This is a genomic window from Pseudodesulfovibrio pelocollis (assembly GCF_030282845.1).
In the GTDB taxonomy this organism is placed as follows: Bacteria; Desulfobacterota; Desulfovibrionia; order Desulfovibrionales; family Desulfovibrionaceae; genus Pseudodesulfovibrio; species Pseudodesulfovibrio pelocollis.
In genome coordinates this window covers 1-57,671 of the sequence record NZ_JASTWE010000021.1, presented here as the reverse complement: position 1 = coordinate 57,671, position 57,671 = coordinate 1, and the positions used below count along the sequence as shown (strand labels likewise).

Below are 57,671 nucleotides of genomic sequence, written 5' to 3'. Positions count from 1 at the left end.
CGCATCCTCGTCCCGATCCTGCTCCTGGCCGTGTCCGTCATGCCGGTCGCAGCCCAGGTGGAGGTTCTCGACACCGAGGCCCCGGCTGTCATCAGCCTCGTGGTCTCCAAGTCCACCATCCTGAGCACGGCCGCGCCCGTGAGCCGCGTTTCGCTGGCCCAGCCCGAGACCGCCTCGGTGGTGGTCCTCTCGCCCACCCAGATATACATCACCGGCAAGCAGTTGGGCACCACCACCCTGACTCTGTGGTCCGGCGGCCGGGTCAGCGGCGTGTACGACCTGGTCATCACCCCGGACATAACCCGGCTCAAGAGGATGATCCACGAGATCCTGCCGCGCGAGCGCTCGGTGCGCGTGCTCTCCTCCGGCGAGTCCATTACCCTGTCCGGCTCGGTCTCCAACACCGGCGACCTGACCTCGGTCCTCTCCCTGGCCGAGGCCGAGGCCCCGGGCAAGGTGGTCAACCTCCTGCGCGTGGACGGCGTGCAGCAGGTCATGCTCGAAGTGCGCGTGGCCGAGATGAGCCGCACCGCGCTCAAGCGCATGGGCGTCAACCTGGCCGCCACCTTCAGCAATTTCACGGTCTATTCCTTCCTCAACAGCCTGACCAGCCTGGGCAATACCGGGTCCAGCGTCATCGAGCTGACCGACAAGATCAACAGCGTGGTCCAGTACAACAGCGGCTCCACCAGCGTGGTGGGCATGCTCGACGCCCTCAAGGCCCACGGCCTGGCTCGGCTGCTGGCCGAGCCGAACCTGACCTGTGTGTCCGGCGAGTCCGCGGCCTTCCTGGTGGGCGGCGAGGTGCCCATTCCCAAGCCCGGGGCGCTGGGCACGGTCAGCATCGAGTTCAAGCCCTTTGGCGTGGGCCTTGAGTTCACGCCCACGGTCCTCAGCTCCGGGTCCATCAACCTGCACGTCAGCCCCGAGGTCTCGGAACTCGACTACACCAACGCCCTGCGCTACCAGGGCTACGAGATCCCGGCCATCGCCACGCGCAAGGCGTCCACCGTGGTCGATCTGGCCGATGGACAGAGCTTCGCCATCGCCGGGCTCATCAGCGAGTCCCTCAAGGAAAACAACCACCGCTTTCCGGTACTGGGCGACATCCCGGTGCTGGGCACGCTCTTTCGCAGCTCGGACTACCAGAAGAACAAGACCGAGCTGGTGATCATCGTCACCGCCCATCTGGTCAAGCCCCTGGACATGGCCCGCCAGACACTGCCCGGCGACGGCTTCAAGGAACCCTCGGACTACGAATTCTACATGCTCGGCCTGCTCGAAGGGCAGGGAACCGGCGCGGCCGCCGTGGCCGGGGCGCAGAGGCGCACCAACTCGGACACAGTGGTCCGGCCCACCTCGGGCTTTGACGGCGACTTCGGCCACGCCTGGCCGCGATAGGAGGCATCATGCGCAATATCCCAGTCTATTTGGCCATCATCGGCATCATGCTCCAGATGGGGTGCGGGGCCCTGGTCCGGCACGAGGAGTCCACCGCGCCCTTTGGCAGCTCGGTGCATCAGGCCGTGGCCCAGCAGATACTCAACCCCGGCGCCGGGACAGACGCGCCCGTGACGGGCCTTGACGGCCGCTACGCCGCCGAGGTGGGGGCCACCTATCAGCAAGGGCCGCGCACCGAACCGAACAGCGGGCAGAGCGTGTCGGAAATCATCATCCAGGGCCGATGACGGTCCGGGGGGAGCCATGAGCAACAGGATCATGCCCGTCACGCTGGCCGTGACAGACCGCGAGGAGCGCAGGCGCATCGAGCGCATGGTGGCCGCCAGCTATCTGGTGCGGCTGGCCGACCCGGAAGCGGACGAGGCCGGCGTGCTCGTGTACGAGCCGGGCGAGGGCGTGGACGAGGACCTGCCCCAGATCATCCAGGCCCTGGAATCGGGCCGGGTGGAGGATGTGTATCTGACCGGCCGGGCCGCTGACTCTGATCTGCTCATCCGGGCCATGCGCAGCGGCATCCGCGAGTTTCTGTCCTTTCCGGTGGACGAGGAAGAGTTCCGGGCCGCGGTCATGCGCACGGTCATGCGGAGGGACGCGGGCGGCGAAACGGGCGAGGGCGGCCGCATCGTCACCGTGGCCGGGTGCAAGCCCGGGCTCGGCGGGTCCACCCTGGCCACCAGCCTGGCCTGGTGCCTCAACCGCCGCGCCCCGGGCCGGACCCTGCTCCTGGACCTGCGCCGCCCGGTGGGCGAAATCCCGTTCTTTCTGGACCTGAAGCACGAGTATACATGGGGCCACCTGATGGAGGACATCTCCCGGCTGGACGCCACCTACCTGCGCACCGTGGTGGCCGAACACGGCTCCGGGCTGGCCGTGCTGCCCGGGCCGGATCACGGCGAGCGGCCCGACGAGGCGTCCCTGGGCATGATCCTGGAGCAGGCGCGGCATGACTATGATTTCGTGGTCGTGGACTCGGCCTGGCCCGATGCCGCCCATCTGGCGGGCGCGATGCCCGTCGAACTGGAGCGGGCCGACGACTTGTGCGTGCCCCTGCACCTGACCCTGCCCTGCCTGGCCAGTGCGGCCCGGGTGCTGGAGGGCGTCCGGCAGCACGGCTTGGACGACCGGCTGCGGCTGGCGGCCCTGCGCGTGCCCCGCGACGCGACCATCGGGGTCATTGAGGCGGCCGAGGCCCTGGGCCGCGACATCGCCTGGGTGGTGCCCGACGATTTCGCCTCGGCCCTGTCCGCCCTGAACCAGGGCACGCCCCTGGTGGCTGCCTTCCCCCGCTCGCCCGCCTCGCGGGCCATCGAAGGCCTGGCGGCCGAACTGGATCATCGCCCGGCCGCCGAGCCGCAGCGCGCCTCGTTCCTGGGCTCGCTCTTCGGCAGGCGGCGCACCCCGGCTCCGTCAGGGCTGGCGAACCGTTCGGGCGGGACAAGGCGCACTGACGTGGCCGAGGTGGCGTCATGAGCCTGGCAGCCCTGCTGGGCGGCAAGTCCGCCAGAGCCGCTGGCCCCACGGCGACCAAGGGCTCGGCCCACGGCGCGCCCCGGCCCGCCCGCGTGGACATGGCCGACCATTACTTCGAGATCAAGACGCGCATCCACGACCGGCTCATCGACATGATAGACCTCTCGCTCCTGGACACCCTGAGCGAGGTCGACATGCGCGCCGAGGTGGCCCGGGTGGCCGAGGGACTGCTCTGGGAGGAGTTCCAGAACGCGCCCCTCAACCTGGCCGAGCGCAAGCGGATGCTGGCCGAGGTCCAGGACGAGGTCATCGGCCTGGGGCCGCTGGAACCCTACATCAAGGACCCCACGGTCAACGACATCCTGGTCAACGGCTACCGCCGGATCTATGTGGAACGCTCGGGCAAGCTGGAGCTGACCCCGGCCAGGTTCAAGGACGACGACCACCTGCGCAAGATCATCGACCGCATCGTCTCCCTGGTGGGGCGGCGCATCGACGAGTCGCAGCCCCTGGTGGACGCGCGCCTGCTCGACGGCTCGCGGGTCAACGCCATCATCCCGCCCCTGGCCATCGACGGCCCGTCCCTGTCCATCCGCAAGTTTTCCAAGGACCCGCTGGAGACGTCGGACCTCATCGCCTTTGACTCCCTGACCGAGGCCATGGCCCAGGTCATGGACGGCATCGTCAGGGCGCGGCTCAACGTGGTCATCTCCGGCGGCACCGGCTCGGGCAAGACCACGCTGCTCAACTGCCTGTCTCGCAGCATCCCCGAGGACGAGCGCATCGTCACCATCGAGGACGCGGCCGAACTCCAGCTCAAGCAGGACCATGTGGTCCGGCTGGAGACCCGCCCGGCCAACATCGAGGGGCGCGGCGAGATCACCCAGCGTGAACTGGTCAAGAACTGCCTGCGCATGCGGCCCGACCGCATCATCGTGGGCGAGGTGCGCGCCTCAGAGGCCCTGGACATGCTCCAGGCCATGAACACCGGTCACGACGGCTCCCTGACCACGGTCCACGCCAACACCCCGCGCGACGCCCTCATGCGCCTTGAGACCATGGTCTCCATGGCCGGGCTCAACCTCGGGCCCCTGTCCATGAAGCGTTATATCTCCTCGGCCATCGACGTGATCATCCAGGCCACCCGGCTGGTGGACGGCAGCAGGAAGGTGGTCTCCATCCAGGAGGTCACGGGCATGGAGGGCGAGATGATCACCATGCAGGAGATATTCGCCTACGAGCAGACCGGAGTCACCGCCGAGGGCAGGGTGGAGGGCCACTTCACCGCCCGGGGCATCCGCCCCAGGTTCGCAACCAAGCTGGAGCGCATGGGCCGCCCGCTGCCCCGGGATATGTTTGACGTCTCGCCTCTGGACAAGACCGGGGCCGGGAGGCGGTCATGACCGTGTCGCTGCTGGTGGCCCTTGGCGGCGGATTCATCGTCTTTCTGCTGGTCACGGGCGTGGTCTCGCTGCTGCGCTCGGGCCGGGACGCCGCCCGCGAGCGGGCCCAGCGTCGCCTGCACCGCTTTGCCATGACCGGCAGCGAGGCCGCGAGCCTCGATCTGCTGCGCAGGCGCGCCGACATGAGCGCCATGCCCTGGCTCAACCGGATGCTCGCCAACGTCCGGCTTGCCGCCAACCTCAGGCGGACCATCGCCCAGGCCGATGCCCGGGGCACGGCGGGCGTGTACCTGCTCGCCTGCGGCCTGCTCGGCCTCATGGGGGCCTACGCGGGCCTCGCTCTGGGCGACCGGCTGTGGGTGGGCATGGTCCTGGCCTGGCTGCTCGGCTCCCTACCGCTCTGGTATCTGCGCCGACGCAAGGCCCGGCGCATGGGCCGCTTCCAGACGCAGCTGCCCGAGGCGCTGGACCTCATGAGCCGCGCCCTCAAGTCCGGCCACACCTTTGGCGGGGCCATGCGCATGGTCTCGGGCGAGTTCGCGGACCCCATCGGCAGCGAGTTCGGCAAGACCATCGACGAGATCAACTACGGCCTGGACGTGGACCGCGCCCTGGCCAACCTCCAGGCCCGGGTGGACGTGGAAGACCTCAAGTTCTTCGTGGTCTCGGTCAACATCCAGCGCGAAACCGGCGGCAACCTGGCCGAGATCGTGGGCAACATCGCCCGGCTGGTGCGCGAGCGCTTCGTCCTCTTCGGCAAGGTCCGGGTGCTCTCGGCCGAGGGACGCATCTCGGCCCTGCTCCTCTCGGCCCTGCCCTTCTTCATCGCGGGCGTGCTCTATTTCATCAACCCGGGCTACATCAGCCTGCTGTGGACCAACGAGCTTGGGCGCTCCATGGCCTGGGGCGCGGTGGCCTCAATGATCATCGGCATCGTCATCATGCGCCGCATGGTCAACATCAAGGTATAGAGGACGGAGACCATGGACAGCGCGCTCATCCCCCTCATCGCCGCTGGGCTCGCCTTTGCCACCGTGCTGGTGGCCGGGCTGGGCGTGGTCGCCTACCTGGGCGGCGCGGGCCAGGCGGCGCGGCTGCGCGAGCAGATGGCCCCGGACAGGTCGGCCCCGGACGGGTCGGTCTCGGCGGGCAGGGGGCGATCCCTGTCCGGCGATCTGCGCCGGGCTGTGCGGGGATTCTTCGAGGGGCTGGGCTCCAGAGTGGCACCCCGGGACGCGGACGAGGCCAACCGGGTGCGCCGGGCCCTCGTCCAGGCCGGGCTGCGCTCCTCCGGCGCAGTGACAATATTTCAGGGGACCAAGGCGGTTCTGGCCCTCGGTCTGCCCGCCCTGTTCCTGGGGGCGCGCCTCCTCGGGCTGGTGGAGATGTCCGTGGCCCTGACCTGTTTCGTGGCCGTGGGCTTGGCCGCCCTGGGTGTCTACGGCCCCGAGCTGTGGATCAGGCGGCGCATCCGCAAGCGGCAACTGGCCGTGGCCAACGAGCTGCCGGACGCCCTGGACCTGCTGGTGGTCTGCGTGGAGTCCGGCATGGGGCTTGACCAGGCCCTGGACCGGGTCTGCCTTGAAACGCGCACCTCCGGCCCGGTCATCAGCGCGGAACTCAAGCTGCTGACCCTGGAGCTGCGGGCGGGCAAGGGGCGCGGCGACGCGCTCCGGGCGCTGGCCGACCGGGTGGGGCTCGACGACCTGAACAGCCTGACCTCGCTGCTGGTCCAGGCGGATATTTTCGGCATCAGCGTCGGGCGCACCCTGCGGGTGTACTCGGACGCCATGCGCACCAAGCGGTCGCAGCGGGCCGAGGAGCGGGCTGCAAAGCTGCCCGTGCTGCTCCTGCTGCCGCTGGTGGGATTCATACTGCCCGCCCTGTTCGTGGCCATCATGGGCCCGGCCGTCATCCTGTTCATCGACGTGTTCGCACGGATCGAGATGTGACGGACCAGGGCCGAAGATGGTCAACAGGCGGGCAAAAAGGAGACACGGCATGAAGAGTCACATCGTCATCATGACGCTGCTGCTGGCCGGGCTGATCCTCGGCGGATGCGCGGCGTCCAAGCGCGACCAGTCGTTCAAGGAGTTCGCCTACGGCGAGGAGGGGCCCATCACCCTGACCCCGGCCCAGCACGAGCAGGTGGGCGATGGCTATCTGCGCCGCGACAAGCCCGAGATGGCCTTCATGCACTACAACAAGGCCATCGCCCTTGACCCGGACGCCCTGGCCGCACGGGTCAAGAAGGCCGACCTGCTGGTGGCCAAGGGGCTCGATGAGCAGGCCCTGGCCGAATACCTCGAAGTGCTCTCGCGCGACCCGGATCACGCCGGGGCCAACGGCGCTGCCGGGGCGGTCTATTTCAGGGCCGGGCTGTATGACGAGGCGCGCACGCACCTGGAAAAGGCCGTGCGCCTCGATCCCCTGCTGTGGAAGGCCAACAGCTATCTTGGCATCCTCAACGACCGGGCCGGGGACCATGACCGGGCCGCAGCCCACTACACGGCCGCCCTGGACCTGCACCAGGGCGAGGGCGCGGCCGAGATATACAACAACCTCGGCGTGGTCCACATCGCGCGCGGGGAATACGGCCTGGCCGTGGACGCGCTGCGCCGCGCCCTCAAGGCCGGGTCCGTCTCGGCCCGCACCTACAACAACCTGGGCCTGGCCCTGGTCCGGCTCGACAGGCTGGACGAGGCCCTGGAGTCCTTCAAGTATGCGGGCGGCGACGCCCGGGCCAACAACAACCTGGGCTATGTGCTGCTGACCGACGATCAGCCGGAAAAGGCCGTGCCCTATTTCGAGCGGGCCGTGGAGCTGGCCCCCAGCTACTACGTCATGGCCGCCGAAAATCTCAACCGCGCCAGGCTTGCCGCCCGTTTCCGCAAGTCGGCCGCCGCGCGTTCCATGGATGGTTCCACCCCGAACCCGCTGCCCAAGGCGTCTTTCCCCGACGCCGGGCAGCCCCCCCACGGGCCTGCGGCAACACCCGCCGCCGCAGGCCCGTCTCTGCGGGGGGATGTGCGCACCATCGCGCATGTCCCTGCCAGTGCCAGCGGCACGGAGCAAGGTCTCGGGGACGACATAAAGACCTACGGGCTGCACGTCAGCTCGTGGCGGGATCACGACGACGCCTTTGCCCACTGCGCCACGCTGCGCCAGAAGGGGTACGAGCCGTGGGTCAACCGGATCGATCTGGGCGACAAGGGCGTCTGGTTCCGTGTGCTGGTGGGGAGCTACGCTTCCGTGGCCGAGGCCCAGGCCGACCGGCCCGACGTGCTGGCCGCCCTCGACCTTGAGCGGGCCACGGTCTACGAGCGGGCGATTCCCTCGGCCCAAGGCGAGCGCCTGTGACCGGCCGGAAAGGGACGTGAAGCCGGGCATGATTCCCGGCGGCAATGAACGCAATGGGCGGGGCGGGCGGCGGGAGATCGTGCCCGGTCCCGCCCTTTCCTTTTCCCGGGCGTTTCAGTATGTTCTGGAAAACAGGCGTACCCGGTCCGCAGGGCCGGGCTGCGCCGGAGGGCACGCCTTGGCAGCCGAGACCGGACGCCGATACCGCGTCCTCGCCGTGGACCACGCCGAGGACATGCTCACCTTCTACCGCGACGTCCTGTGCTATGAGAGCGAGGAGCCGTCGGAGCTGGAGGCGCTCTTTGGCGACCATGTCCGGCTGCCGTCGCGCGAGGAGGTGGAGGCCGAGGCGCGCAGGCCGGTGCTGGAGGTGGTCCCGTGCCTGACGGCCGAGGCGGCCTGGAGCGAGGCCACCCGGGCCGTGGAGCAGGGGCATCCCTTTTCGGTGGCCCTGATCGAAATGCACCTGGAGCCGGTGGGCGCGGCGCAGGTGCCGCCCCTGGCCGGGCTGCTGCTGGCAGAGCGCATCCGCGCCCTGGACCCGGACATGGAGATAGTCCTCCTTTCCTCGCGGGTCGACGTGCCCCTCAAGGAGATCAACAAGCGCGTCACCCCGCCCGAAAAGCTCCTCTACATCCAGAAGCCTTTCCGCTCGCCCGAGCTCAAGCAGGTGGCCATGTCCCTGTGCGCCAAGTGGGACGCAGAGAACCGGCTGCGCGACCTCAACGAGACCCTGGCCAGCAAGGTGGAGGCGCGCACCTCGGAGCTCAACGCCGCCAACCGCAGGCTGCGCCTGGACATCTCCAAGCGCGCCGTGGTGCTGCGCCAGCTTCGGGCCAGCGAGCAGCGCTACCGGCTGCTCTTTGAAAAAGACATCACCGCCAACGTGGCCGCTGACCGCGACGGCCAGATCCTCGAATGCAACATCGCCTTTGCCGCGCTCTTCGGGTTCGGCTCGCCCGCCGAGGCCCACGGGGTGAACATCCACGACCTCTGGGAGTCCATGGGCGCGGCCGAGTCCCTGCGCGACCTGCTGGGCGATGAGGCGCGCCTGTCCAACCACGCGGTGGTGGTGCGGCACGGGGGCCTGGCCCGGCACCTGATCGTCAACCTCGACGCCGTGTGCGACGAGGAGGGCGAGACCCAGGAGCTGCGCGGTTCCATCTTCGACATCACCGAGTCCAAGCGGCTGGAAGAGCAGCTGCGCCAGTCGCAGAAGATGGAGGCGCTGGGCACCCTGGCCGGGGGCATCGCCCACGACTTCAACAACATCCTGGGCGTCATCCTTGGCTATGCGGAGATCATCGAGAGCGGGGCCGAGTCCGGCTCGGGCCTTGAGCGGCGCATCGGCGAGGTCTCCCGGGCGGGCAGACGCGCCCGCGATCTGGTCAACCAGATTCTCAATTTCTCGCGCCAGGGGCCCCAGGAGCGCCACCCCATCACCCTGGCCCCGCTGATCAAGGAGGCGCTTAAGCTGCTGCGCTCCAGCGTGCCCGCCAACGTGGAGATCATCTCGCGCATCGAGACCGACCAGGACAGCGTGCTGGCCGACCCCACCCAGATGCACCAGATCATGCTCAACCTCTGCGGCAACGCGGCCCACGCCATGCGCGAGGGCGGCGGCACCCTGACCGTGACCCTGGCCGACGGACGCGAGGCCGACCCGGTGCGGCCGCCCGCCGAGCTGGGCCGCCCGGAGCGGTTCGTGCGCCTGAGCGTGGCCGACACCGGCCCGGGCATCGACCCGGATGTGGTGGGCCGCATCTTCGACCCCTTCTTCACCACCAAGCCTCAGGGCGAGGGCACGGGCATGGGGCTGGCCATGGTCCACGGCATCGTCAGGCGGCACGACGGCCACCTGGAGCTTGAGAACGCCCCGGGCCGGGGCGCGGCCTTCCATGTCTTCCTGCCCCGCATCTCCGTGGCCGAGCGGCCCACTGCCGAGGCCACGGCCGAGCTGGTCTTCCGCGATGGCCGCATTCTCTTCGTGGACGACGAGAAGCCGCTCACGGACATCGGCCGCGAGATGCTCGAATCCTGCGGTTTCGAGGTGGTGGCGCGCACGTCGAGCATCGAGGCGCTGGAGGCCTTCCGGCACCGGGCGGCAGATTTCGACCTGGTCATCACCGACCAGACCATGCCCAACATGACCGGCATGGAGCTGGCCCGCGAGATCCTCAAGATCCGCCCGGACATGCCCATCATCCTGTGCACCGGCTTCTCGGACGCGGTCTCCTACGACCGGCTGCGCGACATCGGCATCGGCGACTTCATCATGAAGCCCATCCTCAAGCACGACCTCATCGGCAGCATCAGCCGGCTCCTCGTCAGAAAATAACGGGCCGCCCGCGTCGGCAAGGGGATCGCCCGTGCGGGCGGGCCTGTGCCTTCTGCTGCGCTGATGGGGTGGGGCGGCTTCCAAATCAAAAACAAGTTGACAATGAATTTATCCTTTCGATAAAAAATACCCAACGAGAATTTCAGAATGAAAGAAGGCAGCCCGGAGAGGACCAAGGTGAAACATCCCCTCGACCCCCATGACAGGAAGCTGGTGGCGGCCCTGACCGCTGACGGACAGCTCTCACCCGGCAAGGTGGCCGAGGAGATGGGCGTGACCGCGCCCACGGTGCGCTCGCGCCTGAAGAATCTCATGGCCGCTGGCGTGCTCCGCATCGCCGGACTCATCGACCCCATGAAGGCGCGTGGGCTGACCGTGGCCCTGGTGGGCATCTCCCTGCACAGTCACGAGCAGCTGGACGAGAAGCTGGCCCAGATCGGCTCCCTGCCGCGCGTCAACTGGTGCGCCGTGGTCACGGGCCGCTACGACATCATCGTGGAGATCGTCTGCTCCGAGGACATCGGAGACCTTTATGACTTTCTGGACCAGGACCTCTCCAAGGTGGGTGGGGTCAACTCCAGCGAGTCCTTCGTGGTCATGAAATCGCGGCGCAAGTGGCTCTTTCTGCCCGAGGCCGTGGTCAAAGAGTTCAACGCATAACCCGCCGTGTGCGGACGATTTTTTTAACACCAAGGAGCCCGTCATGATCATCGGCATTCCCAAGGAAATCAAAACACTGGAAAATCGCGTTGCCATGACGCCGGGCGCAGTGGAGACCCTGGTGCGCCAGGGGCACACCTTGCTGGTGGAGGCTGGCGCGGGCCTGGGCAGCGGCCTGAGCGACGAGGAATACGTCAGCGCCGGAGCCAAGCTGGTCGCTGCGGCCGAGGCCTGGGGCGCGCAGATGGTCATCAAGGTCAAGGAGCCGCTGGAGTCCGAGTTCGGCTACCTGCGCGACGACCTCATTCTCTTCACCTACCTGCATCTGGCCGCAGCCGAATCCCTGACCCACGCCCTGCTCAAGGCGGGCACCACGGGCATTGCCTACGAGACCGTGACCCTGCCCGACGGCTCCCTGCCGCTGCTCACCCCCATGAGCGAGGTGGCCGGACGCATGGCCACCCAGGTGGGCGCGCACTATCTTGAGAAGAACCAGGGCGGGCGCGGCATGCTGCTGGGCGGCGTGCCCGGCGTGGCTCCGGCCTCGGTGGTGGTCATCGGCGGCGGCGTGGTCGGCACCAACGCGGCCCGCATCGCCGTGGGCATGGGCGCGCAGGTGACCATCCTCGACCTTTCCCATCGCCGGTTGCAGTACCTCGACGACATCTTCCAGGGCCGCCTGACCACCATGGCCTCCACCGAGCCCAACATCCGGGCCGCAGTGCGCGGCGCGGATCTGGTCATCGGCGCGGTCCTCGTGCCCGGGGCCAAGGCCCCCAAGCTGGTCACCCGCGAGATGCTGCCCACCATGAAGGAGGGCTCGGTCATCGTGGACGTGGCCGTGGACCAGGGCGGCTGCGTGGAGACCATCAAGGCCACCACCCATGACGACCCGGTCTACACCGTGGACGGCGTGGTCCACTACGGCGTGGCCAACATGCCCGGCGCGGTGCCCCGCACCTCCACCTTTGCCCTGGTCAACCAGACCCTGCCCTATGCCATGCGCATCGCCCGCGACGGCATGGACGCCCTCAGGAAGGACCCCGGGCTGGCCCTGGGCCTGAACACCCACAAGGGCACGCTGACCTGCCCGGCCGTGGGTCAGGCTCTGGGCATCGACGCCGTGGCCCCGTCAGACGTGCTGTAGAGAGATTCCCCGGGGACGCGGCGTCCGGCCAGTCGCCGCGTCCCAAAGTGTAGAGCCCCGCGTATTCCGGTTTGCCGGAATGCGCGGGGCTTCTTTGTCGTTGGCGGGCCGGGTCAGTACATGAGGCCCGGCAGGTAGAGGATGATCTGCGGGAAGACGAAGAGCAGGGCGATGCCCACGATGATGGCCAGCATGAAGGGTACGATGCCCCGGAAGACCTGCTCCAGGGTCACGCTGGGCGCGATTTTCTGGCACATGCCGTAGACCACGTAGACGTTGATGCCCACCGGCGGGGTGATGACGCCCATCTCGGTGACCAGGACGATGATGATGCCGAACCAGATGGGGTCGTAGCCCATGCTGGTGACCACCGGGAAGAAGACCGGGATGGTCAGCATGATCAGGGCCAGGGAGTCCATGAAGCAGCCGCCGATGAAGTAGATGAGGATGATGGCCGCCATGATGGCGAAGTGGGGCATGTCAAAGGACGAGACCCAGCTGGCGATGTCAAAGGGGATGCGCGTGACGGCCAGAAACTTGCCGAAGACCACCGCGCCCGCGATGAGCACCATGACCATGCACGAGGTTCGCAGGGTCTCGTGCAGCGAGTTGACAAAGGCCCCCCAGGAGAGCTGGCGCTTGATCACGGCCAGGGCCAGGACGCCGAGCACGCCGATGGACGCGGCCTCGGTGGGCGTGAACCAGCCCCGGAACAGCCCGCCGATGACCAGGGCGAAGATGATCAGGGTGTCGATGAGTCCGGCCAGGGACTTGAGCTTGGCGGACCAGGGGAAGGACTCGCCCTTGGGGCCAAGGGCCGGGTTGATCCGGCACTGGATGGCGATGGCCCCCACGAACAGGGCCGTGAGCAGAAAGGCCGGGAAGATGCCCGAGACGAAGAGGGCACCGATGGACTGCTCGGTGAGCACGCCGTAGATGATTAGCACCACGCTGGGCGGCATGATCATACCCAGCCCGCCGCCCGAGGCCACCGAGGCCGTGGCCAGGGAGTTGGCGTAGCCGTATCGCTTCATCTCCGGGATGCCCACGGTGGACATGGTGGCCGCCGTGGCCGGGCTGGAGCCGCAGACCGCGCCAAAGGCGGTGCAGGCCGAGACCGTGGCCATGGCCAGCCCGCCCCGGGTGCTGCCCAGGAAGTGGTAGGCCGTGTTGTAGAGCCTTTTCGAGATGCCGCAGTTGAAGGCGATCTGCCCCATGAGGATGAACAGGGGAATGGTGGACAATTCGTATGAGGCAAAGGCGTCGTATATGTTGCGCGACATGAGGTTTAGTCCGCCCCGCCAGGATGTGAGCAAGGAGAAGCCCACAAAGCCGACGAGCATCATGACAAAGGCCACGGGCATGCGCGTCATGAACAGGAAGACCATTACGACGATGCCGATGATTCCGGCCATGGTCGGGTCCATGTTAGTCCTCCCTGCCCTTGAAGAAGCGGACTATGTCCCGGGCCAGGAACAGGGCGTAGACCAGGAAGCCGAAGGCGAGCACGTAGATGATCATGTACTCGGGCAGCTCCAGGTTCATGGAGACCTCGCCCGACTGGGACTGGGTGTGCGCATACAGGTACATGCGCCAGGCCACGATGGCCACCAGGGCCAGGGTGGCCGTGGTGGTGATCAACTTGACCGCGCGGCGGGTGCGGCGCGGCAGGCGGCGCACGAAGATTTCCACGCCGATGTGGCTTTTCTGCTGGTGGGCATAGGGCAGGGCGAACCCGACCACCACGATGCCCAGGATGGAGACGATCTCCTCGCAGCCGAAGATGGGCGTGTTCCAGACGCCGCGCATGAGCACGTCTGTTCCGGTGAGCAGCGCCATGGAAAAGAGGCAGACGGCGGCGATGGTACGCATGGCCCACTCCATGCGGTCGAGGGGACCTTTCTTCAATTCTTCCATGAGACGGGAATCCTCGCGTTGGCGGCCGGACGGGCAAAGCCGTCCGGCCGCAATGGTTGGCTATTGCAGGGTAGAGCGGGTGTACTCGATGATGGCCGCGCCGTCGAGTCCGCGCGCGTCGGTTTCCGTGATGTAGCCGTCGATGACCGGGCGCGACGCCTCGACCCAGCGGGCCGACTCCTCGGGGGACAGCTCGATGATGGTCCCGCCCTGGTCGATGAGGTAGCGGCGGCCCTCAATGTCCGCCTCGTCCCACGCCTTGGCGTGCTTGTCGGCCCACTCGGCGTTGATCTCGCGGATGGCGGCCTGGGACTCGGCGTCGATGGCCGCCCACTTGGCCTTGTTCATGACGATGAAGAAGACCGTGGTGTAGGCCACGTCGAAACTGTCGGTGCCGAACTTGCAGACCTCGCCAAGCTTGAAGGAGAGGTTGGACTCGATGGGGTGCATGGAGCCGTCCACCACGCCTTTTTGGAGCAGCTGGTAGTTCTCGGGCATGGGCTTGGCCACCGGGGTGCCGCCCAGGGCCTTGACCAGCTGGGCCGAGTTGCCGGTGGAGCGGATCTTCTGTCCCTTCATGTCCGCAAGGGTGGACACGGGCTTGCTGGTGGTGAAGAGCAGGCCTGGGCCGTGGCCGTTGAAGTACATCACTTCCACGTCGGCCAGCTCCTCGGGCTTGAAGTGCTCGTACACGGCGTTGGCCGTGTTGGTGGCCTGGGCCGCGGTCTTGTAGCCCAGGGGCAGGTCCACTGCGGCCATGACCGGGAACCGGCCGCGCGTGTAGGCGAGGCAGGAGAGCCCGATATCCGCGATGCCCTCGACCACGGCGTCGTAGGTCTGCTGGGCCTGGGTCAGGGTGCCGCCGGGGTAGTAGTTGATGACCACCTTGCCGCCGGTGCGCTGCTCCACCTCGCGGCACCACGCCTCGGCCAGCTGCGACTGGTGGTTGGCGGGCGGGAAGAAGTTGGAATAGGTCAGCCTGACGGCATCGGCCGAGGCCGGGCCGGGCAGGGCCGTACAGAACACGGCCAGGGCAACGAGCGACAGAAACATTTTTTTCATCGGAGTCTCCGGGGTTGCATTGATCCGGGGAGGGCCTTGGCCCTCCGTGTATGTGAACGCCGACCCGCCGCCATGGGCGTTGTCGCGCGGTGTGCTACTTCGCCTCGTCCATGGCCGCCCTGAGGAAGGCGACCACGCCCGGGCCGTCCAGGCCGCGTTCGGCAGCGGCCTTCTCGTAGGAGGCGATGACCGGCTCGGCGGCCGTGACCCAGCGCGCGGCCTCGGTCTCGTCCAGAGCCACGAAGCTGCCGCCCTTTTCGAGGAAGTAGCTCTTGCCCTCCTCGTCGGCCTCGTCCCAGGCCGCGCCGTGGCGCACGGCCCACTCGGCGTTGATCTCGCTGATGATGGCGCGGGTCTTCTCGTCCAGGCGCTGCCACTTGGTTTTGTTCATGACCACGAAGAAGGTGGTGGTGTAGGCCACGGGAAAGGTTTCGGTGCCGAATTTGACCACTTCGGCCAGCTTCCATCCCTTGTTCGATTCCAGGGGGTGCATGGAGCCGTCCACCACGCCCTTTTGCAGCGACTGGTAGCAGGTGGGCATGGACTGGGCCACCGGGGTGCCGCCCAGGGCCTCGACCAGCTGGGCCGAGTTGCCGGTGGAGCGGATCTTGAGCCCCTTGAGGTCTTCGAGGGTGGCCACCGGGCGCGGGGTGGTGAAGAGCAGGCCCGGGCCGTGGGCGTGGAAATACATGGGGGCCACGTCGGCCAGTTCGGCCGGGGTGAACCTGGCATAGACCGCGTTGGCCGCTGCCGTGGCCTGGGCCGCCGTGGTGTAGCCCATGGGCAGGTCCAGCGCGGCCATGACCGGGAACCGGCCGCGCGAGTAGGCGAGGCAGGAGAGTCCGATATCCGCGATGCCCTCGACCACGCCGTCGTAGGTCTGCTGGGCCGGGGTCAGGGTGCCTCCCGGGAAGTAGTCGATGACCACGGCGCCGCCGGTGCGCTTTTCCACCTCGCGGCACCACTCCTCGGCCAGTTGCGACTGGACGTGGGTGGGCGGGAAGAAGTTGGAGTAGGTCAGTCTGACGGGTCCGGCCAGGGCGGTGGCGGCCGTGATCAGGGTCAGGGCAAGGGTAGCGGTCAGGGTCAGGAGCGTTTTTTTCATGGCGTGTCTCGCTGGTTGATATGGTTGGTCCGGCCGGGCGCGCGCCCGCCGGTTTCAGCCTTGCCGGGTGCCGAGCCCAAGGGCCATGGCGATGGCCGAGTCGCGAACATCCTTGACGCTGAGCAGCCGGGTGCCCAGGGCGCGGTGGATGAGGAATCCCTCGAACAGGGCCGTGTTCAGCGCGCCGATCTTCTCGGGCGGGTAGTCTGTCACGATGTGGTCGCGCACCAGATCGGCGAAGATGGCGTTGGAGAGCCGGTAGCCGGACTTGTTCATGCGCTGCCTGAGTACGTCGTTGCGCGCCGAGTAGACCGTGAACTCGAGGAATATGGAGGACCAGTTCTCATCGTCGAGGATGGACTCCAGGAAATCCCAGATGATGTTCATGACCTCTTCAAGGCTCGTGGCCCGGTCCACCCGGCCGTTGCGCTCGGCCCGGTAGTGGCGGAACTTCTGCTCCACGATGAGCAGGAACAGCTCGTCCTTGCTGTTCCAGTGGCGGTAGAAGCTGCCCTTGGCATAGCCCGCGTGCTCGGTGATCTCGGCCACAGAGGTCTGGACGAATCCCTTGGACCCGAACAGGAAAAAGGCCGAGTCCATCAACTCCTGCATGGTCTGCCGGGATTTTTCCTGCTGCTTCTTGGCCATGGCGATTCCTGTCCTGCCGCGTTGTGTGACCGTTGGTCAGAAAATGACCTACGGTCATTTTTCGTCGTCACAGCTAGCACGGGGCGACGAAACTGTCAAGGAAGGGCGGGTGGTTTGGACCGGAGCGCGGCCGGATATGTCCGCCCGGGCCGGGGGCGGCCATGCCAGTCGGTCAGGTCAGGATGATGTCGTCCACAGTCAGGGTTGCGTCCGGGTCGGTCAGGGTCATTTCGGCCAGGAGGATCTCATCGCCTGCCACCGAGGTGTCCGGGTCGTAAAGGAGCCGACCCGATGACGGGTCGGTGGCCTCCCAGACAAAGGCTTCCCCGGCGGTTTTGATCAGGGGATCGCCGGCCATGCGCAGGGCATGGGCGCCGAAGGCAAAGGAGAGTTTGTCCTCGCCCGGGGTGAAGTCGGCGATGATGTCACCGCCCTCGGTGGGGGACTGGTAGTGGAAGGTGTCGCTGCCGGGCCCGCCCACCAGGATGTCCTGGCCCTCGCCGCCGTAGAGCAGGTCGTTGCCGTCGCCGCCCAGCAGGATGTCGTTGCCTGCGCCGCCCACCAGGGTGTCGTTGCCGCTGCCGCCAAAGAGGATGTCGTTGCCTTGGCCGCCAAAGAGCCGGTCGTCGCCCTGGTCGCCGAAGAGCACGTCGTCGCCGTCGCCGCCCAGGAGCAGGTCGTTGCCTGCGCCGCCGATGAGCCAGTCGTTGCCCGGCCCGCCGATGAGGGTATCGTCACCCGCGCCGCCATCGATCCAGTCGTTGCCGTGGCCGCCGAAGAGAACATTGGCCTGGTCGTCGCCAGTGATGTGGTCGCCGAAGGCCGAGCCCACGCCGTTGACGCCCCCGGTCTCGCGCAGGTCGAAGCGCACGCCAGCGAGGCTGGCCGAGGCGTCCACCGTGGGAAGCGCCGCGTCGTGAAGGGCAAGGAAGCTGTCCTCATCCGGCTCGGCCAGGGGGTCGAAGGCCGCAGAGGTTTCTTTGCCGTTGGTGTCTGCGGCGGGTTGCGATACGCCCCTGTTGCCGGAGTCTGTGGATGTGCCCTGGGTTTCGCCGCCCACGGACTGGACTGTGTTGAAGCTCGGGCCGCTCTTGTCCCCGGGGGTGAGCTCCATGGCCGGGATAACCGGCTGGGGCGAGAAATTGCCGCTGCCGTCGCTGATGAGCCAGGTCTGGCGGCCGTTGATGTCCTCGACATACACGTTGCTTCGGCCGTCGTTGTTGAAGTCCTGCACGTGCACGGTGACGGCGTGGGTTTCGTAGACCGTCCTGAACGCCTGCCAGGATGTGCCGTCGTGGGCGATGATGCCCAGCGCGCCCGTGTTGGCGTTGAGGGTCAGGATTTCCAGGGTGGGGGTGGTGATGTTGAAGCTGCCCACGGCCAGGACCGGGCTGTTGCCCAGGTTGGGCCAACTCAGGACGTGGACGCCGAAGCTGCCCATGTGCCCCTTGAGCAGCACAAGCTCTGTGCCGGTGCGCAGGACGATGTCCGCGTGGCCGTCGCCGTCCACGTCGGCCACGGCAATGGCCTGGGGGGCGTCCAGGCGCAGACGCACGCTCTCGGCCGACCAGCCGCCGTCGTGGCGCAGGATGGTCAGGCCGGAACTGTGGCCGACCACCAGTTCCGCCCGCCCATCGCCGGTCAGGTCGCCTGCGGCCATGGCCGTGGGGGTGAGGTGCGCAGGCAGGGTGATGTCGGCCATGGTGCCGGGGCCTGCCGGCTCCACCCAGAAGTCTGGTCCGTTCGAGCGGGAAAAGTAGTCCGACCCGCCAGGGTCGGGCAGGCCGGGGGACGTGCCTGCGGGCGCGCGCTCCCCTTCGGCCGGGTCGGCGCCAGGATGCTGGTTGCCGTCTGTCAAAACATCCCCCTTGATGAATCGACTGGTGGTCTGTTGAACCCGCTCTCTTTATCAGCAAGTTGGCGCAAAAGTCAAAGGAAGTGGCCGGGGTGTCCCGGGGCATGGCCCCTGTGTGGCGGTCACTTCTCCCAATGGGGGTGGCTGATGTCCTCAAAGGCGCTCATGGCTGCCACCGAGCCTTCGCCGATGGCGGTGACGATCTGCTGGAGCCCGCCCACCAGATCGCCCGCCGCGTAGACACGCGGCACGCTGGTGCGCATGGCCCGGTCCACGCGCACGAACCCGCCCTCGTCCAGGTCCGCGCCCAAGCTCCGGGCCAGGTCGGCCACCGCGCTCTGGCCCACGGCCACGAAGACCGCGTCCACGGGCAGGTCGCGGGTCGAGCCGTCCTTGGCGGTGCGCAGGCGCAGCCCGCTGACCCGCCGCTCGTCGCCCAGGATCTCCTCGACCTCGGTGTTCCAGAGCACGGGGATGCCCGCGCGCTTCACGGACTCGACCAGGGGTACCTGAGCGTTGAAGGTGTCGCGGCGGTGGATGATGGTCACCTCCACGCCCAGGCTGGCAAGGTGCAGGGCGTCGGTCAGGGCCGTGTTGCCGCCGCCCACCACGGCGGCCTTTTTCCCCTTGTACAGGTAGCCGTCGCAGGAGGCGCAAAAGTTGACCCCGCGTCCGAAATAGCGCTCCTCGCCGGGCGCGCCCAGCCGCCTGTAGGTCGCGCCCGTGGCCAGGATGATCGCCCGGGCCGAGTACGCGCCCCGGTTGGTGGTCACGCTGAAGGTCTCGCCCGGTTCGATGCGCTCCACGCCCTCGCCCTCGTGCACGGGCACGTACTGGCGGGCGTGCTCGGTCATGATGTCCATGAGCTGCTTGCCCGGCACGCTGACAAAGCCGGGGTAGTTCTCCACCACCGGGGTCAGGGCCACCTGGCCGCCCACGATGCCTTTTTCGAGGATCACGGTGCGCAGCCCGGCCCGGGCGGCGTAGATGCCAGCCGTGAGTCCGGCCGGTCCGGCTCCGACGATGACCAGATCGAGTTCGCCCGGCTCGATGGTGCCGTATCCGCCCCGGTCCGCGCCCGGCAGCACGCCCTCCCGGAGCAGTTCCTCGGCGGACTTGAGATGGACCAACTCGGCCACGAACCGTTCCTCGGGCATCAGGCCCAGGGCGGTGTGCGCCCCGTCGTTGAACACGGTGTGGGGCACGGACCCCACCTGGTGGCGGTCGGCCAGTTCCGGGTTCTCGCTCATTTCCACGCACTCGGCCCGGATCAGCTTGGGCCGGGCCATGGCGCACTTGATCGCGTGCATGACCTGCCCAGGGCAATAGGGGCAGGTGGGGCTGACAAAGACCTGGACCAGCCGCTCGCCGTCAAGGGCGTCGAGCAGGGCCAGGGAGGGTTCGGAAAGGGTGCTGGTCTCCAGGGAGGCGAGGAGGATTGCGGTGATGAACGACTTGGCCTCCTCGCCCAGAGGCGCGCCCAGAAACCGGACATGACAGCGTTCCGGGGCCACGCACAGGGTGGGCGAGGCGGTCACGCCCAGCTCGTCGGCCCGGGGCGAGGGGATGTTGTGCCGGGTCAGGGTGATGGTGTCAAACATCCGTGCGAGGTCTCCGGCGAATCGGGCCGTGAAGTCCGCGAACTCGTCGTTGACGCCAGAGCGGGTGAAGAGTTCGAGGGTCACGGGATTCTTGAGATGGGCAAAGGCGTCCTCAAGCTGCTTGCGGGCGTTTTCCGGCAGGAGCCAGTCGCCGTCCTGTGCCGTCTTCTCGAAAATCGGGGCCATGCGCACCTCCCGGTTTCACGGTCTCATCCAGTCCAAAGGGTAGGCAAGGCCAAAGGCCGCGTCAAGGGCGGGTCGCGATGGAAATGTGGCCGCAGCGGGCAGATTGTCACCCGTTCGTCACATGGGGGCCGCAGTGGTGTGGTAGTGTCCCCATGGCGTCGGGCGGAAGCCCGCCGGACGTTTCATCTCAGGGAGGATTCGCCATGGAATGCCGAAAGTCCGTCGAGGTCGAAGAGAGTTGTTTCCAGCCCCTGGTGCGTCATTGCGCCGTCTGCTTCACCCCCATCCGGGACAGCGCCGTTGCGGCCAGATCCCAGGAGGGGCACCACTACTGTGCCCGCTGCGCTGACGCCATGTTCAAGGCCGGAGCCCTGGACGGGCTGCGCTCCGGTTCGCACGGCAGCACGGTCACGGACACTCCCGCCGCCTGATATTGATAACCCGGGCAGCGTCGCGGCCACGCGTTGGCGGCGCTGTCATGGCTGTTTCCGGTCCGTGCTGGACCGGCACGCCGTGTCGGGTTGCCTGAGGGGAATCCGGGCCGTGACCGTGGTGCCCGATTCCGGTGACGAACACATGGCGATGGACCCGCCGTGCTGCTCGGCCACCAGCCGGGCGCTGTAGGTGCCGAGCCCGAGGCCGCCCCGCTTGCCCTCGGTGGAATACTTCTCGAAAAATTTCGTCTGCATGGACACAGGGACCACCCCTGCATTGGCGATGCTGATGCGGCAGTCCTCGCCCGTGTGGATATCCACGGTCACGGGCTTGCCCTCGTTTGCCTCCACCGCGTTCTTGATCAGGTTGCAGAGCATGGAGTAGATCAGCGGCCGCTCGGCGCACAGGCGCACCGGTCCGGCCTCCTCGGCGGGGCGGCCGTCCACGGTGATGGGCACGGGCACGGGCCGGTCGCGGCCGAGCTGGGTGTTGGTGACCACCTCGCGCAGCATGGCCGTCAGGTCGAATTCCTCGAACCGGAACTCGTAGGTGCCGGTTTCCAGCTTGTAGAGTTCCTGCGACTGGTTGATCAGGGCGAGCATCATGGTTCCGGCGTCCTCCACGGCCTTGAGCATCTCGGCCTGCCGGGGGGTGATGTTCTCCTCCTTCCTGATGATGCGCGGGATGCCGATGATGCCCGAGAGCGGCGACTTGAGGTCGTGGCGCACGATGCGCGTCATGTCTTCCTTGAGTCGGGTCAGCTCCTTGCGCCGGGTCACGTCGATGCCCACGCAGACAAACTCGCTGATTCCACCCTGATGGCCCGGCACCGCCGTGCTGATCCACTCCGTCCAGAACCGGCCACCTCCGCGGCCCACGATCTCGCACTCGAAATCCATGCGCTCGCCCGAGGCCAGGGTCCTGGTCAGGTCGGCCAGCATCTCCTGGTGGGCCGCCCGGTCCTGGTCGGATCTGCGTCCCTCAGCCAGCAGGTCGGTCAGCCGTCTGCCGATCAGGGCTGACACCGGGCACTGGAAATGCTCAAGAGCGAAGCGGTTGGCAAAGGTGACGACGCCTTCGCGGTCCAGGCGCAATACGAGGCAGTGGGCGTTCTGGACCAGACTTTCATACAGGGCGCGGCTGGCCCGCAGCTCGTCTTCGAGGCGCTTGCGGTGGTCTATGTCCCTGGCCGAGCCGCGTATGCCAAGGTAGGCGCCGCTGTCCGAGAACACGGGCAGGCTGCTGTGGGCCACCCAGTGTTCGTTGCCCTGCCTGTCGATGATCTTGAAGTCAAAGGATGCGGGTTTGCTCATGCCGTCCACGCTGGCCATGGCCGCCAGCACTGTTTCGCGATGGTCCGGGTGGATCAGGGCGGCAAACAGGCCGGGGTCGTCCATGAATTCGCGTGGCGCGTGGCCGGTGAGTTGTTCGCAGGCGGGTGAGACATAGACAAAGGAACCGTCCGGGGCCAGCCAGTATTCCCAGCCAGAGGTGAAGTCGGCCACGGTGCGGTAGCGCTCCTCGCTTTTGGCCAGCCGCTCGGCCGAGTCGCGCATGGCGCGCAGCAGTGGGCCGATCAGGAGGATGCCGAGGAAGACGAGGACCGAGATGATCAGGCCGAGGACCTCATAGGGCAGGGTGGGGGTGTCCTGGCCCGCGATGATGCCGACCAGGGTGTGGGCGCGGCGGAAGGCCATGATGAAGATGCCCGTGGAGAGCAGGAGCCAGGCCCATTTGCGCCCGGCGTGGGTGATGAGGCCCAGGGCGAGGCAGCCTGCGGCGAACTGGAGGATGGTCGAGCACAGAACGATGACGATCATGGCACGGCTCCGCCCGGTTATGCCGGGGGTAGTCCAGCCCCGCCTCCCTCAGGCAGGCCTGGACGTGTCGAGTCCCGACTTTACGTTGTTTTAGCGCGATTTGAAAGGGAAAAGGCCCGGTTACTGGCGCTCGAAGACCAGTTCTCCCACGCCGGGCAGGGCGATGGTCAGCCGCCCGTCATTGAAACGCCCCTGGATCACGCCGCCCTCGCGGGTGTGCAGCCACAGATGGTCGGCCTTTGGGGTGGACCACTTGAAGGTGATCTCGTCGGTGTCCGTGCTCCAGGTGCCACGTCCGCTCTCGGCCAGGGTCAGGACGATGTCGGTGTCGCCGGTGGCGGCCGTGTACCGGCCGGTGGCGTGGTCCTCCCTGTCCGGGGCGCAGGCAGAGAGGGTCAGGGCCAGGGCCAGCAGGCAGGCGAGTGCCGTTCGCAGGGTCATGATTCGATCCTCCCGAGCTTGCCGAGGAAGAGCCGGTCCGCCTGGAGGACCGAGTCGTACCGGAAGACGTGAAGTGTCATGGCGATCCAGGCCAGGTCGCGCAGCACGGTCCACCAGCTGATGGGGTCCTCGATGGTCTTGAAGCAGCCGCAGCTGATGGGCGCGTCCCACAGCAGGTTGACGAAGATGGCCACGGTGAACACCGCGAGCAGGGCGGCGATGACCGCTGCCGCAGACCGGACCCGCACCCCCAGGATGAGCAGCGCGCCGCAGACGATCTCGGTCCAGGGCATGAATACGGCCAGGGCGTTGACCGCCCAGTAGGGCACCAGCCGGTATGAGGCGATGGTCTCGCTGAACTCGGCCGCGTAGTTGATCTTGTACATGGCCGCATAGACGAAGAGCCCGCCGATGTAGAGACGGAAGGCCAGGGCCAGCCAGGGGTGGGTCAGGATGCGCCGGAGCAGTTCGATCATCGGATCACCTCGTATCCGGCCCGCTCCCACGCCTTCAGGCCGCCGTCGATGACCAGGACGTTGCCGTGGCCGAGGAGCTTCAGTTCGCGGGCCACGTCCGCGTCGTAGTGACGGCTGATGGTCCGGCCGTAGACGAGCAGCGGGGTCTCGGGGTCCAGAGTGGCCAGCTTCATGGAATAGACGAAATCGAACAGCTCCTTGGGCAGGTTCACGGAACCGGGGATGGCCTCCTGCCGGTGGAAGTCCGCAGGGCGGGCGTCGATGATCACGGCCTCGCCTGCCTCGGCCATGCGCCGAGCCTCGTCGGCCGCGATCAGGGCGGGCGGCGGCGCGAAGAGTGATTTGGGAACCAGTTCGATGCCGCCCGGGCTGGCGGAGTTGAAGAGCGCGCCGAGCACCACCCCGGCCAGGATCATCATGCAGGCGTCGAACCAGGAGGCGCGCCAGGCGCGGGCCACCTCGCCCCGGACCAGCCCGACGATGCGCTCCCTGGCCTCGGTCTGCACCGTGACCTCCTCCCTGGCCGAGGTCAGGGCATCCAGGGTGGCTTGCAGCTCCTCGTTGCGGGCGCTCAGGGCCGTGTTCAGTTGGCTGACCTGCCTGCCGTGCCAGGCGTTGCCCAGGGTGACGATGAAGATGCCGAGCAGCGAGCGCAGGAATTGCACCCCCTGCGGGTCCATGCCCTGGTCCGGCAGCGGGTCGGCCAGGCCGATGGCCCCGTGCCAGTCCTGGTCGAGGGAGAAGAGCACGGCCAAGTCGGCCCGGGCGGGCAGGGCGGCCACGGCGTCCGCGTCGTCGAGCAGTTCGGCCTGATTGGCGCGGGGCATTCTGTCCTTGAGTTCCACGAACCGGGCCAGGATCTTCTCGCGGCCATCGGGCGAGGCTACTGCCGCCATCTCGCCCGGGTCCGGGCCGCGATAGGCGGTGTCGGCCTGTCCGGCCTGGGGACCATGCAGGCTGATCCATCCCCGGGAGAAGCCGAAGGTGCCCATCAGCGTCAGCAGAAAGGCGTCGAGGATGGCGCGGGGATCGTTGAGGCTCGAAAGCTCAAGGGATGTCTCGAACAGGGTGCGCAGCCGGAACGCCTGCCGGTCCAGCTCGTCGCGTGCCTGCTCCATGTGCTCGAGGGCCTGCCTGAGGCGGTCGTTGTTCTCGCTCAGGGAGGCGTTGAGGGTGTGGACGCGCTCGTCGGCGCAGGCCCTTTTCAGGGCGGTGGAGAGGATGTCGGCCAGCCCCTGGAGCAGTTCGGCCTCGTCCTGCCCATAGGACTCTCCCGTGAGCCTGGGGCCGAGGACCAGCACTGCGCGGGAGTCCTGGTCAAGGCGCATGGCCACCACGGCGCTGGTTCCGGCGGGCAGGTGCGGATCACTGGCCAGATGCGGGCCGGTCAGTACCGTGGGGCGCGGCGGCGCGGCGGCCTGGGGCTCCTCCGGGAAGAATCTGTCAGCCAGTTCGGCTCCGGCCCCCTGGCAGCGCTCCCTGTCGGCGGGCATGAGCCCGAGGCTTTCCACGTCGAGCCGGTCAGGCCCGAGCACGATGCCCAGGCCGAAGGTCAGGCCCAGCGGCCCCATGGCCACGGGCAGGAATCGCCGCAGCGTGGTCCCGGCGTCGGCCGGGGCCGAAAGCTCGGTGGCCGCCTCGAACAGGGTCTTGAGGTGGAACAGTCGGCGTCCGGTTCCCGGCTCCCGGTCCCCGGGCAGCCCCGGGTTTGCCGTCAAAGAGGTCCTGGGCCGATCACTGCTCATTCTTCCAGTGCCTGAATGCGCCTGAAGAGTTCGTCCATGTCCGGGATAAGGCCCAGATGGGCGTAGAGGACCCTGCCGCTGCGGTCCACGATCATGGTGAAGGGGGTCTTGGGCTCGCCCAGCAGCCTGTGGATTTCGTACTCCGTGTCATGGGCGATGGGAAAGGCGTACTCGCGCTGGCGGATGTAGCGCACCTCCATGGCCGTACCCCCTGCGGCGATGCCGAGCAGGGTGATGCGCGAGTCGAGCCCGGCCCGCGTGAGGCGCTTGGTGAGCCGGGTCAACTGCGGCGACATCTCGTGACAGACCGGACAGTACACCCCGATGATCTCGACGAGCACGTAGGGAGTCGGCAGGTCGGCGAGGGTGAAGGGGCCGTTGGCCGCCAGCCCCAGTTCGGCCGCGTCCTCCTCCACGGCCAGGGGGGCCATGGTGAAGGGCGGCAGGGTGTCGCCAGCCGCGGGCAGTTCGGCCCGGGCTGGGGCGGCCCAAAGGATGACGGCCAGCAGCAGGGGCAGGGCGCGATGCGTCGTGATCATGGGGTGCTCCTTGGCTCGGTGAGGATGGACGCCAGGGCGTCCTCCTCGGTGTCGCACAGGGGGGCGAGGGTGGTCATGCCGACCATGGCCAGGACCTGCCTGAAGTTTTCGGAGAGCCCGGTCATGGCCACCGGGGTGCCGCTTTTGCGACAGTCCAGCAGCAGCTGGGTCAGCAGGGCGATGCCCGCCCCGTTGATGGACGTGTTCTCGGAAAAGGAGAGCACCAGCCCGGCCGAGGCGGCGCGCGCCTCGTCAAGGGCGGCCCTGAGCCGGGCCTCGGAGCCGGAGTTGACCGCGCCGCGAATCTCGATGACCGCCACGCCGTCGCGCACACGCACGGCAAAATCCTCGTCCCGGCTCCTGGCCAGGTCGATGCGCTCCCGGGCGCGCCTGAGGGCTGCGTCCAGAGCGGGCTTGCGGATGGGCTTGTTGATGAAGTCCGTGGCGTCGAGGCCCAGGGCCTTGATGGCCAGATCCATGTCCCCGTGGCCGGTGATGATGATCACCTCGGTCGTGGGCGACAGCTCCTTGATCCTGGCCAGCACCTCCAGCCCGTCCATGCCCGGCATCTTGATGTCCGTGAGCACGATGGGCATGGCGTGCTCCTGGAACAGGGCGATGCCCTCCTCCCCGTTCTCGGCCGTGAAGACCTCGAACCCGTAGGCATCCAGCATGAGGCGGAACATGGACAGGGTCGGGCGCTCGTCGTCGATGACCAGTATCTTGAGTGGCATGGACTCTCCTCGCGGTGTACGGTCTCGTTTCAGGTCAAGCCTACGGCAGAAATGACATTTGTGTCCAGCACCTCGTGCCGATACTCCGTTGAGGCGGCGTTCAAAACGAGAAATGCGGTTGCCATGGCGTCATGCCGATGGTACGGGTTTCAATGGAGAAGAAATGATGGCAGGGGAGTATTGCAGACAATAATCGAGGGTGACGCATGGGCGTAGCGGGTCTCTTTGACAATCTCCGGCGGTCCCGATGGCTGATCAGCGGGCGCGCGGGCGTGGTGTCCGCTGCCGGGGTGCGCCGGGCGGCAGGGCAGCCATGCTGAGATTCTTCCACGGCTCCATCCGCAAGAAGCTGGTCATCCTGGTGCTCATGGCCACCCTGCCGCCCTTCGTGGTCCTCGCCTTCAACGAGATGGCCGCCCGGCGGCACACCGTGGAGATGGCGGGCAAGGACACCGCCACGCTGCTGCGCGGGTACACCGAAGTGCAGCGCCGAGTGGCCGACTCCACCCGGACCCTGCTCCAGACCGTGGCCGCCCTGCCTGCCGTGCAGACCGCCGACCCGGGCGGTGTGTACTCCCTTCTGGCTGCGCTCATCTCGGCCAACCCCATCTACACCAACGCCTTCCTCCTCGATATGGACGGGCGCGTGGTGGCCGGAAGCCTGCCCGGTCCCCATGACTTCGATTTTTCCGACCGCAAGCACGTCATCGAGGCGAAACAGACCGGCGCGTTTGCGGCGGGCGAGTTCGTGGTGGGGCGGGCCATCCTCAAGCCCATTTTCCCGTTTGCCATGCCGGTGTACGGTCCCTTGGGAGAAATGCGGGGAATCCTCATCATCGGAGCGGACTTGAGTCATTTCGGTGAGTTGTTCGATCAGGCGTCCTTCCCGCCCGGGTCGTTTTTGGGCATCTGCGACCACGCCGGGCGCAGGCTCTTCCGCCATCCGGCCAGCGACGCCACCCCGCCGGGCACGCCCATCCGCGACGAGGTCTTCCTGGCCGCCAGCCAGGCGGACGGACCTGGCATCATCCGGGCCAAGGGATCTGACGGGCCGCGCCGCATCGTGGCCTACGAGCAAGTCCGGCTGGGGCCGGACCAGCCGCCCTACATGTACATGTTCATGGGCTTCAGGGAGTCCGAGGTGCTTCGACAGGTCAACGATCAGGCCGTGCTGGGCGGGGTGACCATTGCCGTGTCCCTGGCCCTGGCCCTGCTCCTGGCGTGGTATGCGGGCGGCCGTACCCTGGCCCGCAACCTGGAGAAGCTGACCGAAGCGGCCTGCCGGGTGGGCTCCAGCGGCACCATGCAGTCAAGCGGCATCGACTACAACGACGGCGAGATGGGCCAGCTGGGCAAGGCCTTTGACACCATGGGGCGGCTGCTCGAAGAGCGCGAGGCCGAGCGCAACGAGGCCCTGAACCGGCTCTCGGAAAGCGAGGAACAGTACCGCACCCTGCTGGAGAACAACCCGGCGGGCATTTGTCTGGTGGACCCGAACACCATGACCATCGAGTTTGCCAACCCCGCCTTTTTGCGACTGCTGGGCCTTGGGCCGGAAGACGTGGGGGCCATTCGGGTCAGCGACATCCATCCGCCCGAGGACCTGGAGGCCGTCTCCGAGAATTTCTTGCGCCACAGTCGGCAGGACGTGAGCTTCAGCGCGGCCGTGCCCTGCCTGACGCGCTCGGGCGAGCATATCCTGGTGGACATATCCTCGGCCCGGGTCAGGGTGTATGGCCGCGTGCTCCTGGCCGGGTTCTTTACCGACATCACCGAGCGCAAGCGGTTCGAGGACGCCCTGGTGGTGGCCAAGGAGGCGGCCGAGCAGGCCAACATGGCCAAGGACGAGTTCCTGGCCAACATCAGCCATGAGGTGCGCACCCCCCTGAACGGCGTCATGGGCATGCTCCAGCTCATCCGGGCCTCGGCCACGGGAGGCGAGCAGCGCGGCTATGTGGACATGGCCATCCAGTCCTCGCGCAACCTGCTGCGCGTGCTCAACGACGTGCTCGACTTCTCCAAGATCGAGGCGGGCAAGCTCGACCTGTATGAGGAGCCCTTTGATCTCGACGGGCTCATGCGCCAGTGTGCGAGCCTCTTCAGGCTCCAGGCCGACGAAAAGGGGCTGAGCCTCGAACACCGCATCGACTCCTCGGCCCGGCCCTGCTACATTGGCGACGAGGGGCGCATCCGGCAGGTGCTCTTCAATCTGCTCGGCAACGCCATCAAGTTCACGGCCTCGGGCTCCATCATCCTTGAGGCCTATGCCCTGCCTCACCGCGAGCCGGGACACGAGCGGCTCTTCTTCTCCGTGACCGACACCGGCTCCGGTATTCCGGACAGCAAGGTCAACTACATCTTCGACGCCTTCACCCAGGTGGACGGCTCCCTGTCGCGAAAATATCAGGGCGTGGGCCTCGGGCTGCCCATCGTCAAGCGGCTGGTCAGGCTCATGAACGGCTCCATCGTGGTGGACAGCGAGCTTGGGGTGGGCACCACCGTCCTGTTCAACGTGAAGGTCCGTGTCCCCGAGCGGGGAATCTGCGCCCGGATCGAGCCAGAGGAATCGGCGGCAGCGGCCAACCCCCTGCGCATCCTGCTGGTGGAGGACGAGCGGGTGAACATGCTCATGGCCAAACGGCTGCTCGAAAGCCTGGGTCACGCCGTGACCTGCGCCGAAAACGGCGAGAAGTGCCTTGAGATCCTTCGCCACGACCGCTTCGACGTCATCCTCATGGACATCCAGATGCCGGTCATGAACGGCATGGAGGTCACGCGCCTCATCCGCACGGCCGAGGATTTCCGCCATGTGGCCGACATCCCCATCGTCGCCCTCACGGCCCACGCCACCCCCCGCGACCGCGAGGCCGCGCTGGAGGCCGGGATGAACGACTACGTCAGCAAGCCCTTTGAGAAGGAGCACCTTGAGGCCACCATCCAGCGTGTGGCCGCCGGGTGATACCGTCCTTCTTGCCCTGGCCCGGACCATCTGCTACCACTCCATTGCCCATGCAAGCGAGAGTACAATGATCCGCATCCCCCTCGGCCGCTCCATTCCGGTCCTCTGCTACCACAACGTCAGCGAGGTGGACGGCCACTCGCCCGAGCGCTTTGCCGAGCACCTGGACGCCATCGAGGACGCCGGGTACCGCACCATCTCGGGCCTGGACCTGCTGGCCGTGGCGCGCGGGGAAAAGAAGGCCCCGCCCCGGTCCGTGGTCCTCACCTTTGACGACGGCCACCTGAGCAACTGGCTGACCGTGGTCCCCGAGCTGGCGCGCCGCTCCATGACCGGCACCTTCTTTGTCCTGACGGATTTCGTCGATCCCGGTCCGGCGCGCTCCCTGGCCGACGCCCCGGCCATGCGCGCCATGCCCGAGGCGCTCAAGGCGGCCCTCGGGAGCGGCGACCACGCCCAGTTCGTCAACGAGGGCGAGGTGCGGGCCATGCTCGAAGCGGGTATGGAGGTCTTTTCCCACGGCTGCCGCCACCAGGGCGCGTTCCGCTCCCTGCGTCCCCTGGCCCGCATGGGCGAGGCCCACGCCCGCTGGCCCGCCTGGGGCATATATGAGGGTTTCGACCCGGACTGGCCCGCCTTCGAGGACGGCAGCGCCTATGTCTACAACGGCTTCTGGCCGCGCCTCGACCAAACGGGGAAGCCGCGCATGGTCCTGCGCTCCCCGGCCGAGCGGCTCGAATTCTGCCGCCAGGACTTTGCCCGGACCATGGCCCGCATCCGCGAGCTGAACCGGCTCGACACCCAGCTCTTCTGCTGGCCCTGGGGGCATTTCTGCGACGATGCCGAGGCCGAGCTGAGGCGGGCCGGGTTTGCCGGGGCCTTCACCCTGGAGCGCTTCGTCAACGCGCGCGGCACAGACCCCTTCCGTCTCAACCGCATCGGCGTGGGGCGGGGCAAGTCCGGGGCCTGGGTCCAGGCCCGGTTGCGCATGTACGGCACAGGCCCCGCGGCCCGGGTCTTCTTCAAGTTCTGGCGCAAGCGACCCGAGGTCCGGCGGGTGCTCTATGTCACCGACTCCCACCGCCTGTCCGGGGGCAGCAGGCAGATGCTCAACAACATCGAGGCCATGCGGGCCATGGGCGTGGACGCCTGCGCCCTGCTCGACCCGGTCTCGCCCCTGGCGGGTGCGCTTCAGGAGAGCGGAGCCACGGTCTTTCCCTTTTCCCGGTTCGGGGATTATGTGGCCGCCGGGGCGTTTCTGCGCAAGCTGGTCAGGGACGAGGGTTTTGACGTGGTCCACACCTTCCACAACCGGGCCTACAAGATGGGAGCGCTGGCCCGGTTTATGGGCGGCCGGTTCCGGCTCTTTGTCAACCGGGGCGTCATCTCCCGGCCCAATGACGTGTTTTTCCTGTGGACCGCCGCAGCACACGGCGTGATCTGCAACTCGGCCGAATGCGCGGCGGTGCTGCGCAGGCACCGGGTGCCCGCCAAACGGCTGAGCGTGGTCTACAACGCCTACTGCGGCCCGGATTTCGGCGAGCCTGTGCCGCGTCGCAAGCGGGGCACGCGCCTGATCTATGTGGGCAACGGGGCCGAGACCAAGGGGTTTGACGTCTTCCTGCGGGCAGCGGCCCGGTTCTGCGAGGCGGGCGATGATCGCGACGTGGAGTTCGCGGCGGTGGGCGTGCGCCTCGACGACATGGCCCGGTTCGACGCCCTTGTCACCCCGGCGGTGCGCCAGCGGCTGCATGTGGTCGGGGAGGTTCCCCACCACGCCGTGCTCGACGAGATGCGCGCCTCGGACATCCTGTGCATGACCTCGCGCCTGGAGAGCCTGCCAAACACCCTGCTCGAAGGCTTTGACCTGGGCCTGCCCGCGGTCTGCACCCGGGTGGGCGGCGTGCCCGAGCTGGTGGCTGACGGGATCAATGGCCTTGTCTGCGAGAGAGAGGACCACGACTGCCTGGCCGCGAAGATGCGCGAGCTGGTCAATGACCCGGCAGCCCGTTTCGCCATGGGTCGGGTGGGTCGGGCCGTGGTCCGCACCCTGCTCACGCCCGAGGCCAAGGCCCACGCCCTGATGCGCGTCTACATGGGCGAGCGCCTGGACGACCCGCTGCCCGTGGCCGAACTGGCCCGCTCCCTGCCGGCCCTGACTGGCGACCCCTTTGGCGGATGCTCCCATGACTGACGGGCTGGACACCGGCCGTCCCGGGCCCATCACCGCCCTCTGGGACTCGCTGCCCGAACCGCTCAGGCACAAGCTGCTGCTGGGTTTCACCGGCAGGCTCCATCTCCTCGACGTGGCGGGCTGGTGCCTGCGCTCGGGCGACCCCGGGCTGGCCCCGGTGGCCGTGGACGCGGTGCGGACCGCCTTTGGCGAAAATCCCCTGGACGGGGCCATGGCCGGGGATCTGCTCGCGGTCGAGCCGCTGCGCCAGCTGCTGCCAGAGCCCACCCGCCGCGCCCTGGCCGGGCTGGCCGCCCATTGGCGCAGGCCCGACAGCATCGCCTATTATCACCGGCTTCTGGCCCGGCGCGATTTCGGGAAGACCCTGGATTTCATCGAACAGTCCGCAGCCCGGGAGCCGGACAATCTCTTCTGGCGCGAGCAGGCCGTGGCCATGGGGCTGACGGGTAACGACCCCGACCGGGCCGAGGCCGTGGCCCTGGCCGGGTTCCCGGATTTGCCCGAGCTGGCCCCCCTCAAGGCGTGCGCGGCCGCGCGCATCCAGGCGTTCCGGGGGCGCGGGGTGGAGGCGGCCCGGCTCTATCGGCAGGTGGGCGATGTGTTCGGTCCGGCCTTCGCCGGTCTGGGCGCGGGGCTGGCCATGCTTGCCGAGGGCGATCGCGCCTCGGCCAACCTGCTCCTGCTCGACGCCCTGCGCCACGCGCCCTGGAACACCAGCCTGCTCCTGCGCCTGCACGACCTGCTGGCCGGGCTGGACCAAGAGGTGCGCCCCCTGGGCGGGAGCGTGGCCGTGCTGCTCTATTCCTGGAACAAGGCCGTGGAGCTGGACGCCACCCTGCGCTCGCTGCTTGAGTCCGAGCTGGCCGGGGCGTCGCTCTTTGTCCTCGACAACGGTTCCACCGACGACACGCCGGAGGTGCTGCGCTCGTGGCAGGCGCGGTTCGACTCGCGGCTGGGGCCGGGCCGGTTCAGGGTCATCACCCTGCCGGTGAACATCGGCGCGCCTGCGGCCCGCAACTGGCTGATGCGCCATGAGGCCGTGGCCGGGCACGACTACGCCTGCTACCTTGACGACGATGTGGAGATTCCGGCCGACTGGCTGCTGCGCCTTGGCGCGGCCGTGCATCATTATCCCGAGGCGGGTGTTTGGGGCTGCAAGGTGGTGGACCACGCCAATGCGGCCCTGATCCAGAGCGCGGACAGCCACCTGCTGGTGGACGAGGACGGCCCGCCGCCCGATCTGGCGCGCCTGGCTCCCAATCCCTTCCGCCTCTCCGACCTGCACATCCAGACCCTGGATGGCGGGCTCTTCGACATCCTGCGCCCCTGCGCCTCGGTCACGGGCTGTTGTCATCTTTTCCGCACCCGCGACCTGCTGGCCTTCGGCGACTTCGCCATCCACCTCTCGCCCTCCCAGTACGACGACATGGAGCGCGACCTGCGCCTGTGCGAGGCCGGGCGGTTCCCGGTCTATCAGGGCCATCTGGCCGTGCGCCACAAGAAGCGCACGGGCGCGGCCTCGCGCGTGTCGGGTCGGGAGGAGGGCAACGCCCTGGGCAACAAGTACAAGATGCAGACCATGCACGGGCGCGACGGTCTGGCGCGGGCCATGCACGCCGAGCGCGCCCTGCTCGATGCCGATCTGCGGCGCAAGCTCGGGCTGCTGGAGCGGGCCGTGCTGGGGTGAGCCCCGGCCGGGGTCACTGCTGTTTGCGGGAGCCCTCGTACAGCTCGTATTCGAGCAGGCGGCATTCGATCTTGGCGTTGTAGAAGATGTGCCTGCTGCTGGTGCGCAGGCCCACATGCTTGGCCAGATCGAGGTTGCCGGTGAAGATGAATCCCTTCTTGCCCCGGCAGCGCTGCTTGAAGAAATCCCCGATGGCCCGGTAGACCGGCTCCAGCGCCCGGGCCTCGCCCAGGCGCTCGCCGTAGGCCGGGTTGAGCATGACCACGCCCGGCCCGTCCGGCACCTCGGTCTCGCTGAAATCGCAGACCGCGAACTCGATGAAATCCCCCACCCCTGCGTTGCGCGCGTTGTCGCGGGCCGCCTCGATGGCCGCCGGGTCATTGTCCGTGGCGATGATGCGGCCGCCAAAATCCGGGGTCTCGACGTCCTCGGCCTCGTTGATCAGCCGTTCCCACAGGGCCGGGTCGTACCCGGGCAGGCGCATGAAGGCGAAATCGTCGCGCAGCAGGCCGGGCGCGCCGTGCATGGCCATGAGGGCGGCCTCGATGGCCAGGGTGCCGGAGCCGCACATGGGCGCGATGAAGTGGCCGCCCGATGCGGCCAGCTCGGGCCAGCCCGAGGCCATGACGCAGGCCGCGGCCAGGGTCTCCTGCATGGGCGCGGTGTGGGGCCGCTTGCGATAGCCCCGGCGCGGCAGGGGCTCGCCCGTGGTGTCGAGATACAGGGTGGCCTGGCGGTCGCGCCAGTGCAGGAAGAGGCAGACCCCGCTCGTCAGCGGGCCGGAGTCCGGGCGGCGGCCGAATCCCTCCATGAACCGGTCGGCCACCGCGTCCTTGACCCGCACGGCCGCGAAGCGCGAGTCCGTGACCTCGGTGTCGCGGATGGAGGCGTCCACACGGAAGTAGCCGTCCACCGGGATGTAGCGCTCCCAGTCGATGGACCGGGCCGCCGCATAGAGCGCGTCCGGGCCGGGGGCGTCGAAGCGCTTGAGTTCGTGGAGGACGCGGTGGCCGGTGCGCACATGCAGATTGAGGCGCATGCAGTCCTCAAGGGTGCCGCTGCCCAGAGCGCCCGCTTCGAGAATCTCGCCGCTGCTCAGGCCCAGGTCGGCCAGTTCGGTTGCCAGGAACCCGGCCATGCCCTTGGGACAGGTGACGAGGATGGGGGCGGTCTTGGTGAAGATGGTCATGGCGTTCCTTGGGCAGGCAGAAGGTTACAGGGGGCGCAGGTCCCATTCGGTGACCGGGTCGGGAGCGGGTTCCGGCTTCGGGCCGGGCAGGTTGTTTGGTCCGGGCAAGGTCACGGGACGGCCCAGGGCCAGCAGAAAGGCGAGGTACACGGGCGCGGCCGTGGCCGGGTCGTAGACCAGGGGGGTGGCCATGCCCTGGGCGATGAGGGCGGCCGTCAGCCCCGCGCCCATGCGGGTGGGGCGGCGCAGCAGCAGCCAGAGCAGGCCGGTCAGCAGGGCCAGGGGCAGAACCATGCCCCAGGCCAGGAAGGTGCGTAGCCAGAAGGAGGGCACCTGGGCGATGGACACCCCGAAGAGGACGGAGCTGCCCGTGGCCGACTCCCACATCTGGACCATGGTCACGGGAAACTCCACGGCCAGAGGGGTGGACAGGGCAAAGCCGGTGACAAGGGCCAGGGGCTCCCGGCCCCAGAGGGCGAGGGCCTCGAGCCACAGCCAGTAGTCCACGAAACGAACGGAATCCGAGGCCGCGGCAGGCAGCAGGAAGGTCGCTGCCAGCAGGATGAGGCAGGCCGCGCAGTACAGGGCGCGCCCCGGGAGCGGGCCACGGCCAAAGCACAGGATCACCCACGCCCCGGCAAAAAGGCCGGGCCTGGACAGGCAGGCCAGCAGGCCGACCATGACCAGCCCGCGCCACAGGCGGCACCCCTGGTCCGGCTCATTCATGCCGCCCTCGCCCGGTCCGGGCCTGAGCCCGGCGCACAGGGAGACCAGGAGCAGCCCGGCCAGGACATCGGCATCGCCCAGCAGCCGGGCGGCGGGCAGGGCGCGGAGCACAGCCGCCTCCACAGCCAGGTCCGCGATGCACAATGCGCCAAGGAGCGCGCCAAAGCGCTGGAAATCGGCCCGGTCGGGCAGGCCGAAGGTGGCTATCCAGAGCAGGCACAGGAGCAGCATGACCAAGGGGGCCGTGGCGTGGAGCAGGGGCATGGCCGGGTCTGCGGCCATGGCCAGCCCCGGGGCGTAGAGATAGAGCGCCCCGGCCAGGAGCGAGAACAGGGCCGCGTTGAAGACCCCCCCGGCGCGCACAGGCCCGCCCGGCACGGGGCGGAACATGGCCACCACGCAGCCAGCCCCAGCCAGGACCAGCCAGGGCAGGAAGGGCGATGTCGCGCCGCCGGTGCCGGTCAGCCCCACGGCGGCGGTGGCCAGCGGCACCGCCCCGTGGGAGACGGCCAGCGGCAGTCCGGCCAGGACGGTGCGTCCTGGCTGTGGCGCGTTGGTACTCTGCATCAGGACCGTGGAATACCCCGTTGCCGCGCCGAGGTAAAGGGCGGTGCCCGCCCGCACAGGCCGCCGGTGAAGGAAAAGTTTCTGGAATTCCGAAGTGATTTTTTCAACCAGTTGCTTTTCATGAACAAATTCGAGCAGGCGGCTGGCCATGCAATATACTGATTTTACTGGGTTTTTTCGAATGGCCAGGCGGTGTTTTTGCAACACCCCTAAATGTTTCGAAAACATTGCCCGATGAGGAAAAAGAGTATACTGTGTCGGGACGTTATCCGCTCATTGGGGAATGAGGGTGGTCAACGACATCGCATGTGGAGGTGACCATGAAGGACAGCGCACGGGCCGCTTTGAGGAAGGCGGCCATGGTTCTCCTGCTGATCGGCACGGCGTGGCTGCCGGGCTGCGCGGTGGTGGGTCCGCTCCTGAGTGTTGGCGGCATGGCCGGGCTTGCCCCGCTGCAATACGCCTCCACGGCCTATACCCTGGGCGAGTTCACCTACGAGTATGCGGCCAACGACAAGGACCCCGGCGAGGTCATCCGGGCCAAGGTCGACGGCATTGTCTCCGGCGAGGCCTTCTCCCTGCCAGACTCTGCCGGGGGACCCGACTCGCGTCCTGGCTTCGACTCGCCCAGGCCCCTGCCCGACGCCATGCTGGCCACGGCTGGCCGGGTGCGTCCCGGTGATGCCCCGGCAGTTGCCGGTCCGGTCGGACCAGATGCGGTCTCCTTTGGGGCGCTGTCGGCTGGGGCCGTGTCTGTCGCGGGCGGCCAGAGCCTGGCGGACGAGGCGCGCCAGCGGCGCATCGAGCAGTTGCTCGGCCGCCGCTCGGCCCAGTTCGAGGGGCTGGAGAGGCGGCGTCTGGCCTTTCGCCAGGAGCGTGTCCGGGGCCAGCTGTCGTTGCGCCAGACCGCCATGGCCTCGTCCCCGAATCTCATCCTTGGCGCCATGGGCGAGACCACTCTCCAGCAGTAGGCGGCTGACCGCGCATCGGCGTCATTGCCCGGAGCGAATCAGGCTCTCGGGACGCGATACCATCATCAAATGAACATTCCTCCCGCATGGCGCGGGCGGCGCAAGGCAGGGCGGCATGGCCGACGAGAGCATCAGGCGCATGGGGCTGTTCGAGTGGGCGCTGCTGGTGACCCTGTCCGTTCTCTGGGGCGGGTCATTCTTCTTCAACAAGGTCGCCTTGGGCGGGCTGCCGCCGCTCCTGGTGGTCTGGGGCCGGGTGGGGGTGGGCTGCCTGGGGCTGCTGGTGTTGGTGGCGGCCAGCCCGAGCCTGTCGCCGCGCGCCTATCTCGGCCGCTGGCGCGACTTCCTGGTCATGGGCGTGTTCAACACCTCGCTGCCGTTCTGTCTCATCGTCTGGGGCCAGCAGCACATAACCAGCGGCCTTGCGGCGGTGATCAACGCCACCACCCCCGCCTTCACCATCGTGCTGGCCAACTTCCTGACCCGCGACGAGCACGGCTCGGCGGGCAAATACGCGGGTGCGGCCATCGGGCTGGGCGGAGTGGCCACCCTCATCGGCACCGACGCCCTGGCCGGGTTCGGCGATCACATCCTGGGGCAGGCGGCGGTCATGGCCGGCGCCCTGGCCTATGCCTATTCGGCTATTTTCGGGCGTCGTCTGCGCGGCCTGCCGCCGCTGGTGGCAGCGGCCGGGCAATTGACCGCCTCATTCGCCATCATGACGCCCGTGGCGTTCCTGCTGTGCCCGCCGTGGGAGCTGGCCGCGCCGCCCCTGGCGGCCCTGGGCGCGGTGGCCGGGCTGGGGCTGGCCAGCACCGCCCTTGGCTACATCATCTATTTCCGCATCCTGGGCTCGGCCGGGGCCACCAACGTGCAGTTGGTGACCCTGCTCATCCCCTTCAGCGCGGCCACTTTGGGCATTGCGGTCCTGGGCGAGCCGTTTTCCTGGCGGCTGCTGGCGGGCATGGCCGTGGTCTCGCTGGCCGTGGCCCTCATCGACGGGCGTCCGGCCGCCGCGTTGCGCCGGAAATTGCGCCGGAAATTGCGCTGACGGGGCGGGAATCCCTCGTCACCAAGCCCGGCCCGCAGCGCGACAAAGGGACCACGCCCGGACGCGATGCATCGCGGCCAGGCCTGATCCCTTTGGTGAAAGACCGTGGGGCCGGAGTCGCTACATGGAGCCCACGGCGCCCGCCCTGTCGCGGAACAGGGGGAAGATCTTGTCGTAGCCCGAGACCTCGAACACTTCCTGGATGTAGTCCCTGACCCCACAGATGGCGACCTTGCCGGACGCCTTCTTGAGCCGCTGGTAGGCGAGCACGAGGATGCGCAGGCCCGAGCTGTTGATGTAGTCCAGTCCGGTGAAGTCGAAGAGCAGGCTGGTCTCGCCCGCGTCGAGCAGGGCCAGGACCTTTTCCTCCAGGGCCTGGGTGCCCTCGGCGTCGAGGTTGCCGTTCACGGTCAGGATGGTGATGCCGTTTTCCTTGGATTCAGTCATTGCCACAGGTGCCTCCCTATTCGTGCGGCGCTCCTGCCAGAGCGCCGTCGTCGCAGACGCATTTGCGCAGCAGCAGGATGTTTCTGCCGTTTTTCCTCGTGTATTCAATGCCGTCCATCATGGTCTTGACCAGATGGATGCCCATGCCCCCGATGGGCTTTGTCCGCTCCTCCAGGGGTACCTCCAGCTCCGGGGGCGGGGCCTCGAGGAGGTTGAAGGGCTCGGCGTCGTCCTCGATGCGTACCGAGACGCAGCCATTCTCCAGGGTGATCGTCACGTCGATGGGGTGCTCGTCGAAATCCGCGTACCCGTAGTCGATGATGTTGGTGATCAGTTCGTCCAGGCACAGTGTCAGGTGGAAGGTGCACTTGGGCGACAGCCCGTGGGCCATGGCAAACCGCTCCACCTCGGGCTGGACCCGTTTGAAGCAGTTCATCCTGTTGGTCATCCGAAAGGATGTGACGTGCGTCGTCATGCGTTGCCCCGTGCGTTTCCCGTCGTCGTCCCGGCGCGGTCCTCCGGGGCGGCTGCCGACCCGGTTCTCCTGACCACCACCACGGCGGTGTCGTCCTCGCGGACTCCCCCCTGGTGGGCGTCCACGGCGTCCATCAGGGCGTCGCGGATGCTCTGGGCACTGTTATGGGCGTTCTCCCGGATCAAGGCAAGCATTCTCTTTTTGCCGAACATGCGGCCCTTGCCATCGCGGGCCTCCCAGACCCCGTCCGTGGCCAGGACCAGGACCTCGCCCGGCTCAAGACGGGTGTGCCCCTCGGCATAGGCTGTTTCTTCCAGCACGCCGAGGGGTAGCCCCTCGCCGCCCAGCTCGCCAGAATGGTCCGCCCCGGGCAGATGCCGGATGGCCGGATCGTGCCCGGCGCGCACCCAGCGGACCGAGCCCGCGTCGTCGAGAAGTTCGAGATAGAACAGGGTCAGGAACCGGCCCGTGCCGTCCAGATCGCGGGCCAGACTGGCGTTGATGGCGGTCAGCCGCTCCCCGGCGGTCATGGGCATGTCCGCCAGACTGTGCAACTGCCCCCGGACCGAGGCCATGATCAGGGCCGAGGCAACGCCGTGACCCGAGACATCGCCCAGGACCACGGCCAGGGCACGGCCGGATTCGGTCCGCACCTCGATGAAGTCGTAGTAGTCGCCACCGGTCTGGTCGCAGTAAACGATGCCGCCAGCCAGATCGTAGCCGGGCAGGGTGGGCGGATGACCCGGCAGCAGCAGCCGCTGCACCTCTTCGGCCAGGGCCAGATCGCGCGACAGGCGCATCTGCTCGGCCAGCCTGGGCACCATGTCGTTGAAGGCGTCGGCCAGCACGTCGCGTTCGTCGCCGGTGCGGGGGCCGTGCACCCGGGTGGAGAAGTCGCCCCCGGCCAGCCGCCCGGCGGCCTCGGCCACGTTGACGATGGGTCGGGTGATGGCCCGGGAGCCGAACCAGGCCAGCAGCGCGGTGGCCATGAGCATGAAGCCCGAGATGACCGCCGACATGGACCGGATGCGCTCGAACATGGCGGCCAGGGATCCGGACACCTCGTCGGGCAGGCGGGAGACCACGCTCTCTGGCGCGATGAGCAGGAAGCTGTAGTTCTGGCCCGAGGCAAAGGCCCAGACACTGTCCTCGCCGCTATGGGGCAAGCGCATGGCCCCGCTTTGAGTCTCGCTCATGAGGGCGAGCAGCCGGGCGAAGGCCTCGGGGTCGTCGGAGGTCATCCTTTCCCGCTCGATGCCCATGTGCCAGTGTCGGCCGGGGTTCTCGTATGATTGCTGGGCCAGGATGCGCAGTCCACCCTCGCCGTCGGGCGCGACCATGTACGAGCGGATGGCGTCGCTCCAGCGCAGCTTGAGGTCGGTCTCGTGCAGGACGGACTGGATGGGCACGTCCAGGGCGGCCACCCCGGCGAACCGACCCGCCGCGTCGAACACCGGGCAGCCGATGACGGCCATGACCTGCCTCGTGGTGGGATCGGCCTGGGGCACGGTCCACTCGGGCCGCAGGCTTTGCCGCACAGAGCGATACCAGTCCTGGTCGCGCGGGTCGTAGCCCCGGGGAAAGCTGTCGAGGCCCGGGTAGCGCAGGAGCAGGCCGGATTCGAGCCCCACCCTGGCCCAGGTCACGCCCGGGGCCAGGGAGGCGTGGATGTCCCTGAAGACCGGCAGCAGGTCGGCCAGCCGCGCCGCCTGCTCCTGCGTCCCGGCCACCTGGGCCAGGGGCGGGACATGGACGCTGATGGTGTCGAAATCCGGCGGGGGAAGCGTCGCGTTGGCGTCGGCCAGCATGGTGCGGCCGCCCATGCGCACCCGATGGCGCTCGGAAGCCGGGATGTCCTGCCCGGTCGCGACACCGACATCCCCGAGCAGCGGCCCGGCCTGCCGGGCCAGGGTCATGGCCCCGAGCCGCAGCCCGGCCCCCCGGCTCTCGATCAGGCGCTGGGTGGTCACGGCGCTGTGCTCCAGTTCGGCGGTGACAATGGCCAGCAGCTCGGTCCGGGTGCCCTCGGACAGGGTGGCGGCCATGTTCCGGGCGGTGCGGCCGGTGACGGTGCGGCTGATGAGCAGCGGCAGCAGGCTGAAGGCGATGAGCACCACGAATATCTTGACGCGCAGGGACAGCTTCACGATTCGACTCCTCGGGCATGGGGCGCGGCGGCGACCCGTTGACGAGGATTTCTGTATACCACACTTTGCGCTTGGAAAAGAACTCTGTTGGGCTTATAAGTTTGAGGCGTTCCAACCCAGACTCTTGCTCAGGGAGCCTTCATGCCCCATCCCAACGAGACCAAACGGATCACCAAGACCTCTCTCTACTCCTGGGTCTTGTTCAAGAACATCCATCTCCAGCTCATCGTCATCGGCGTCATCGTGATCACGGTGTCCATGCGCGTGCTGCCCCTTGAGATGCAGAAGCGGATCATCAACGAAGCCATCGGCATGAAGGATCTGCCCGCCCTGTACCTCTACTGCGGCCTGTACATCGGCGCGGTGACCCTGGCGGGCGTGCTCAAGTACGTCATCAACCTGATGCAGAACTACATCGGCGAGAAAACGCTGATGACCGTGCGCGAGCGGCTCTACGAGCACCTGCTCTCCCTGCCTGTCCAGTTCTACCGCCGCACCTCGCCGGGCAACGTCATTTCCTACATCATCACCGAGTTCATCCCGGTGGCCACCTTTATCGGCCAGGCCGTGGCCGTGCCCGCGGTCAACATCCTGACCTTCTTCGCCATGGCCGCGTACATGATCCATCTCAACCCGGTCATCGGGCTGATCTCCATCACCCTGTACCCCATCGAACTCATCCTCCTGCCGCGCATCCAGAAGTATTTCCGCCGGGCCAACCGGCAACGCATCAAGCACACCCAGCGCCTCTCCGGCCTTGTGGGCGAGGCTGTCACAGGCGTGCACGAGGTCCACGCCAACGCCTCCATCCCCCTGGAGAAGCAGCGCTTCAAGAAGGTGCTGCTCAAGCTCTACAAAGCCACCCTGATGCAGAACGCCCTGCGCTTTGGCATCAAGTTCGTCAACAACTTCTTCATGAGCCTCGGGCCGTTCGTCCTCTTCCTCATTGGCGGGTACTACGCCATCCAGGGCCACTTCGACGTGGGCGCCATCGTCGCCTTCCTCTCGGCCTACGAAAAGCTCTACGACCCGTGGAAGGAGCTGATGGAGTTCTGGCAGGTCTACCAGGACAGCTCGGTGCGCTACAAGCAGATCATGCGCGCTTTTGATCACGCCCCGGAGTTCGCCCAGTTCGTGGAGGGCCGCGAGCCCTTCCAGTTGGACAACGACATCGAGGTGCGCGACCTCTCCTTTGTGGTGGGCGGCAACATAAAGCTGCTCGACCGCATCTCGCTCTCGGTCAAGGGCGGCGAGCACGTGGCCCTGGTCGGCTTCTCGGGCTCGGGCAAATCCACCCTGGCCCTGTGCGTCGCCCAGCTCTACAAGTACACCGGCGGCAGCATCCTGGTGGGCGGACGCGAGGTCTCGGAACTGACCAAGCCCGACATATCCTACAACCTGGGCATGGTGGCCCAGCATCCCTTCATCTTCGACGGCACGGTGCGCGACAACCTGCTCTATTCCTGCCGCTCGCTGAAACTACAGGGCGGCGGCTGCACCGAATCCGGCGAGGAGCCTGATCTCGACACCCTGATCAAGCTCACCCAGCAGGTGGGGCTGTTCACCGACATCCTCGCCTTTGCCCTGCGCGCCCGGCTGGGCCGCGAGGAGGAAAACCCCGGCCTGCGCGACATCATCGTGGCCTCGCGCCGCGAGTTCCAGCTGGGCGAGACCGGCATGTTCGCCGATGTGGCCGAGCACATCGAGTTTTTTGACCCGGACACCTACAGCCGCTACATGACCGTGGCCGAAAACATCGCGTTCGGCGCGCCGGTCAAGGACGAGTTCGACCCCGAGCACCTGCATCTGCACCCCCGGTTCATGGAGTTCCTCGAAAGCCACGGTCTCATGGCCCACCTCACCGTGCTGGGCGAAACCCTGGCCCGGGTCGTCACCGACGAACTGGGGCCGGAACCGCCTCACGACGCCTTTGCCGCGTGTCCCATTCCCGAGGACCGCTATCCGGACTACCTCAAGGTGGCCAACCGCCTCGACTCCGGCGAACCCCTCAACGTCCAGGAAAACGGCCTCATCCTGCGCCTTGCGCTGGGCTTTGTCCCGGGCCTGCACCGGCAGGTGGAACTGGACAAGGGCTTTGCCAACCGGGTGGTCAACTCCCGGCGCGATTTCGTGGCCCTGGCCGAGCAGGCCTTCCCGGACGGCTTCAGCTTCTTCCAGGCCGACCGCTACATCGAGAGTCTCAACATACAGGACAACATCCTCTTTGGCCGCGTCCGGGCCGATTCACCCGGCGTCGAGGACGAGATCAACCACCGCATCATGCAGGCCCTGATCATGCAGGGCGCGCTGGAGGCAGTGGCCGAGATGGGCCTCGCCTTCGAGGTGGGCTCCATGGGCGACCGCCTCTCGGGCGGCCAGCGCCAGAAGATCGCCCTGGCCCGCACCTTCCTCAAGAACCCGCCCGTGCTCATCCTCGACGAGGCCACGGCCGCCCTGGACAACAAGTCCCAGGGCCGGGTGCAGAACATCATCACCACCAATCTCAAGGGCAAGTCCACCGTGCTGGCCGTCATCCACCGGCTCGACATGCTGCCCTTTTACGACAAGGTGGTGGTGCTCAAGGCGGGCAAGATCGTGGAGCAGGGACCATATCAGGAACTGCTCGACAGCAGGGGCGCGCTCTATACACTCATCCACGGCCGCGAGGAATGACGCCCCGGCATGCGCCCAAAGACAATTCGGCAAGAACGTCTGTTTTTGAATGAATCGATTGTTTTCTTGTGCAAAATCGCAATAAAGTTCGTGAATAGTTCTAAAAAATTGCCGAAATTTCGCTTTACAGGCATGTTTTTTGAGAGTAATCCCTGAATTGCCCAATCGGGACTCTCTCCCTCTCATCGATGCTCCGGCTCCGGGGGCGTTCCCCGGAGCCGGAGCATACGGCGGGCCACCGCTGCAGCCCGGCATCCCACGGGGTCCGAGCGCCCAGGTGGCCTTGCGAAAAAAGACCCGGAGCACCGCCCGGACAAGGAGGCGACCATGAAAGAACCCGCAGAAAAGGCCACGGAACTCTTCCGCCAGATGAACAAGAACCGCCGCGACATATTCAAGGCGTATCAGGGATTCACGGCCTCCATCAAGAAGGGCAGCTCCATCGAGGACAAGTACCAGTCCCTCATCCTCATCGCCTGCTCCATCCTCTCCCAGTGCGACATGTGCATCTCGCTCCACGTCCAAAACGCCGCTTCCCACGGGGCCAGCCGCGACGAAATCATCGATGCCGGACTCCTCGCAGTCGCCATGGGCGGCTCTCCCAAAATGATGTACATGCGCTACGTCTACGAAGAAGTGGACAAACTCTTCGACTAGACCCCGCGCCCTTCGCAAATGAAGCGGCTGACCTGCCCCGTACGGGGCAGGTAAGCCGCTTCATTTGTGGGTGGGGCGGGGTGGGGTGAGAGATTCCGGGGGGAAAACTTTTGGGAAAAAGTTTTCCCCCCGGACTTTTCAAAGGGTGTCCCTCTCCCCTTCCCCCCTGGCCGCCGGAGGCATCCTATCGCGTCAGGTCGAGGGGGGTGAGGTAGAGTTCGCCTTTGAAGGTGAGTTCTGCCGCGCCTTGGAGGTGGATGTCGTCGCCGTCGAGGATGACGGTAAGGATTTCGCCCCCGGTGGTGGTCAGGTTGGCGCGGGCGTCGGTCAGGCCCAGGGCGTTTGTCACCAGTTGGGTGGCGCAGGCGCCGGTGCCGCAGGCGTAGGTTTCGTCTTCCACGCCGCGCTCGTAAGTGCGCAGGAGCAGGGTGGAGCGGTCCTTGACCTGGGCGAAGTTGACGTTGGTCCCGGCCGGGGCGAAGTGCTCGTGGAAGCGCAGCTTGGTGCCGAGTTGCTTGACGTTGACCGAGGCCACGTCGTCCACCAGGACCACGGCGTGGGGCACGCCGGTGTCGGCGAAGTGGACGGTCAGGGGCGCGCCGTCCACGGTCAGGGAGATGTTGGTTTCGAGCCCTTTGGGCGGGGTGAGTCGGACCTTGACGCGCCCGGCTTCGGGTCCGTCGAGGAGCACCTTGGCCCGGATGGGTCCGGCGTCGGTGCCGAAAACGTGCTCGGCCGGGGCCAGGCCCAGGGCGTGGGCCAGCTTGCCAGCGCAGCGCGAGGCATTGCCGCACATCTCGGCGCGGGAGCCGTCGGAGTTGAAGAAGTGCCAGCGGTAGTCCAGGGCCGGGTCGTCGGCGTCATCAAGGAAGAAGAGCCCGTCGGCGCAGACGCCGAAGGCGCGGGCGCAGATCTTTCTGGCCCAGTCGGCCATGACCTGTTCGGGCACGCGGGCGCGGCGGTTGTCAATGACCACGAAATCGTTGCCGCAGCCCTGCATCTTGTGAAAGGGCACGCTCTCGCCGAATATGTTCATCTGTGGCTCCATGGGTTCTGGTTTGGGGCGGGCCTGCCCGCCATGGCAAATTCTTGTTGGAATCCGCGCCGATGTCAAGGCGGTCAACCTGCTCGCTCCGGGGCACCGGTCGAGTGGATGGTCGAGTCGCCGGTCGGGTCGCTGGTCGGGCCGCTGGTCGGGCCGATGATCGGGCCGGTGCGGCGGCGCGGGCGGCGCAGGGTGAGCAGGCCCATGGCCGCGATGGCGGCCAGCACGGCCCAGGCCGATTGGGTGAACACGGCGGCCACGCCAAGGGCCAGGAGCGCGGCCACGGTCCGGGGCAGGGGGGCGGTGAAGAGCCGGGCCGCGGCCAGGGTGCCGAGCAGGGCGTTGGCCAGGAAGAAGCCGTCGGCGATGGTCACGATGCCCGCCACGTCGAGGATGCCCTGCGAGACCAGGGCGATGAGGGCGAGATGGGCGAGGGTGTAGAGACCGATGACCCGGTGGGGTACGCCGTGGCGGTTGCGCCGGTCCAGGGCAGCGGGCAGTTGGCCGTCGCGGGCCAGATGGGCCACCAGCCGGGCCACCGCGCCCACGATGAGCAGGTAGGTGGTGGCGCACAGGGCCGCGACCAGCCCGGACATGATCCAGGGCGCGAGCGGGCCGAAGAGGGGGTGGAGCAGCCCGGCCACGCCGTGGCCCGCCTCGGGCGGGAACGCGCCGTATTGCAGCCCGGCGGCCACGGCCAGACTGACCAGCCCGACCACGGTGGCGGCCATGATGGCGGCCCGGGGCACGGTGCGGCGCGGGTCGGCCACCTCGGCCCCGTAGTTGCCCACCACCTCCCAGCCCACCACGGCCCAGAAGAGCAGCAGCAGGGTCCGGCCCATGGCCGGGGGATCGAGGGGCGGCAGGGTGACGGCCTGATGTGCGCTGTCCGGCCCGGCGTGCAGGGCGAGGGTGACGATTGATCCGGTCAGCAGCAGGAGCGTGGCCGAGACGGCCAGGAGCGTGCCCACCCGGCTCATGGTGCGCAGGCCGGTTGTCAGCATCAGGGCGCAGCCGATCTGGATGGCGGCCGCAGCCGCGCCCCGGGCCAGGAGGGAGCCGGGCTGGATGGCGGGCGGCAGATAGTCCACGATGGTCAGCATGACCGCTGCCGGGCCGAACACGGCAGCCCCGCACAGGGTGCAGGCGGCCAGATTGCGCGCGCCAGGGCCGAAGGCGCGCTCCACGGCGTCGGCCGCGCCGCCCTCGCCGGGGAAGAGGGTGCCCACCCGGGCGAAGACGTAGGCAAAGGCCACGCCAAAGGCGGCGGTCAGCCCCCAGGCCGGGAGCGCCCAGGCTCCGGCCGTGTCGATGGCCAGGGGCGGGAGGATGACGATGCCCGAGCCGAGCACCGCGCCGATCATCATGCAGCACAGGGTGAGCGTTCCGGTTTTCCGTTCACTCATGGTCATATTCCTGCCTTGATTTTTTGCCCTTATCGTGGAATGAGCGGAAGAAATCCAATGTGAATTTGTCGGGGCACCGTTCGGATTAGCCGAACGCTCGACTCCAAGGACGCGCAGGGGACAGGGAGGGCGCATGGATATTCGGAAATTGCAGTGTTTTCTGGCCGTGGCCTTTGAGGGCAACCTGACCCGGGCGGCGGAGTCGCTGTTTCTCAGCCAGTCGGCCCTGAGCGGGCAGATCAGGCAGCTTGAGGAGACCCTGGGCTATCCGCTGTTCGTGCGCCAGGCCCGGGGCATGGCCCTGACGATCGAGGGCGAAACCCTGCTTCCTTACGCCCGCAGCGCGGTCCAGGCCCTGGAGGATTTCCGCTCGCGCGGGGCCGGGCTCAAGGCTCCGGCCTCGTCCCGGCTCATCGTGGGGCTGAACACGGACCCCGCCTTCCTGCGCATGGCCGAGCTGGCCCGGCACATGCGCGGCAGTGTGTCCGGCGTGCAGCTCTCCTTCATCGTCTCCCAGAGCCGGTACACGGCCCCGGCCCTGCGCTCGGGCGAGATGCACGTGGGCTTTCGCTTCGGCATGTGGGGCGAGGAGGGCATCCACGACGAGTACGTGGCCCCGGTGACGCTGGTCATCGCCATCCCCACGGTCATGGCCGGGCGGGTGGCCCCGGGCGACTGGCGCGGGCTGGCCGCCCTGCCCTGGATATATTCCTTCAGGGGATGTCCCTTCCACGTGGCCGTGCGCGAGCGCATGTCCGCCTGCGGGGTGGAGCCCAATCCGGCGGAGCAGACCGTGGACGAGAACATCATGCGCGAGCTGGTGGCCGAGGGCATGGGCGTGGCCGTGCTGCGCGAGGACGACGGCAGGCGGCTGGCCGACGCGGGCCAGGCCGTGCTCTGGCCCGAGACCCTTCAGGTGCCCCTGTGCCTCTCCTACCCGGCTGGCCGGGGCTATACCTCGCCGCTGCGCGAGTTTCGCGACGTGGTCCGCTCGGTCTGGAGCGGCGAGCGGGCGTTGGTGGCCTGATCCGCCGGGATTGCCGCAGTCCGTCAGGGGAGCGTCCGCTGTTTCCCCTTTTGCCATCAGGGCCGTGAGTGTGCTAGCTTCCGGCCTGCATGATCGTCAAAACCACAGTCTCCGCGCTCTGGAGCGCCCCGCAATCCCTGCTGGACGACGGCCTGCGCCGTGTGGACACGCTTCTGGCCGGGGCCGCGCCGGGTGTTGAGGTCTTTTTTCGCGCCGACGATGTGGCCGCGCCGGGCGAGGCGTGCGAGCGGATGCTGGAAATTTTCGCGCGGCACGGGCTGCCCCTGCATCTGGCCGTGACCCCGGCCTGGCTGACCCCGGCCCGCTGGGACGTGCTGCACCGATGGGCCGGAGACAGCGACCAGTGGTGCTGGCATCAGCACGGCTGGCGGCACGTCAACCACCAGCGCGCGGGGCGCAAGGGCGAGTTCGGAGACGAGCGCACCCCTGAGGCCAAGCGGGCCGATCTGGCCCGGGGGCGCGCCCGGCTCGAAGCGATCATGGGCGCGCGGTTCAGCCCGGTCTTCACCCCGCCGTGGAACCGGTTCGACGCCCAGACCGCGCGGCTGCTGCATGAGGCCGGGTATGTGGCCGTGTCGCGCTGGGCCGGGGCGCAGGGCGCTGTGCCCACGCCCGAGGGGTTGCCCGACATCCCGGTCAACGTGGATCTGCACACCCGGCGCGAGAGCGATCCGGCCGAGGGTCTGGACGCGCTGCTCCGGGAGATCGAGGGCGGGCTGGCCTCTCGCCGGGTGGGGTTCATGCTCCACCACCAGCGCATGAACGACGCGGCCTTTGGCTTTCTCGACCGATGTCTGGCGGCCGTGGCCGGGTCGGGCCTGAAGCCGATCCGGCTGGACAGGCCCGGTTCCTGATCCGTGACAATCGCGAAAAAACCGGTTTTTCCCGCTCTTAGGGCTTGTCATGGAAGACGCATCTGCATACCGTTTTGAGAATATGGAAAGTAAGCCGACCACTTCGCACCGCGATTCCGCGAGCGCCCGGACCGGCCCCGGCGGCTCGGTCATGGACAAGCCCCAGGGGCGCATCGACCGGCTGATCACGCTGTCCTTTGCCAAGTCGGTGGAGATCAGCTTCAAGAGCCTGCGGGTGCGGTTCTTCCGGTCCATGATCACGGTGTCGAGCCTGGTCCTGGCCGTGTCGTTCCTGGCCTTCGTGCTGGTCAACCTGGACGTGGCCTCGGGGCTGCTGGCCCATGGCGGTCGGGATGCGGCCACGGTTCTGTCGGCCGCCGGATACGACGTGGACGGGAGCGGCGGCGGGGTGAGCATGGCAGCCAAGGAGCGGTGGATCGTCTTTCTCTCGCTGCTGGTCTGCACCGTGGGCATCATCAACGCCCAGCTCATGTCCGTGACCGAGCGGTTTTCCGAGATCGGGGTCATGAAGTGCCTGGGCGCGCTCGATTCCATGATCCTGCGCCTGTTCCTGCTTGAGGCGGCCATGCAGGGGCTGGCCGGGTCTCTGGCCGGGGCGGTGCTGGGCAGCCTGTTCTCGCTGCTCACCGGCGCAGTCCGGTTCGGGCTGGCCGCCTGGGTTCATGTTTCCTGGCTCGGCGTCCTCGGCTCCGTGGGGCTGGCCACCCTGGCCGGGTGCCTGCTCAGCCTGCTCGGCGTGCTCTATCCCGCGCTGGTGGCCGCGCGCATGGAGCCCATCAATGCCATTCGGGCCGAGCACTAGGGGCCGGACGCAACCGCCGTGTCGTCAGCGTCCAGGACCGATTGCCCCGCCCCATTGATTTCAGCGTTTCGCAAGGGGATTTCTCAATGACTGAAGAAAGGCGCACCATTGTCCGGGTCGTGGGCGTGACCAAGCGCTTCACCATGGGCAAGGTGGAGGTCAGGGCCCTCAAGGGCGTGGATCTCGAGATATTCGCGGGCGAGTACATATCGATCATGGGGCCGTCCGGCTCGGGCAAATCGACCCTGTTCAACATGATCGGCGGCCTGGACAAGCCCACCGAAGGCAAGGTGTTCATCGACGAGGTGGACATCTCCCAGCTCGACGCCTACGAGCTGGCCTGGCTGCGCAACCGCAAGATCGGCTACATCTTCCAGACCTTCAACCTCATCCCGGTCATGTCCGCCCTGGAGAACGTGACCCTGCCCATGACCTTTGCGGGCATGAACGCGGACGACGCCCAGGACAAGGGCATCGAGCTGCTCAAGCTGGTGGGCCTTGGCGAGCGCTTCCAGCACAAGCCGCTGGAGCTTTCGGGCGGCCAGCAGCAGCGCGTGGCCGTGGCCCGCTCCCTGGCCAATGACCCGGCCATCGTCCTGGCCGACGAACCCACCGGCAACCTCGACCTGACCACGGGCGAGGAAATCATCGAGCTGCTTCGCATGCTCTCGCAGGATCGCGGAGTGACCATCATCTCCGCCACCCACGACTACAAGATGCTCAACGTGTCCGACCGGGTGGTCTGGGTGCGCGACGGCGTGGTGGACCGCATCGAGCGGCGCGAGGAACTGAAGATCACCGTGGGCGGCATCGGCGGCAAGGACAACGGCCGGGCCGAAGCCACAGTCCATGGCGGGGAGAGGGGCTAGGCCATGATCCGGCGCTGGCTGCTCGCCCTTGCCAGCCTCGTGCTGCTGACTCCGGCCGTTTTGGCCGCGACCGTCTTGGTCGCGCCAGGGGCCGGTGCGCCGGACACCGGACACCGGATTTTCATCGAGAAGCTGGCCGCCCTGGGCGACCGCTCGCCCGGCACGCCCGGCGCGGTCCGCGCGGCCGACATGGTCGAGGCTGAGTTCACCCGGCTCTTTCCAGACGCGGTCACGGGGCGGCAGAGCTTTCGCGTCCCGGTGGTGGCGGCGGGCGGGGCCGAGCTGCGGGTCATGGGCACGGGCCGCTCGGCCAGCCTGCGCCAGCTGCGCGTCAACGCCCTGTCGCCCGGCGCGGTGGCTCCGCCCGGGCTGCGCGGCCCGCTCCTCTATGTGGGCCAGGGTGAGGTCAAGGATTTCAATGGCCTGGACGTGGAAGGGGCTGTGGTCCTCATGGACATGGACTCAAGCAAGAACTGGAACAACGCGGCCATGCTCGGCGCGCGCGCCCTGATCTATCTCGGCGAGGAGGGCGATGGCGGTCCCTCGCCCCGCTCCCTCTTCGACTCCAAGTTCGAGCTGACCCCGGTGGACTTTCCCCTCTTCTGGATGGGCGGCGAAGAGGCCCGCGCCCTCTTCGGCCAGGATGTGGCGGCCGCCGGGCCGCGCCGCCTGGCCATGGTCCATCTCGCCTCCCGGGCCGCCTGGCGCGAGGCCCGAGCCGAGAACGTCTACTGCTTCGTGCCGGGCAGCGACCCTGAGCTGACCGGCCAGACCCTGGTCCTGGAGGCCTTCTACGACGCCACAGCACTGGTGGCGGGCGATGCGCCGGGCGCGGACGAGGGCGTGTCCATCGCCACCCTCATGGACGTGGCCGAGGGGTTTGCCCGGAACCGGCCAGGGCGCTCGCTCATGCTGGTGGCCACGGCGGGCAAGGGGAGCGCCCAGGCGGGCATGCGCGAATTCACCTGGGCCCTGGTGACCCGGGGCAAGGTGCTCAAGGAGCGGCGCGACGACCTGGACCAGCGCGTGGCCGAGGCGGCCCGGACCATCGAGATACTGGACATGCGCGATCCCTTTGACGCCGGGGTCATGGCCGACGCCGCTGACCGCGCCCTGGTCAGGCGGGCCATCAAGGCCGTGGTGCGCGACCGCGAGGACGACCTGACCAACGAGCTGATGCGCCTGCGCCTGCAAAGCCAGGTGGAGCGCATGGGCATGGAGGAGGGGCCGCGCGGCGGCGCGGGCCACGGTATGGAAGGCGGCGCAGGCCACCACGCCATGGCCGAGGCCGCCCGCCAGGACCGCATCAGGCATCTGGCGGCCCGGCGGATCATGCTCAAGCGGCTCAACTGGGTCAACTCCACGGTGGCCAACTTTCCCCTTTCCGACGAGGAGCGGCTGGTGCTGGCCGACTTCGTGGCCCCGGCCCGGGCCTATCAGGCCGCCATCCTCGAAGACGCCACTGGCCAGCTCGACACCATCCGCTCGGCCCGCGCCATGCGCGACGCCATCGGCGACCGCAGCATCGCGGCCCATGTCTCCCTGTATCTCTCCAGCCACGGCGATGGCGTGGGCGGCTTTGACAAGGGGTGGCTGCACGACCTGATGCCCTCGGTCAACCAGACCGCCTTCTTCCGCCCGCTGGACACGGTCATGAAACGCACCGTCAGGGAGCTGGGCGAGGCCCGGGCCGACGAGGCCGCCCTCTTCAAGGACACTCTGCGCCCCGGCAGGCGCGCCTGGCAAAGCTACCTGCCCGACATGCCCGAGCTGGGCGGCGAGCCCATGGCCCTGGCCGGGTTCGCAGGCTTCACCCTGGCCACGGTTCACGATGCCCGGCCTGCCTGGGGCACGCCCTATGACCGGCCCGAGCGCGTGAATTTCGCCTTTGTGCGCAGGCAGGCGGCCCTGGTGCGCACCCTGGCCCGAGCCCTGGCCGACCAGCCCATCGACAACGCGGGCGAGCGCGGCAACAGTCACTTCGTCACCGTGGAAGGGCGGGCCAACCTGCTGCGCAAGGGCGAGATATTCCCGGACCGCCCGGGCACGGGCATGGTGGTCCTCGCCTCCCAGTGGCAGACCCTCAACTACGGCATGGTCGATACCGCCGGCCGCTTCCGCATCCCGGGCTTCGCCGACAGGAAGGTCAGCTTTCACAAGGCCGTGATCGAGGCCCTGCGCTTTGACGATGAGACCGGGCTGGCCGTCTGGGCCGTGGACAAGCCAAAGACAGGCAAGGATTCCTACCGGGTCAAGCTGAGCCGGACCGTGCAGGGCACGGACCTGACCCTCTTCGCCTGCACCCAGACCACGCTCTTCAACCTCTTGGACCCGCGCAGCTTCCGGTATCTCTACATCCCCACCCTCATTGACGGGCGCACCGAGGCCCCGCCCGTGAGCTACTGGTACAGCCGCCTGGACACCCGCCGCTCCACCCTGGGCACCCTGTTTCTGGAGCCGGACACGCCCATCAAGCTGACCCTCTCGGACAGCGTGCTGGACAAGAAGGTGCTGCTGCTCAACGCGGACCCGGAGCACCCCCAGGGGCTGGGCTACATCGCCCGGCAGTGGCCGGTCATCCCCATGACCGAGTTCCGGGCAGCGCGCGACATGTGGAGCCTGCTCGACCCGCGCATCGACAACCTTGAGGAAAAGGGCATCGTCAACGAGCGCATCCGCACCCTTCGCCGCCAGGGCGACGACGACCTGCGCCGCGCCGAGGCGTATCGGGAGCAGAAGCAGTGGGACCGCTTCGTTGAGGCGTCGCGCGCCTCCCTGTCCAAGGCCAGCCGCGTCTATGGCGACGTGGACAAGACCCAGAAGGACGTGCTGCTCGGCGTGCTCTTCTATGTGGCCCTGTTCGTGCCCTTTGCCTACTGCATGGAGCGGCTGTTCTTCTCCTTTGCGGACATCAAGAAGCGCATCGCCGCCTTCCTCGGCTTCCTCGTGGTGATCATCACCGTGGTCTACTTTGTCCATCCCGCCTTTCAACTGACTTATTCGCCCCTGGTGGTCATCCTGGCCTTCTTCATCCTGGCCCTGTCGGTGCTGGTCTCGCTGATCATCTTCATGCGCTTCGAGCGCGAGATGGTGGAGCTGCAAAAGCGCTCCTCGCACATCAAGCTCACGGGCATCAGTCCCATGGCCGCCTTTGGCGCGGCCTTCGTCCTCGGCGTGGGCAATCTCAAGCGCAGGCCGGTGCGTACCTTCCTCACCCTCGCCACCCTGGTCATCCTGACCTTCACCATCATGAACTTCACCACGGTCAAGTCCGTGCGCCAGAAGGGATGGGCCAATTTCAGCGGCGAGGCCACTTACACCGGATTGATGCTCAAGTACATCAACTGGCAGGACGTGCCCCTCGAAGCCCTTTCGGCCGTGGAGAACGCCTTTGAGGGCAGCGGCGTGGTGGCTCCGCGCGCGTGGTACGACACCGGCCTGACCAGCGACAAGTCGCGCGCCCCGCTCATCCCGGTCTTCCTCGGCGAGAGGGAGTCGCCCGGGCGCGGCATGGTCGGCCTCTCCCATCGCGAGCCAGAGGTCAGCGGGCTCGACCGCATCCTGGTCAAGGGGCGCTGGTTCCGCGAGGGCGAGCGGTTCGTGGTCATCCTGCCCGAGCGCATGGCCGGGCAACTCGGCGCGGACCCGGACGATCCGGCCCGCAGCACCGTCACCATCTGGGGCATCCCCATGACCCTGGTGGGCGTGTTCAGCGACGACGGCCTGCGCCTGAACCCGGACCTGGACGGCGAGCCCATGACCCCCATCGTCTTCCCCAACGTGGCGGCCAGCCAGCTCTCCGAGGTGGAGGCAGAGGCCATCGAGGAAGGCCAGGACATCATCACCACCGAGAGCCGCTACCAGCACATCCCGGACTACGAGACCATCCTGGTCCCGGCCCAGACGCTGCTTTCCCTGGGAGGCGGCGCGGGCAGGCTCAAGGGCATCGCGGTCAAGCCCGGCCCGGGCGACTCAGGAATCACCGGCGATCTGGGCGACCGCTTCGGCATGCTCCTCTTCCGGGGATCGTCCTCGGGCACGTCCCTTTACTACGCGGCCGACGCGGTCAGCTACTCGGGCATGGCCAACATCATGATCCCCCTTGGCATCGCCATCCTCATCGTGCTCAACACCATGATCGGCTCGGTCTACGAGCGAAAGCCCGAGATCGCGGTTTACACCTCGGTGGGGCTGGCCCCGCCGCACGTGGCCTTCCTGTTCATCGCCGAGGCCCTGGCCTTTGCCGTCATCTCGGTGGTGGTGGGCTATCTGCTGGCCCAAGGCGCGTCGGCCCTGCTGGCAGGAACCGTGCTCTGGGCGGGCATGACCGCCAACTATTCCTCCACCGCGGGCGTGGCGGCCATGCTCCTGGTCATGGGCGTGGTGCTCGTCTCGGCCATCTATCCGGCCAAGGTGGCGGCCAACATCGCCATCCCGGACGTGAACAGGTCGTGGACCATGCCCAAGGCCCGGGGCGACGAACTGGTGGTGGTCCTGCCCTTCCTGATCAAGCTCGGGGAGATGGCCAGCGCGGGCGGATTCCTGCGCCAGTACTACCTCGCCCACCACGACGTGTCCCACGGCGCGTTCTGCACAGACGACATGCAGTGCAACTTCCTCGACCTCGAGGAGCAGGAGACCCAGACCGGTCTTCTGGCCGGAGTCGCGGAGCGCATCATCATCCCCGACGACCTGTGCTTCTCCATGAGCCTTCGGGTCTGGCTGGCGCCCTTTGACTTCGGCGTGCGCCAGAAGGTGCGGCTCGTCTTCTGCCCGTCCGACCTGTATGGGGGATTCCGGCAGGTCAAGGTGATCATCCAGCGCGAGGCGGGCGAGCTCAAGGCGTGGGAAAATCTCAACCGGACCTTCATCAATGACCTGCGCAAGCAGCTTCTGGCCTGGCGTTCGCTGGACGAGGTGGCCGTGGGGCACTACGCCGACGACCTCGACAGCGTCAAGCGCGACACGGCCATGGAGCAAAAGAGCATGACCGCCGCCAGGGAGGCCGGGCAATGAACGGACGACTCAGGCTCCGGGCGCTCCTGACCGGCCTTGTCATCGGGCTGGCCCTGTGCGTCTTCACCCCCTACAACAGCGCTGTCCTGCGCAACGTGCCCCTGAGTGGCGGCCATTTTCCCATGGCCCCGTTCTTCATCGTGGCCTGGATGTTCGTGCTCGACGCCCTGGCCTCGCGCCTGACCCGGCGGCCGCCCGTGTTTTCGGGCGTGGAGCTGCTCGTGGTCTGGCTCATGGCCGTGATCTTCTCGGCCATAGGCTATGCGGGGCTCACCGAGACCTTCTTCGTCAACATCACCGCGCCCGAGCGCTTTGCCAAGGACGCCTACCGCTGGACAGAGGTGCTCGGCCCGCTGCTGCCCCAGGCGTGGTTTCCCCACTCGGCCGAGGCGGTCAGCGCCTTCTACAACGGCCTGCGCGGCGGCCGCGACATGAACCTGCTCGCCGTGCTGGCGGCCATCCCCTGGGGGGTCTGGCTGCCGGTGCTGGCGGTCTGGTCCTTCTTCATCCTCGGCGCCTTCTTCGTCATGCTCTGCCTGATGGCCCTGTTCGGCCGCCAGTGGGTGGTCAACGAGCGCGTCCTCTTCCCGCTGGTGCGCGTGCCCGCCCTCATGGGCGAGGCCCTGGACCAGAAGCAGATCCTCTCCTGGTGGGGCAACACCTACCTGCTCGTGGGCCTGACCCTGGCCGGAGCCCTGCACCTGATCAACGGCCTGCATTTCTACTATCCCTCGGTCCCGGCCGTGCCCACCCTGGTGCTGGCAGGGTCCTACTTCCCCAAGTACGGCCTCTTCTCCGGCTTCCACAAACTCAAACTCTACATCATCCCGGCCTTCATCGGCTTCGCCTTCCTGACCACGCGGCAGATATCCTTCTCCATGTGGGCCTTCCACCTTCTTGCGGGCCTGCTCTTCGGTCTGCTTTACGTCATGGGCTGGCAGCTGCCCGAAGCCGCGCTGGGCACCACCCTGGGGCCTGATCTGGCCCGGCCCGAAGGCGCGCAAACCATCGGCTCGTACCTCGTCTTCTTCGGCTTCCTCCTGTGGCTGGCGCGCCATCACTTGAAGGAAACGGTCATGTGCGCCCTGCGTCGGACCTGCACGGAGTCCGATCCGGCCGGGACAAGCCCCATCGAGACCCTGCCCGCCACCTGGCAGCCGCCATCCTGGCCCCTGTGGGGGCTCCTGCTTGGCATGCTCGCCCTGACCGGCTGGTGCTGGTTCTTCGGCCTGCCGCTGATGGCGGCCCTGCTCCTGCCGGTCATGTTCGTGGTCGTGGTCCTGGTGACCAGCCGTCTGGTCTGCCAGGGCGGGCTGCCCTATTTCACCCTGACCGCCGCGCCGTCCGACACCCTGATGGGCCTTTTCGGCAGCGGCTTCTTCGGCTCGGCGGGGCTGGCCGCGACGGCCGTGATGCAAAAGGTGCTCTTCCTCGACATGCGCGAGGCAGTGGCACCGACCCTGTTCCACGGGGCCAAGGTGCAGCAGGACGCGCGGCGCAAGAACCTCGTGCTGGCCGCCATCGGCCTCTCGCTGGTGCTGGCCCTGATCGTGGCCTTTGTGACCATGCTGGTGCTGGGTTACAAGTACGGGCTGCGCGAACTGGGACTGGACTGGGCCACCCAGACCGTGCTGGGCAACTACGAGAGCGCCCAGCGGCTGGTAGACCAGCCCGTGGGCCCCAATGCCTGGACCATCACCTATGCCGGGTTCGGCGCCCTGGCCATGATCGTGCTCATCGTCTGCTACTACCGGTTCCCGTGGTGGCCGCTGCATCCGCTGGGCTATCTGGCCGCGTATTCGGCGGGCATGACCATCCTCTGGTTCCCGTTTTTCATCGGGTGGCTGTGCAATCATCTGGTGTTGCATTACGGGGGGACGAGGTTGTTCAACCGGGTGCGGTTCCTGTTCATCGGGTTGATATTGGGCGAGTTCCTGATGGGCGGGGTGTATGCGGTGATCGGGTTGTATAGCGGGCAGAGCTATGCGGTGTTTCCGCTGTAAGGCGAAGAGGGAAGAGGGGAGAGAGAAGAGAATGCAAGAGGAAGCCGCCTTCGGCGGGATGATTGTGGGAAGAGTTTCGTCCCTTCGGGCCGACTTACTTTTGGACCGGAGCGCCCAAAAGTAAGCAAAAACCGCTCTTTGAAGACGTGTGATCGGGTCTCCCGCGCCGCGCGCCAGTAGCATCGGGCCGCTGGCGAAACAGTTGGAAGCGTCGAAGACTCCGCCTCCGCCGGGTTTCGCCCTGGCCGCGGCCCGACGCAACTGGCGCTGCGACGCTCCCGCCCATTGCGGGGCTGGTGTGAGTGAAATCCGTGATGGTGTGGCTGTGCTGGGACATGAAGAAGGGCGGAGGATACTCCTGGCCTATCCGCCCGCCTCGACCGGAATTTGTGCGGGCTCCGTGTGCTCCAGCCCTTAAGCCTCCTAAGGCTTAGAAGCTGACCAATCGAGCGGAGCGGCTC

General features: G+C 67.5%; 44 protein-coding genes (1 of these 44 running past the window's edge). 24 read left to right on the top strand and 20 right to left on the bottom strand.

From position 1 onward, the window contains the following. The 10 genes from QQS14_RS09020 to ald form a co-directional block, all read left to right on the top strand. On the top strand, positions 1 to 1,401 hold the 3' portion of the coding sequence (locus tag QQS14_RS09020) for a type II and III secretion system protein family protein (protein WP_285906652.1). It extends 18 nt beyond the left edge of the window; 1,401 of the gene's 1,419 nt are visible here — the last part of the coding sequence; its start codon lies beyond the left edge, outside the window; it ends in the stop codon at positions 1,399 to 1,401. Positions 1,402 to 1,409: 8 nt separating this feature from the next. Beyond that, complete coding sequence (locus QQS14_RS09015) at positions 1,410 to 1,688, top strand: hypothetical protein (RefSeq protein WP_285906651.1); 279 nt, start codon at positions 1,410 to 1,412, stop codon at positions 1,686 to 1,688. A 16-nt stretch (positions 1,689 to 1,704) separates the two neighbouring features. After that, entirely contained in the window at positions 1,705 to 2,931 is a 1,227-nt protein-coding gene (locus QQS14_RS09010) for a CpaE/TadZ family protein (RefSeq protein WP_285906650.1), read from the top strand. After that, positions 2,928 to 4,334 (top strand): TadA family conjugal transfer-associated ATPase, encoded by a 1,407-nt coding sequence (locus QQS14_RS09005; RefSeq protein WP_285906649.1) that lies wholly within the window; start codon positions 2,928 to 2,930, stop codon positions 4,332 to 4,334. Before QQS14_RS09010 ends, QQS14_RS09005 begins: the two co-directional genes overlap by 4 nt. Then, complete coding sequence (locus tag QQS14_RS09000; protein ID WP_285906648.1) at positions 4,331 to 5,305, top strand: type II secretion system F family protein; 975 nt, start codon at positions 4,331 to 4,333, stop codon at positions 5,303 to 5,305. Before QQS14_RS09005 ends, QQS14_RS09000 begins: the two co-directional genes overlap by 4 nt. 12 nt (positions 5,306 to 5,317) lie before the next feature. Beyond that, on the top strand, positions 5,318 to 6,286 hold the full coding sequence (locus tag QQS14_RS08995) for a type II secretion system F family protein (RefSeq protein ID WP_285906647.1): 969 nt from the start codon (positions 5,318 to 5,320) through the stop codon (positions 6,284 to 6,286). Between the two features lie 49 nt (positions 6,287 to 6,335). Further along, on the top strand, positions 6,336 to 7,694 hold the full coding sequence (locus QQS14_RS08990; RefSeq protein WP_285906646.1) for an SPOR domain-containing protein: 1,359 nt from the start codon (positions 6,336 to 6,338) through the stop codon (positions 7,692 to 7,694). A 16-nt stretch (positions 7,695 to 7,710) separates the two neighbouring features. Continuing rightward, on the top strand, positions 7,711 to 10,032 hold the full coding sequence (locus tag QQS14_RS08985; protein ID WP_345782793.1) for a hybrid sensor histidine kinase/response regulator: 2,322 nt from the start codon (positions 7,711 to 7,713) through the stop codon (positions 10,030 to 10,032). A 147-nt stretch (positions 10,033 to 10,179) separates the two neighbouring features. Beyond that, positions 10,180 to 10,692, top strand: coding sequence for an Lrp/AsnC family transcriptional regulator (locus QQS14_RS08980; RefSeq protein WP_285906645.1), 513 nt, complete (start codon positions 10,180 to 10,182; stop codon positions 10,690 to 10,692). A gap of 43 nt (positions 10,693 to 10,735) precedes the next feature. Beyond that, positions 10,736 to 11,839 carry an alanine dehydrogenase gene (gene ald / locus QQS14_RS08975; protein ID WP_285906644.1) on the top strand — a complete coding sequence of 368 codons (1,104 nt, stop codon included), beginning with the start codon at positions 10,736 to 10,738 and terminating at the stop codon, positions 11,837 to 11,839. Between the two features lie 113 nt (positions 11,840 to 11,952). Here the strand turns inward: ald and QQS14_RS08970 are convergent, their stop codons facing one another. The 7 genes from QQS14_RS08970 to QQS14_RS08940 all read right to left on the bottom strand — a co-directional run bounded on the left by QQS14_RS08970 (position 11,953) and on the right by QQS14_RS08940 (position 20,213). Continuing rightward, a complete protein-coding gene (locus QQS14_RS08970; protein WP_285906643.1) occupies positions 11,953 to 13,266 on the bottom strand; it encodes a TRAP transporter large permease in 1,314 nt (437 codons plus the stop codon). A gap of 1 nt (position 13,267) precedes the next feature. After that, entirely contained in the window at positions 13,268 to 13,756 is a 489-nt protein-coding gene (locus QQS14_RS08965; protein ID WP_285906642.1) for a TRAP transporter small permease, read from the bottom strand. 60 nt (positions 13,757 to 13,816) lie between these two features. Continuing rightward, the gene (locus QQS14_RS08960; RefSeq protein WP_285906641.1) at positions 13,817 to 14,818 is read right to left on the bottom strand and encodes a TRAP transporter substrate-binding protein; all 1,002 of its coding nucleotides are present in this window, start codon (positions 14,816 to 14,818) and stop codon (positions 13,817 to 13,819) included. A gap of 94 nt (positions 14,819 to 14,912) precedes the next feature. Beyond that, positions 14,913 to 15,923: a TRAP transporter substrate-binding protein gene (locus tag QQS14_RS08955; protein WP_285906640.1), complete on the bottom strand. Its 1,011-nt coding sequence runs from the start codon at positions 15,921 to 15,923 to the stop codon at positions 14,913 to 14,915. A 54-nt stretch (positions 15,924 to 15,977) separates the two neighbouring features. Further along, positions 15,978 to 16,571 (bottom strand): TetR/AcrR family transcriptional regulator, encoded by a 594-nt coding sequence (locus tag QQS14_RS08950; RefSeq protein WP_285906639.1) that lies wholly within the window; start codon positions 16,569 to 16,571, stop codon positions 15,978 to 15,980. Between the two features lie 172 nt (positions 16,572 to 16,743). Beyond that, a complete protein-coding gene (locus QQS14_RS08945; protein ID WP_285906638.1) occupies positions 16,744 to 18,429 on the bottom strand; it encodes an FG-GAP-like repeat-containing protein in 1,686 nt (561 codons plus the stop codon). A gap of 119 nt (positions 18,430 to 18,548) precedes the next feature. Continuing rightward, the gene (locus QQS14_RS08940; protein ID WP_285906637.1) at positions 18,549 to 20,213 is read right to left on the bottom strand and encodes an FAD-dependent oxidoreductase; all 1,665 of its coding nucleotides are present in this window, start codon (positions 20,211 to 20,213) and stop codon (positions 18,549 to 18,551) included. Positions 20,214 to 20,416: 203 nt separating this feature from the next. Between QQS14_RS08940 and QQS14_RS08935 the strand changes: the two genes are divergently transcribed. Next, positions 20,417 to 20,644 carry a hypothetical protein gene (locus QQS14_RS08935; protein WP_285906636.1) on the top strand — a complete coding sequence of 76 codons (228 nt, stop codon included), beginning with the start codon at positions 20,417 to 20,419 and terminating at the stop codon, positions 20,642 to 20,644. 45 nt (positions 20,645 to 20,689) lie between these two features. On the opposite strand, the gene QQS14_RS08930 is transcribed toward QQS14_RS08935, so the two are convergent. From QQS14_RS08930 to QQS14_RS08905, 6 genes are all read right to left on the bottom strand, one after another. After that, entirely contained in the window at positions 20,690 to 22,468 is a 1,779-nt protein-coding gene (locus QQS14_RS08930) for a PAS domain-containing sensor histidine kinase (protein WP_285906635.1), read from the bottom strand. A gap of 120 nt (positions 22,469 to 22,588) precedes the next feature. Continuing rightward, complete coding sequence (locus QQS14_RS08925) at positions 22,589 to 22,909, bottom strand: hypothetical protein (RefSeq protein ID WP_285906634.1); 321 nt, start codon at positions 22,907 to 22,909, stop codon at positions 22,589 to 22,591. Then, positions 22,906 to 23,385 (bottom strand): MauE/DoxX family redox-associated membrane protein, encoded by a 480-nt coding sequence (locus QQS14_RS08920; protein WP_285906633.1) that lies wholly within the window; start codon positions 23,383 to 23,385, stop codon positions 22,906 to 22,908. Before QQS14_RS08920 ends, QQS14_RS08925 begins: the two co-directional genes overlap by 4 nt. Next, positions 23,382 to 25,130, bottom strand: coding sequence for a rhodanese-like domain-containing protein (locus QQS14_RS08915; protein ID WP_285906632.1), 1,749 nt, complete (start codon positions 25,128 to 25,130; stop codon positions 23,382 to 23,384). The genes QQS14_RS08920 and QQS14_RS08915 overlap by 4 nt, the downstream gene beginning before the upstream one ends. After that, positions 25,127 to 25,669, bottom strand: a complete 543-nt coding sequence (locus tag QQS14_RS08910) for a peroxiredoxin family protein (RefSeq protein WP_285906631.1) — start codon at positions 25,667 to 25,669, stop codon at positions 25,127 to 25,129. Before QQS14_RS08910 ends, QQS14_RS08915 begins: the two co-directional genes overlap by 4 nt. Then, positions 25,666 to 26,403, bottom strand: a complete 738-nt coding sequence (locus QQS14_RS08905; RefSeq protein WP_285906630.1) for a response regulator — start codon at positions 26,401 to 26,403, stop codon at positions 25,666 to 25,668. The genes QQS14_RS08910 and QQS14_RS08905 overlap by 4 nt, the downstream gene beginning before the upstream one ends. Positions 26,404 to 26,716: 313 nt before the next feature. Between QQS14_RS08905 and QQS14_RS08900 the strand changes: the two genes are divergently transcribed. The 3 genes from QQS14_RS08900 to QQS14_RS08890 all read left to right on the top strand — a co-directional run bounded on the left by QQS14_RS08900 (position 26,717) and on the right by QQS14_RS08890 (position 33,243). Further along, on the top strand, positions 26,717 to 29,362 hold the full coding sequence (locus QQS14_RS08900; protein WP_285906629.1) for a response regulator: 2,646 nt from the start codon (positions 26,717 to 26,719) through the stop codon (positions 29,360 to 29,362). A gap of 67 nt (positions 29,363 to 29,429) precedes the next feature. Further along, entirely contained in the window at positions 29,430 to 31,556 is a 2,127-nt protein-coding gene (locus tag QQS14_RS08895; protein WP_285906628.1) for a glycosyltransferase, read from the top strand. After that, positions 31,549 to 33,243, top strand: coding sequence for a glycosyltransferase family 2 protein (locus QQS14_RS08890; protein WP_285906627.1), 1,695 nt, complete (start codon positions 31,549 to 31,551; stop codon positions 33,241 to 33,243). Before QQS14_RS08895 ends, QQS14_RS08890 begins: the two co-directional genes overlap by 8 nt. A 13-nt stretch (positions 33,244 to 33,256) precedes the next feature. On the opposite strand, the gene QQS14_RS08885 is transcribed toward QQS14_RS08890, so the two are convergent. Continuing rightward, positions 33,257 to 34,432 (bottom strand): THUMP domain-containing class I SAM-dependent RNA methyltransferase, encoded by a 1,176-nt coding sequence (locus tag QQS14_RS08885; protein WP_285906626.1) that lies wholly within the window; start codon positions 34,430 to 34,432, stop codon positions 33,257 to 33,259. 24 nt (positions 34,433 to 34,456) lie between these two features. Then, positions 34,457 to 35,725 carry a hypothetical protein gene (locus QQS14_RS08880; RefSeq protein WP_285906625.1) on the bottom strand — a complete coding sequence of 423 codons (1,269 nt, stop codon included), beginning with the start codon at positions 35,723 to 35,725 and terminating at the stop codon, positions 34,457 to 34,459. A gap of 320 nt (positions 35,726 to 36,045) precedes the next feature. On the opposite strand from QQS14_RS08880, the gene QQS14_RS08875 reads away from it, so the two are divergent. Together QQS14_RS08875 and QQS14_RS08870 are read left to right on the top strand one after the other, a co-directional pair. Continuing rightward, positions 36,046 to 36,696, top strand: a complete 651-nt coding sequence (locus tag QQS14_RS08875; RefSeq protein WP_285906624.1) for a hypothetical protein — start codon at positions 36,046 to 36,048, stop codon at positions 36,694 to 36,696. Positions 36,697 to 36,811: 115 nt separating this feature from the next. After that, entirely contained in the window at positions 36,812 to 37,747 is a 936-nt protein-coding gene (locus tag QQS14_RS08870) for a DMT family transporter (RefSeq protein WP_285906623.1), read from the top strand. Between the two features lie 120 nt (positions 37,748 to 37,867). Here QQS14_RS08870 and QQS14_RS08865 read toward each other — a convergent pair whose 3' ends face one another. Genes QQS14_RS08865 through QQS14_RS08855 form a run of 3 tightly spaced genes read right to left on the bottom strand, consistent with a single transcriptional unit; the run spans position 37,868 to position 40,816 of the window. Further along, on the bottom strand, positions 37,868 to 38,194 hold the full coding sequence (locus QQS14_RS08865) for an STAS domain-containing protein (protein WP_345782792.1): 327 nt from the start codon (positions 38,192 to 38,194) through the stop codon (positions 37,868 to 37,870). Positions 38,195 to 38,210: 16 nt separating this feature from the next. Then, on the bottom strand, positions 38,211 to 38,669 hold the full coding sequence (locus QQS14_RS08860) for an ATP-binding protein (protein WP_285906621.1): 459 nt from the start codon (positions 38,667 to 38,669) through the stop codon (positions 38,211 to 38,213). Beyond that, positions 38,666 to 40,816 carry a SpoIIE family protein phosphatase gene (locus tag QQS14_RS08855; RefSeq protein ID WP_285906620.1) on the bottom strand — a complete coding sequence of 717 codons (2,151 nt, stop codon included), beginning with the start codon at positions 40,814 to 40,816 and terminating at the stop codon, positions 38,666 to 38,668. The genes QQS14_RS08860 and QQS14_RS08855 overlap by 4 nt, the downstream gene beginning before the upstream one ends. Positions 40,817 to 40,957: 141 nt before the next feature. Between QQS14_RS08855 and QQS14_RS08850 the strand changes: the two genes are divergently transcribed. Beyond that, on the top strand, positions 40,958 to 43,489 hold the full coding sequence (locus QQS14_RS08850; RefSeq protein ID WP_285906619.1) for an ATP-binding cassette domain-containing protein: 2,532 nt from the start codon (positions 40,958 to 40,960) through the stop codon (positions 43,487 to 43,489). 327 nt (positions 43,490 to 43,816) lie between these two features. Then, entirely contained in the window at positions 43,817 to 44,146 is a 330-nt protein-coding gene (locus tag QQS14_RS08845; protein WP_285906618.1) for a carboxymuconolactone decarboxylase family protein, read from the top strand. Between the two features lie 184 nt (positions 44,147 to 44,330). Here the strand turns inward: QQS14_RS08845 and dapF are convergent, their stop codons facing one another. Both dapF and QQS14_RS08835 read right to left on the bottom strand, forming a co-directional pair. Continuing rightward, complete coding sequence (gene dapF, locus QQS14_RS08840; RefSeq protein ID WP_285906617.1) at positions 44,331 to 45,182, bottom strand: diaminopimelate epimerase; 852 nt, start codon at positions 45,180 to 45,182, stop codon at positions 44,331 to 44,333. An 83-nt stretch (positions 45,183 to 45,265) separates the two neighbouring features. Continuing rightward, positions 45,266 to 46,597, bottom strand: coding sequence for an APC family permease (locus QQS14_RS08835; RefSeq protein WP_285906616.1), 1,332 nt, complete (start codon positions 46,595 to 46,597; stop codon positions 45,266 to 45,268). A gap of 133 nt (positions 46,598 to 46,730) precedes the next feature. On the opposite strand from QQS14_RS08835, the gene QQS14_RS08830 reads away from it, so the two are divergent. The 6 genes from QQS14_RS08830 to QQS14_RS08805 all read left to right on the top strand — a co-directional run bounded on the left by QQS14_RS08830 (position 46,731) and on the right by QQS14_RS08805 (position 57,210). After that, the gene (locus tag QQS14_RS08830) at positions 46,731 to 47,624 is read left to right on the top strand and encodes a LysR family transcriptional regulator (protein WP_285906615.1); all 894 of its coding nucleotides are present in this window, start codon (positions 46,731 to 46,733) and stop codon (positions 47,622 to 47,624) included. A gap of 89 nt (positions 47,625 to 47,713) precedes the next feature. Continuing rightward, on the top strand, positions 47,714 to 48,499 hold the full coding sequence (locus QQS14_RS08825; RefSeq protein ID WP_285906614.1) for a polysaccharide deacetylase family protein: 786 nt from the start codon (positions 47,714 to 47,716) through the stop codon (positions 48,497 to 48,499). 151 nt (positions 48,500 to 48,650) lie between these two features. Next, positions 48,651 to 49,322, top strand: coding sequence for an ABC transporter permease (locus QQS14_RS08820; protein ID WP_285906654.1), 672 nt, complete (start codon positions 48,651 to 48,653; stop codon positions 49,320 to 49,322). An 86-nt stretch (positions 49,323 to 49,408) separates the two neighbouring features. Then, positions 49,409 to 50,191 (top strand): ABC transporter ATP-binding protein, encoded by a 783-nt coding sequence (locus tag QQS14_RS08815; RefSeq protein ID WP_285906613.1) that lies wholly within the window; start codon positions 49,409 to 49,411, stop codon positions 50,189 to 50,191. Positions 50,192 to 50,194: 3 nt separating this feature from the next. Further along, positions 50,195 to 55,207: an FtsX-like permease family protein gene (locus tag QQS14_RS08810; RefSeq protein WP_285906612.1), complete on the top strand. Its 5,013-nt coding sequence runs from the start codon at positions 50,195 to 50,197 to the stop codon at positions 55,205 to 55,207. Further along, positions 55,204 to 57,210 carry a DUF6785 family protein gene (locus QQS14_RS08805; RefSeq protein ID WP_285906611.1) on the top strand — a complete coding sequence of 669 codons (2,007 nt, stop codon included), beginning with the start codon at positions 55,204 to 55,206 and terminating at the stop codon, positions 57,208 to 57,210. The genes QQS14_RS08810 and QQS14_RS08805 overlap by 4 nt, the downstream gene beginning before the upstream one ends. Positions 57,211 to 57,671 lie beyond the last annotated feature (461 nt).

Coding starts and splice junctions, on each gene's coding strand:
- QQS14_RS08905 (WP_285906630.1), bottom strand. CDS start 26,403: ATGCCACTCAAGATACTGGTCATCGACGACGAGCGCCCGACCCTGTCC.
- QQS14_RS09010 (WP_285906650.1), top strand. CDS start 1,705: ATGAGCAACAGGATCATGCCCGTCACGCTGGCCGTGACAGACCGCGAG.
- QQS14_RS08850 (WP_285906619.1), top strand. CDS start 40,958: ATGCCCCATCCCAACGAGACCAAACGGATCACCAAGACCTCTCTCTAC.
- QQS14_RS08970 (WP_285906643.1), bottom strand. CDS start 13,266: ATGGACCCGACCATGGCCGGAATCATCGGCATCGTCGTAATGGTCTTC.
- QQS14_RS08980 (WP_285906645.1), top strand. CDS start 10,180: ATGAAAGAAGGCAGCCCGGAGAGGACCAAGGTGAAACATCCCCTCGAC.
- QQS14_RS08935 (WP_285906636.1), top strand. CDS start 20,417: ATGGAATGCCGAAAGTCCGTCGAGGTCGAAGAGAGTTGTTTCCAGCCC.
- QQS14_RS08805 (WP_285906611.1), top strand. CDS start 55,204: ATGAACGGACGACTCAGGCTCCGGGCGCTCCTGACCGGCCTTGTCATC.
- QQS14_RS08865 (WP_345782792.1), bottom strand. CDS start 38,194: ATGACTGAATCCAAGGAAAACGGCATCACCATCCTGACCGTGAACGGC.
- QQS14_RS08955 (WP_285906640.1), bottom strand. CDS start 15,923: ATGAAAAAAACGCTCCTGACCCTGACCGCTACCCTTGCCCTGACCCTG.
- QQS14_RS09005 (WP_285906649.1), top strand. CDS start 2,928: ATGAGCCTGGCAGCCCTGCTGGGCGGCAAGTCCGCCAGAGCCGCTGGC.
- QQS14_RS08965 (WP_285906642.1), bottom strand. CDS start 13,756: ATGGAAGAATTGAAGAAAGGTCCCCTCGACCGCATGGAGTGGGCCATG.
- QQS14_RS08995 (WP_285906647.1), top strand. CDS start 5,318: ATGGACAGCGCGCTCATCCCCCTCATCGCCGCTGGGCTCGCCTTTGCC.
- QQS14_RS08925 (WP_285906634.1), bottom strand. CDS start 22,909: ATGACCCTGCGAACGGCACTCGCCTGCCTGCTGGCCCTGGCCCTGACC.
- QQS14_RS08950 (WP_285906639.1), bottom strand. CDS start 16,571: ATGGCCAAGAAGCAGCAGGAAAAATCCCGGCAGACCATGCAGGAGTTG.
- QQS14_RS08910 (WP_285906631.1), bottom strand. CDS start 25,669: ATGATCACGACGCATCGCGCCCTGCCCCTGCTGCTGGCCGTCATCCTT.
- dapF (WP_285906617.1), bottom strand. CDS start 45,182: ATGAACATATTCGGCGAGAGCGTGCCCTTTCACAAGATGCAGGGCTGC.
- QQS14_RS08900 (WP_285906629.1), top strand. CDS start 26,717: ATGCTGAGATTCTTCCACGGCTCCATCCGCAAGAAGCTGGTCATCCTG.
- QQS14_RS08815 (WP_285906613.1), top strand. CDS start 49,409: ATGACTGAAGAAAGGCGCACCATTGTCCGGGTCGTGGGCGTGACCAAG.
- QQS14_RS08835 (WP_285906616.1), bottom strand. CDS start 46,597: ATGAGTGAACGGAAAACCGGAACGCTCACCCTGTGCTGCATGATGATC.
- QQS14_RS09000 (WP_285906648.1), top strand. CDS start 4,331: ATGACCGTGTCGCTGCTGGTGGCCCTTGGCGGCGGATTCATCGTCTTT.
- ald (WP_285906644.1), top strand. CDS start 10,736: ATGATCATCGGCATTCCCAAGGAAATCAAAACACTGGAAAATCGCGTT.
- QQS14_RS08920 (WP_285906633.1), bottom strand. CDS start 23,385: ATGATCGAACTGCTCCGGCGCATCCTGACCCACCCCTGGCTGGCCCTG.
- QQS14_RS08870 (WP_285906623.1), top strand. CDS start 36,812: ATGGCCGACGAGAGCATCAGGCGCATGGGGCTGTTCGAGTGGGCGCTG.
- QQS14_RS08875 (WP_285906624.1), top strand. CDS start 36,046: ATGAAGGACAGCGCACGGGCCGCTTTGAGGAAGGCGGCCATGGTTCTC.
- QQS14_RS08810 (WP_285906612.1), top strand. CDS start 50,195: ATGATCCGGCGCTGGCTGCTCGCCCTTGCCAGCCTCGTGCTGCTGACT.
- QQS14_RS08930 (WP_285906635.1), bottom strand. CDS start 22,468: ATGATCGTCATCGTTCTGTGCTCGACCATCCTCCAGTTCGCCGCAGGC.
- QQS14_RS09015 (WP_285906651.1), top strand. CDS start 1,410: ATGCGCAATATCCCAGTCTATTTGGCCATCATCGGCATCATGCTCCAG.
- QQS14_RS08960 (WP_285906641.1), bottom strand. CDS start 14,818: ATGAAAAAAATGTTTCTGTCGCTCGTTGCCCTGGCCGTGTTCTGTACG.
- QQS14_RS08885 (WP_285906626.1), bottom strand. CDS start 34,432: ATGACCATCTTCACCAAGACCGCCCCCATCCTCGTCACCTGTCCCAAG.
- QQS14_RS08890 (WP_285906627.1), top strand. CDS start 31,549: ATGACTGACGGGCTGGACACCGGCCGTCCCGGGCCCATCACCGCCCTC.
- QQS14_RS08825 (WP_285906614.1), top strand. CDS start 47,714: ATGATCGTCAAAACCACAGTCTCCGCGCTCTGGAGCGCCCCGCAATCC.
- QQS14_RS08990 (WP_285906646.1), top strand. CDS start 6,336: ATGAAGAGTCACATCGTCATCATGACGCTGCTGCTGGCCGGGCTGATC.
- QQS14_RS08915 (WP_285906632.1), bottom strand. CDS start 25,130: ATGAGCAGTGATCGGCCCAGGACCTCTTTGACGGCAAACCCGGGGCTG.
- QQS14_RS08830 (WP_285906615.1), top strand. CDS start 46,731: ATGGATATTCGGAAATTGCAGTGTTTTCTGGCCGTGGCCTTTGAGGGC.
- QQS14_RS08880 (WP_285906625.1), bottom strand. CDS start 35,725: ATGCAGAGTACCAACGCGCCACAGCCAGGACGCACCGTCCTGGCCGGA.
- QQS14_RS08860 (WP_285906621.1), bottom strand. CDS start 38,669: ATGACGACGCACGTCACATCCTTTCGGATGACCAACAGGATGAACTGC.
- QQS14_RS08820 (WP_285906654.1), top strand. CDS start 48,651: ATGGACAAGCCCCAGGGGCGCATCGACCGGCTGATCACGCTGTCCTTT.
- QQS14_RS08940 (WP_285906637.1), bottom strand. CDS start 20,213: ATGGCCCCGATTTTCGAGAAGACGGCACAGGACGGCGACTGGCTCCTG.
- QQS14_RS08845 (WP_285906618.1), top strand. CDS start 43,817: ATGAAAGAACCCGCAGAAAAGGCCACGGAACTCTTCCGCCAGATGAAC.
- QQS14_RS08895 (WP_285906628.1), top strand. CDS start 29,430: ATGATCCGCATCCCCCTCGGCCGCTCCATTCCGGTCCTCTGCTACCAC.